The sequence below is a fragment of the Kitasatospora sp. NPDC001660 genome, from assembly GCF_053596725.1.
The window spans coordinates 1-47551 of the sequence record NZ_JBSFGU010000055.1 but is presented as its reverse complement, the minus strand read 5'-3'; the positions used below and the strand labels follow the sequence as shown (position 1 = coordinate 47551).

Sequence of the window (47551 nt, the reverse complement as noted above, 5' to 3'; positions counted from 1 at the left end):
GACGGCCACGATCAGACCTGCGAGGTTCTCTACGCTCACAGCTTCTCCACCCCCCGCGCGATCAGGGCGATGACGGCGAACACGGCGACCGTGACACCGACGTAGATGAGGTCGGACATGGGCTCCACCAGCGTGGTTCGGGAGACTGCCGCGACCGGCCGGGGGGCACTGCGCGGCGCCGGCGGACGACCGGCTGAAGCAGCAAACCAGCCGTCAGAGGGGCGTTACGGGTTCCTGACGCCCTCCATACGGGTGACGATGGGACGTTGACGCGACTTTGACGTCCGCTTCACCGCTCCGAGACCGTCGTGATCGGGCCGAGACCGGAAAAGCGACGGATCCGGGCACGGGGACCGTTCACTGCGTGGACCGTTCGCTTGCGCGGCAAGACGCCGAAGGGCTCTCCCAGGCCGCGTGGGCGGCCCGGGAGAGCCCGGTGGGTGCTGGTGGGCACATTGCCACCCCGTCTTTCACATCCTCATGCGGAGGCGGCAGACGACCGCGTCGGTGCTCCGGCGCAGGGCGCGGTCGATCACGGCGCCCCGCCGGTTCTGCAGCGCCCACTGGTACCAGTGGGCCGGCTCCACCTCGGGGATCAGCACGGTCAGCCGGTCGTACGCGCGCTCCTCCCCGAGCCTGTTCACGAAGTCCGCGATCGGCTGGCCCAGCCGGCGGTGGTCGTCCGGGATCTCCACCAACGGCACGCCCGGCTCCCACAGCTCCCAGTCGCGGCGCAGCGCCTCGGCCTCGGCCTGCTCGTGCACGACGGTCACCGCCATCACCTCGTCGCCGAGCGACAGCGCCGCGGACAGGCCGTCCCGGGTGAGCCGGGTGATCGCCGTCACCGGGACGACGACCAGGCTGCGCCGGCGGGTCACCGCGCCGGGCACCCGGCCCAGCTCCAGCCGCTCGCCGATCTTTCCGTAGCTGCGGTGGACCAGCTCGAAGAGCAGCACCAGCAGCGGCAGCGCCACCACGATGCCCCAGGCGCCCTCGGTGAACTTGGTGCCGGTGACGACGAGCGTCGCGACGCCGGTGAGCACGGCGCCGAAGCCGTTCAGCGCGGCCTTCCACCGCCAGTTGGCCGGCCGGTGCAGGTACCAGTGCTTCACCATGCCGACCTGGCAGATGGTGAAGCCGACGAACACGCCGATCGAGAACAGCGGCACCAGGCTGTTGACGTCGCCGCCGGAGCCGACCAGCAGCACCGCCGAGGCGACCGCGAGGAACAGGACGCCGTGCCGGTGCACCTGCCGGTCGGCGCGCAGCGCGAACACGTGCGGGAGGTGGTTGTCCCGGGCGAGCAGGTGGAGCAGGACCGGCAGGCCGCCGAAGGAGGTGTTGGCGGCCAGGCCGAGCAGGACCACGGTGGAGAACTGGACGACGTAGAACGCGGCGCCGTGGCCGAGCGAGGCGTCGGCCAGCTGGGCGAGCACGGTGACGCCCTCGACCGGCTGGAGGTGGAAGCGGCCGATCAGCACGGCCAGTCCGATCAGCATCACGCCGAGCAGCGCGCCCAGCGCGACCTCGGTGTTCTGCGCGCGCTTGACGCGCGGTGTGCGGAAAGAGGGGACGGCGTTCGCCACCGCCTCGACACCGGTCAGCGCCGAGCACCCGGCGGCGAAGGACTTGAGCAGGAGCAGCGCGCCGACGGTGGTCGCGTTCTCGGCCAGCACGGACGCGTGGCCGGCGGCGGCCGCGGTGCTGGCGGGAGCGTCCCGGAACAGGCCGACCACGATGATCGCCAGGATCGAGACGACGAAGACGGCGGTCGGCGCCATGAACCAGCGGGCCGACTCGGCTATCCCGCGGAGGTTGACGGCCGTCACCAGGGCCAGCACGCCGAGGCAGAGCCAGATCCGGTCGTCGTACAGGCCCGGCACGGCCGAGGTGAGCGCGGCCACGCCCGCGGTCACCGAGACCGCGACGTTCAGGATGTAGTCGATGACCAGCGAGGCCGCCGCGGTGAGGGCGGTCCGGCGGCCCAGGTGCTCCTTGGCGACCGCGTACGACCCGCCGCCGTCCGGGAAGGCCGCGATCACCTGCCGGTAGGAGGCCACCAGCACGGCCAGCAGGACGGCGATCGCCACGGTGACGGGGAGCGTGAAGCCCAGCCCGTGCGCCCCGGCCGCGGCGAGCACGAGGACGATCGACTCCGGTCCGTACGCCACCGAGGCCATGGCGTCCAGCGAGAGGGCGGCCAGGCCGCCGAGCGCCGTGAGGCGGTGCCGTTCGTCGCCCGCGCCGGTATCCGGGGGGCGGGGGTCGGCCGAGACGGCCTGGGTGGAGACGGCGCTGGGCATCGACGGGACCTCCGCGGTCGGTAGTTGCTCCGATCCTGCGGGGCGGGGCCCGACGCTGCTTTGGCCTGTACGCGTTCCTGACGCTGCCACGGGCGGCTTTTACGCGTCGTTGACGCCGCACACGGGGGCGCGGCAGAGGCGCGGCGGGCGCAGGGGGAAGGCGTGGGCGGGGGTGGGTGGGCCACTGTCACGGCGGTCGCCGGTTGGGAAGACGAGAAGGACTCCCACCCCCGGGCTCCCACTCTGCTGCCCTTAGTCAGCAATTGCAAGTGATGTGCAATAAGTCGCCCTGCCCGCGCACACCCGCACTCCGGGTGGCGGACCGCGACGGGAGCGACGAAAACAGCCCCTGATCCGCGTTTCCGCAGATCAGGGGCTGTTTCTCTATCCTGTGGCTGGTGCAGGGTTCGAACCTGCGTAGCTTGCGCGACAGATTTACAGTCTGCTCCCTTTGGCCGCTCGGGCAACCAGCCAGGATTGGCGCCTCCCGGGGCCTTGCCCCGTTCGACTCCGTAAACGATACCCGATGCCAGGGGGTGCTTCGCCACTCGGTCGGCCACATGATGATCAAGGCCTTCGGCGTGGCTGTCGGGGGCGGCGGCGGGGTGCCGCTGGATAGGCTGGGGCGGCGGGCGTCCAGCGGGGCGAGCCGTGCCAGTGAAGCCAGAGCATCAAGGAGACCAACACCCATGGCCGACTCCAGTTTCGACATCGTCTCGAAGGTCGAGTGGCAGGAGGTCGACAACGCGATCAACCAGACCTCCCGCGAGATCGCCACGCGCTTCGACTTCAAGAACGTCGGCGGCGAGATCAGCCGTTCCGGCGAGAAGATCGAGATGAAGGCCAACGGCGAGGAGCGCGTGAAGGCCATCCTGGACGTGCTGCAGAGCAAGTTCGTCAAGCGCGGGCTGTCGCTGAAGGCTCTGGACGCCGGCGACCCGCAGCTGTCCGGCAAGGAGTACAAGATCTTCGCGAACGTGAAGGAGGGCATCTCCACGGACGATGCCAAGAAGGTCGCGAAGATCATCCGCGACGAGGGCCCGAAGGGCGTCAAGGCCCAGGTCCAGGGCGACGAACTGCGCGTCAGCTCCAAGAGCCGCGACGACCTCCAGGCCGTCCAGGCCCTCCTCAAGGGCAAGGACCTCGACTTCGCGATCCAGTTCGTGAACTACCGCTGACCTCTCCGCGAGGAAGTGGCAGAGCCCCGGTCCCACGTACGGGACCGGGGCTTTCGCGTGTGGCGCGGCGGGTGGGGGCAGTCGGCGGTGGGGTGGGGGTGGACGGCGGGGCGGGCCGCCGCGGCGCCGTTGCCCGCGACGGTGGCGGACACCGAGGCGACCCGGGTCAGCACGAGGGCTGCGGTCAGCGCGGCGGCCCGTACCCACGGCGTGGCTCAACCGGTCGTCGCCGCCCAGCCGTCGGTGCTGCGGTGGGCGTCGAGGCCGACCGCCCCGAACTCGTCCGTCCGCCCCTCCTCCACCCGGGCGCCGAGCTGCCGCAGGGCGCGGGAGATCGGGCTGCCCTCGGCGGTGAAGAGCTCGAACGCACTGGTGAGCGGCCCGAGTTCGAGCCGGCCGTCGGACCAGACGGCGGCGCGCTGGGTGCCGGTGCCGCCGAAGAATTCGGCCTCGACGCAGGCGATCGGGCTCGCCTTGGACCAGGCCGCGAGCCGCAGTTCGAAGCCCTCCGGATGCCAGGCGAAGCCGGCGCCGCCGTCGGACTTGCGCTCGTCACCGCCGGTCCGGAAGGCGGACAGGAACGCGGGAGTGGCCGGGATCAGCGCCAGCCCTTGCGCGAGCGGCGCCACGCGGGCGGCCGGCACCTCGGCGGCCGCCACCGTCAGCAGCTCCAACGTGCCGATCAGCGCTCGGAGTTCATACGACATGCGGGACATCGTGTCCCACGGCACCGACAACCCGCCCGGAATTTATGATTCCGTGGCCGGCCGGGGTCCGCGCAGGCGCCCGGACTCCCCCGCCCGGGGCGCGTCCGAAGTCGCACCACCGCACGCCGGCACGCCGATGCGCCGATGCGCGGTCACCCGGGCGGGCGCACGCCGCATGCGGCGCTCCGGGCAACCGGGTGAACTGGCCGGGTGCGGCCCGCCGCCGGAGGCCGCCGAGCCGCGCAGCACCGACGGAGCGCTGCGCGGCACCGAAGGAGGTGCGGCATGACCGCCAACCCGATGGCGTCCCGGCACCGCCGGATCCACCTGGACTCGATCGTCCTGCTGGTCGCGATGCTGATCACCGGACGGCTCTCGTGCACCCGACCGCACGCCACCGACCCGGCCGGCCGGAAGGCCGAGCAACTGTCCGAAGCGCCGGGTCCGGCCGACTACCCGGTGCCGGCGCAGGACCGGATCGTGCACACCCTCGGCGAGAACGGCGGCGCCGTCTGCGACGACCCGTCGAACGCACCGGGCCGGGCGCGGCGGAAGTACGGCCTGCCCAACGGCGCCGGCGGGCCCGCGTACGCCGCGCCCGACGGGGCGGTGCAGGAGGCCTGCGGCCGGCCGACGTCCTTCCTCGGCCTGGGCGGCTCGATCCCGCTCTCCGGCGTCCCCGCCACCACCTGCCCCGAGGCGGAGATCATCCCGACGGGCGTCGAGGAGCCGCGCCGCCTGATCCACGCGCCGGACGAGAGCGTCGACCCGGGCGAGATCGAGCACATGGCCCACGTCGAGGCGTCCTTCCCGCGTCAGTGTCGCCGGGGCCGCGCGGGTGCGCCGGGGCCCCGGCCGTTCGACGGCGCTCCGTACACGTGACGGAGCCTCGGGCGCGTGATGGAGTTCCAAGCAGCAGCCCGTCCGGATGATGAGGAGGAAGACCCGTGCCCCGACCCTTCACCACCGAGGACTACCGCGCCCGGATAGCCCGCGCCGCCGCCGACGCGGCCGCCGCCGGACTGACCGGCCTGGTCGTCGCCCCCGGCCCCGACCTGGCCTACCTGTGCGGCTACCAGCCCACCGCGATCACCGAGCGGCTCACCGCCCTCGTGCTCGGCGCCGGCCGCGAACCCGCGCTGATCGTCCCCAAGCTGGAACGCCCGGACGCCGAGAAGGCGCCCGGAGCCCCGGCCGTCCGGCTGCTCGACTGGACCGACGGCGAGGACCCGTACGCCACCGCCGTCCCGCTGCTCGACCCGGCCGGACGGTACGGCATCTCCGACAACGCGTGGGCGATGCACCTGCTCGGCCTCCAGGGCGCACTGCCCGGCGCCGGGTTCACCTCGCTCACCGCGAGCCTGCCGATGCTGCGCGCGGTCAAGGACGCCGACGAGCTGGATCGCCTCGCCGCGGCCGGCGGCGCCGCGGACGCCGCCTACCGGGGCGTCCTGGAGGTCGAGTTCGCCGGGCGCCGGGAGACCGACGTCGCCGCCGACCTGGGCGCGCTGCTCATCCAGTACGGGCACAGCCAGGTCGACTTCACCGTCGTCGGCTCCGGCCCCAACGGCGCCAACCCGCACCACGAGGCCGGCGAGCGGATGATCCGGCGGGGTGACACCGTGGTGCTCGACTTCGGCGGCCTCAAGGACGGCTACGGCTCGGACACCACGCGGACGGTCCACGTCGGCACGGACGTCCCGGACGAGGTGCGGAAGGTGCACGACATCGTCCGGCGCGCCCAGCAGGCGGCCTTCGAGGCCGTCCGGCCCGGGATCGGCTGCCAGGAGATCGACCGGATCGCCCGCCGGGTCATCACCGAGGCCGGCTACGGCGAGTACTTCATCCACCGCACCGGCCACGGCATCGGCATCACCACGCACGAACCGCCGTACCTGGTCGAGGGCGAGGAGCAGCCGCTGGTGCCCGGCATGTGCTTCTCGATCGAGCCCGGGGTGTACCTGCCCGGCCGCTTCGGGGTGCGGATCGAGGACATCGTCACCGTCACGGCGACCGGCGGGCGGCGCTTCAACAACACCCCGCACGAGCTCGGAATCGTCTCCTGAACCGGCTGCCGAGCAGCCCCGAACCGGCCCAAACCACCCATGCCGAGTAGGACTTTCTTAAGATCCGGTCATCGTTCATCAAGGCTCCTCCCAGCTTGCCTCGCTAGTTTCAGCGGGCATGACCAACCTGCTGCGTCCGGCCGCGCCACCACGACTCGTGCGGGCCGGGCGGCCTAGCCCGGTGGGCCCGGTGCACCTCGCGGCCAGACTCCGGCCGCTGCGGCTCCTGGCGTGGCCGCTCTACCTGGCGGCCCTCGCCTGGTACGTGCGCGGCAACGGCCTGCCGTCCGCCAACGACGTGGTCTTCTGCTGGCTGATCGGTGCCCTGCTGACCGCCGCCGCGCACAGCGGGCAGGGTCCCCGCGGCTTCCTCCTGGTCCTGCGCGACTGGGTGCCGGTCATGGCCGCGGTCTGGACGTACTCGCTGCTGCGCGGCTACGGCGCGCACACCCCGTGGGCGCCGTACTGGCTGCCGCAGCTGGACGCCGACAAGGTGCTCGGCTTCGGCCAGACCTGGACCGTCCGGCTCCAGCACGCGCTCTACACGCCCGGCTCACCGCACTGGTACGACTACGCGGCGGTCACGGTCTACCTCTCGCACTTCTTCCTGGTCTTCGTGATCCTCGCGGTGCTCTGGCGGCGCAACCACGCACGGTACGTCCACCTGCTCACCTGCTACCTGGCGTTGACCTTCGCCGGCTTCGCGACCTACCTGCTCTACCCGGCCGACCCGCCGTGGCTGGTCGCCCAGGAGGGCCACCTGCCCGGGCTGACCCGGGTGGTGTCCTCGGTGCTCACCGACATCGGGCTGCCGCAGGCGCAGTCCGTCTTCGAGAACGGCAGCCAGTTCGCCAACGACGTCGCCGCCATGCCCTCGCTGCACTCCGCCTACCCGGCGATGCTGCTGTTCTTCTTCTGGCCGACCGCCCGCCCCTGGCTGCGCGCGCTGCTCGTCGCCTATCCGCTCGCGATGGCCTTCACGCTGGTGTACGGCGCCGAGCACTTCATCGTCGACATCCTGGCGGGCTGGACGTACGCGGCCGTGGTGGTCTTCGGCCTCCGGTTGCTCCGGTCCCGCCGGGCCGGTCGCCGGGAGGACGAATGCAGGCTGGTGCACGTGGCACCCGCCACCAGGCCGCTACCGTCCACCAGGGACACCGCGTGATCCGACACCCCGGGGTCCGTCGTCAGACTCCCGCCGGCCCGTCCGGGAGCGGCCCCGCCCGCAGCTCGCGGATCAGCGCCCGGACGATCGTCCGGCTCGCCGCCGAGTCCTGATCAGGAACCGTCCTCGGGGAGCAGCGCCAGCTCCAGCGCGGCCAGGCGGGCCGGGTCGGCGACCACCTCGTACCCGGCCACCAGGCCGTCCGCGACCGCCACCCGCAGCACCAGCCGAAGCCGCCCGCCCGGGGCGATCAGGATGCCGGGCACGCCGTCGACCAGGGCCACCGCGCCGAAGCGGGCCCGGCGGCCGAAGACCGTCGTCTCCCGCGCGACCGTGAGCGCGCCGCGCGCGACCGGCGACCGGCCGGCGGGCAGCGCGGCCGGGTCGGCCCGGCGGACCACGTCCGGCGCGAGCACGGCCAGCAGCTCGGCCAGGTCCCCGCCGCGAGCGGCGGACAGGAAGGCCTCCACGACCCGCCGGTGCCCGGCCAGGCGCTCCGGCGGCTCGACGGCCGTCCCGCGCACCCGCTGCCGGGCCCGGCTGGCCAGCTTCTTGGCGGCCACCGGCGTCCGGCCGACGATCGGCGCGATCTGCTCGAACGGCACCGCGAAGCCGTCGTGCAGCACGAAGGCGACCCGCTCGGCCGGGCCCAGCCGGTCCAGCACCACGAGCAGCGCCCGGCCGACCGACTCGACCAGCAACGCCTCCCGCTCCGGGTCCCCGGCCTCGCCCGGCTCCTCGGACAGCGCCTCGTCGGCCGGCTCCTCGCGGCGCACCGCGCGGGCCCGCAGGAGGTCCAGGCAGAGCCGGGAGACGACGGTGGTCAGCCAGCCCGGCAGGTTCGCCAGGTCCTCCGGGTCGGTCCGGCCGAGCCGCAGCCAGGCCTCCTGGACGGCGTCCTCCGCCTCGCCCGTCGACCCGAGCATCCGCTGCGCGATCGCCCGCAGCCGCCCGCGCTCGGCCTCGAAGCGCGCCGCGAGCGTGTCGTCCAGAATCCCGTCCCGGCTCATCGGTCACCTTTCCTCGGCCCGGCCCGTCACCGCTATGACGTTCCACCGGACCCCGAGGTGACGAGGAGAGCACCATGACGTCCGCCACCCTGCTCCACCTGGACTCCAGCATCAGCCCGGCCGGCTCGGTCAGCCGCGCCCTGACCGCCCGCTTCGCCGCCGCCTGGCGCGCCCGGCACGGCGCCGCCACCACCCACCGCCACCGCGACCTCGTCGCCGACCCGGTGCCCCCGGTGCACGCCGCCTACGACGCCCTCGGCCGCCGCACCGAGCGCAAGGGCGTGCTCCCGCCGGACGACGTCGCCGCACTCGCCGAGGGCCCGGACGAGGAGCACGAGTGGGCGCTCACCCGCCCGCTGATCGACCAACTGCTCGCCGCCGACACCCTGTTGATCGGCAGCCCGATGTACAACTTCACCGTCTCGACCGGCCTCAAGGCGTGGATCGACCGGGTCTCCTTCCCCGGCGCCTACGTCGACGCCGGCACCGGCGCGAAGCTGCTGCGCCGCACCCGGGTCGTGGTCGTCGCCGTCCGCGGCGGCGGCTACGGGCCGGGCACCCCGCGCGAGCACTTCGACTTCCAGGTCCCGTACCTGCGGGCGTACTTCGGCAACCTCGGCATCACGGAGGAGAACCTGCACATCGTGACCGCCGAACTCACCCGGGCCGACGACATCCCCGCGCTGAACGGCCTCCAGCCGATCGCCGCGGAGTCGCTCGCGCGGGCCGAGGCCACGCTCGACTCGCTGGCCCTCGGCTGACGGTCCTACAGCGGGGTGACGGCCTTCAGCACGACCAGCAGGGCCACGGCGGCGTTGAGCGCGCACAGCGCCGACGCCGCCGTCCCGACCGCGGCGACCATCGCGGCCAGGCCCGCCGGGGTCTTCGCCGGCGGCCAGTTCCGGGCGGAGGGCACCGGGCCGAGCAGCGCGGCGACCCTGCGCGGTACCGGGCCGGGGGCCGGTGCCGGGGCGGCGAAGGCCGCGAAACCCGGGGCCGGGACGGCCCGCGTGACCAGGGCCGCCCGCGCCACCGCCCGCGCGGTCGTCCGCCGGTCCCCCACCACCTGCGCCGAGTCCTCGTCCGCCCACCGCTCCGCGCTGAAGGCCACCGCCTCCTGGAGCGGACGCAGGAACGGGTTGACGTTGGCGGCGAGCTGGGTGGTCAGCAGGTAGCGGTGGTGCCGGTGCACCAGGTGCGCCCGCTCGTGCGCGAGCAGCGCCTCGCGCTCGTCCTCGGCCAGGCCGTCCAGCATCCCGGTGGACACCACGACCCGCCCCGGCGAGCCGGGCAGCGCGTACGCGTACGGGCTGCTGTCCGGCAGCACCGCGAGGTCGCCGTCCGGCCCGGAGCCGTTCGGCAGGCCGTCCAGCGCCCGCCGGGCCCGCGCCCGCACCCGCAGGTGTCGCGACGCCGTCCGCAGGCAGGCCGCCAGGACCAGGACCAGCAGCCACATCGCGGCCGTCCCGACCGTCTCGTGGTACGGCAGCGCGGCCCGCACCTCCGGGTCGGACCAGCTGTCCGGCAACGGGTTGCCGGGGATCTGCGCGGTGCCGACCACTCCGATCAGGCCGAGGCACAGCACGCTGCACACCGCCATCACCGCGCTGATCACGGTCATCAGCCGGGCCGCGCCGCGCGGGTGCAGGTGCTGCCCGGTCAGACGCGCGATCGGCACCGCCGTCAGCGGCAGGATCAGCGGGAGGAAGACGAAGAAGCCCACGGGTCAGCTCTCACGGTCGGCCGCTGCCGGGTCGGCGGACGCCGAGTCGAGCAGCGCGCGCAGCAGCTCCTCGTCGTGCGGGAGCAGGGCGCTCACGAAGCTCGCCAGGACGGCGTCCCGGTCGGCCTCGCCGTCGAGCATCCGGCGCATCCGCAGGGCGGCGAGCCCGGCCGCGTCGGAGGACGCCTGCCAGAGGTAGGAGCGGCCGGACCGGGTCCGGGAGACGGCGTTCTTGGCGTGCAGCCGGGAGAGGATCGTCATCACGGTGGTGTACGCCAGGCCGCCCTCCAGACGTTCCTGGACCCACCCCGCGGTGACCGGGCCGGGCGCGCGCTGGAGCACCGCCAGCACCTGGGCCTCCAGCTCGCCCTGGCCGCGTCTCCGGGCGGGCGCGTCCCCGGCCGCCGGGGCGTGCCTCTCGTCTGCCATGACGGCCCACTCCCTCCGGATGCCGCGCCCCGGAGCCGGCGGGGCACGCCGTTCATCCTAACGAGCGAGCCCGGCCGGAAGGGCGGCCCCGGTACACCGCTTCGCGGACGACCTGCCGCCGGTCCAGCGCCTCCCCCGCCCCGCCTCCGCACGGCGGCAGCACCTGCCCGGTGACGAACACGGCAGCGCGATGATGTACACCTCGGGGTGCCCGAAGAACCAGAACAGGTGCTGCCACAGCATCGCCCCGCCGTTGGCCGGGTCGAAGACGTGCGAGCCGAACCGCCGGTCCGACTCCAGGCAGAGCAGCGCCGCCGCCGGCACCGGGAACGCGAACAGCACCAGGACCGCGGTGAGCAGGATGTTCCAGACGGAGATCGGCATCCGGAAGCGGCCACTCACCGGGGCCCGGAGCGCGCGCGACGCGTCACTCGAACAGGCTCCTCACGCGCGGGCGCGCTGGGTGACGGCGATGCAGACGAGCACCGTCACGGCCGTCACCGGCGCGGCCGCCGGCAGGTCCTCGGCCAGCAGCAGCACCGCCCACAGCAGCGTCAACAGCGGTTGAGCAAGCTGGAGTTGACTCGCCCGCGGCACGCCGATCGCGGCCATCCCCCGGTACCAGAGCACGAACCCGCCGAACTGCGACACCGCCGCCGTGTACGCCAGCCCGGCCAGCGCCTTCGCGCCCAAATGGACGGGCTCGGCGGGCAGCGCGAGCGCGGTGGTCAGCACGGTCGCGGGCAGCGCCGCCACCACCGCCCACGCGATCACCTGAGCCCCCGGCAGATCCCGCGCCAGCCGGCCGCCCTCCGCGTACCCGGCCGCGCAGATGAGCAGCGCCGCGAACAGGAGGCAGTCCGCGACGGTCGGCCGGCCGTGGCTCTGCCGCAGGGTGAACGCGATCACGGCCACCGCCCCCACCAGCGCGGCACTCCAGAACGCCCGGGAAGGCCGACGGCCGGTGCGCCACGCCGCGAACACCGCCGTCGCCAGCGGCAGCAGACCGATCACCACCGCCGAGTGCGCCGTCGAGGACATCCGCAGGGCGAGCGTGGTGAGCAGCGGGAAGCCGAGGACGCAGCCCGCCGACACGACGAGCAGGCCGGGCCACTGCCGCCCGGACGGCAGCGGGGCGCGGACGGCTGCCAGGTAGAGCGCGGCGAGCACGCCCGCCCCGGCGCCGCGCAGCCCGGTGGCCGTCCACGGGCCGAAACCGGCCAGGGCCCAGGACGTGGCCGGGAAGCTGAACGAGAAGAGGAGCACCCCGAGGGCGGCGAGGGCGGTGCCGGAGGTCGCGGGCGCGCCGGGGGTGACGGTCCGCCGGATCCGCGGTGCTACCGCCCGGATCTGGATAGCGCTATCTTGTGCCTTCATGAATGAGCGTAGCAGTGTGGCCGAACTCGCCGAAGCCCTGCGGCGCGAGATCGAGCGCTATCCGGAGGGGCGAAAGCTGCCGTCCAGCCGTGCCCTCGTCGAGCGCCACCAGGTCAGCCCGGTGACGGTCTCCCGGGCGATCGCGGTGCTCGCGGCGGAGGGCCTGGTCGTCTCCCGGCCCGGGGCCGGGGTGTTCCGGGCCGCCCACTTCGCCGCGGCCCCGGCCGCACCGGCCGCACCGAGCGCCCGCCCGGGCGACCTCTCCTGGCAGGAGGTCGCGCTCAGCGCCGGCTCCGGCCCGCGCGACCTGCTCGCCGCCCCGGTGATCGCCACCCTCAGCGTGCCCCCGCCCGGCGTCATCGACCTCAACAGCGGCTACCCGCACGCGACCCTGCTCCCCGAACGCCTGCTGGCCGCCGCCCTCGCCCGGGCCGGACGCCGCCCCGGCGCCTGGGACCGCCCGCCCACCGACGGACTCACCGAGCTGCGCGGCTGGTTCGCCCGGGACATCGGCGGCACCGGCGGACCGATCGGCGCCGGCGACGTCCTGATCACCGCGGGCGGGCAGGGCGGGCTCACCGTCGCGGTGCGCGCGCTGGCCGCGCCCGGCACGCCCGTCCTGGTGGAGTCGCCGACCTATCCGGGGATCCTCGCGGTCCTCCACGCGGCCGGACTGCGGCCGGTCCCCGTCCCGGTCGACGCCGACGGCGTCCGCACCGACCTGCTGGCCGACGCCTTCGCGGCCACCCGGGCCCGGGTCTTCGTCTGCCAGCCGCTGTTCCAGAACCCGACCGGCGCGGTGCTCTCCCCCGAGCGGCGCGCCGAGGTGCTGCGGATCGCCCGGGCCGCCGGCGCTTTCGTCATCGAGGACGACTTCGCCCGGCTCCTCGTCCACACCGACGCGCCCGCGCTGCCGCGCCCGCTGGCCGCCGACGACCAGGACGGCGTCGTGGTGCACCTGCGCTCCCTGACCAAGGCGGCCTCGCCCAACCTGCGGATCGGCGCCCTGACCGCCCGCGGCCCGGCCCTGGCCCGGCTGCGGGCCACCCAGGTGGTGGACAGCTTCTTCGTGCCCCGGCCGCTCCAGGAGGCGACGCTGGAACTGGTCTCCGACCCCGGCTGGGCCCGCCACCTGCGCACCCTCGGCGCCGAGCTGCGGGACCGCCGTACCGCCACCGTCGCCGCCCTGCACCGCGAGCTGCCCGGCTTCGTCGGCGACTACCGCCCGGGCGGATACCACCTGTGGCTGCGACTGCCGGGCGGCACCGATGACGCCGCTCTCACCGCCGCCGCACGGCGCGCCGGCGTCCTCGTCACCCCGGGCCGCCCCTACCACCCGGCCGAACCCCCGGCGGCCCACCTCCGCCTCAGTTACGCCGCCGCCGAAAGCGCCACCCACACCGTCGAGGGCATCCACCGCCTACGCCAGGCCTACGAGACCCTGACCTCCTGAGTCACCCCCCAAGGCGGACGCCCCATGCCATCACCAGGCCCCGCGCAGCGGAATCCTCAGCGCCGGTACCCCGCCATCCGCTCCAGGCGGGCGATGCGCTCCGCCATCGGCGGGTGGGTCGAGAACAGCCTCGCGCCGGCCTCGCCCGGGCGGAACGGGCTCGCGATCATCATGTGGCTCGCCGTCTGCAGCTGCGGCTCCGGCGGCAGGGGCAGCTGACGCGTGCCCGCCTCCAGCTTCCGCAGCGCGCTCGCCAGCGCCAGCGGGTCCCCCGTGATGCGGGCGCCGTCCGCGTCGGCCTGGTACTCGCGGGAGCGGCTGACCGCCAGCTGGATCAGCCCGGCCGCCAGCGGTCCGAGGACCATGATCGCCAGCATCCCGAACAGCCCCGGCCCGTCGTCGTCCTCGTCCCGTCCGAACGGGATCAGCCAGGCGAAGTTCACCAGGAACATCACGACCGAGGCCAGCGCCCCGGCGACCGACGAGATCAGGATGTCCCGGTTGTAGACGTGGCTCAGCTCGTGCCCGAGCACTCCCCGCAACTCGCGCTCGTCGAGCAGCTGCAGGATGCCGTCCGTGCAGCAGACCGCCGCGTTGCGCGGGTTGCGGCCGGTGGCGAAGGCGTTGGGGGCGGGGGTGGGCGAGATGTAGAGCCGGGGCATCGGCTGGCGGGCCGAGGTGGAGAGCTCCCGGACGATCCGGTAGAGCTGCGGCGCCTCGATCTCGCTGACCGGCCGGGCCCGCATGGCCCGCAGCGCGATCCTGTCGCTGTTCCAGTACGCGTAGGCGTTGGTCCCGACGGCGACCAGCACGGCGATCACGAGGCCGGTGCGGCCGAAGAAGCCGCCGATCACCAGGATCAGCGCCGAGAGGCCGCCGAGCAGGACGGCGGTCCTCAGTCCGTTGTGCCGGCGGTGCACGTCAGGCCCTCCAATGGCGCGGTGGGGAAGCCCTTTCTGCCTCGTCCCTCTTGCCCGGTCAACGGGCGGGGCCGGGGACCTTGTTCCCTTGTGACAGAGGTGACACCGCACCCACCGCGGGTGCCCGACCGTTCGCCCGCCGGCCGGCGGGTCAGAAGAGGCTGCCCCCGGCCACCTGGAGGACGAGCTGCGGGGCGACCGAGAGGACCACGGCGGCCGACGCGGTGAGCCCCAGCGTCGCCGTCAGGCTGAGCGGCAGCCGGCGCTCGACGACGGCCTCGCGGACCGCTTCGCCCTCCGCCACCGGGGCGAACAGCCGGGCCGTCCAGAGCAGGTAGTAGTACAGCGCGACGACCACGTTGACGGCCATGACGACGGCCAGCCACCCCAGCCCGGCGTCGACGGCCGCGCGGAACACCACGACCTTGCCGAACAGGCCGATCACACCTGGCGGCAGCCCGGCCAGGCAGAGCAGGAAGAAGGCGAGTGCCAGCGCCGTCCAGCGGCGCCGCGCGAACAGGCCCCGGAAGTCGTCCACGCTGGTCCCGGCCCGGCTGCCGACCGCCGCCACCACGCCGAACGCGCCGAGGTTCACGACGCCGTAGATCAGCGCGTACGCGGCGGTGGCACCGAGCGGGTCGGTGGCGGTGGGCGCGTAGCCGGCGGCGGCCAGCGGCACCAGCAGGTACCCGGCCTGCCCGACGGAGGACCAGGCGAGCAGCCGGACCGCGCTGTAGCGGGTGTCGAAGCGCTGGCGCAGCGCGCCGACGTTGCCGACGGTCATGGTCACGGCGGCGAGCACCGCGAGCACCAGGCCCCACGTGTGGGCGTACGGGCGGAACGCCACGGTGGTGGCGAGCGCCAGGCCGGAGAGGCCGGCCGCCTTGCCGACGACCGACAGGTAGCCGGCGACCGGGAGCGGCGCGCCGGTGTAGGTGTCGGGCACCCAGAAGTGGAACGGGACGGCGGCCACCTTGAAGGCGAAGCCGACCAGGGTCAGCACGGCGCCCGCCTCGGCCAGCGGCTTGAGCTGCCCGGGGGCGTGCTCCAGGCCCTCGGCGATGGCGCCGAGGTGCAGGCTGCCGCTGGCGGCGTAGACGAAGCCGACGCCGAGCAGCATCACGGCGGTCGCCGTGACGGAGGTGACGAAGAACTTCAGCGCGGCCTCCGCGCCCCGACCGTCCCGGCGCAGCGCGACCAGCGCGAAGGCGGGCAGCGAGGCGACCTCCAGGGCGATCACCATGGTGGCGAGGTCGCGGGAGGCGGGCAGCAGGGCGGCACCACTGGCGCTGGAGAGCAGCAGGAACCAGTACTCGCCGCCGGGCAGCTTCTCGCTCTCCACGGTGTGCGCGGACAGCAGCGCCGCGATCAGCGCGCCGCCGAGCGCGAGCAGCTGGAACACCAGGGCGAAGTGGTCCGCGACGTACGAGCAGCCACCCGCGGCGGAGCCGCTGATGCCTGGAGTGTCAGTGGCGCCTGCTACGTTCTGCGCACAGAACGTCGCCCGGGGTGATCCCCCGGTGAGGGGGAGGAGCGAGATGAGCGCGAGGGCGAGTCCCGCCGCGGTGAGGCGGCCGAGCCACTTCTTGTGGCGCTCGGGCAGGAAGAGGTCGGTGACCAGCACCGCGAGGGCGGCCACGGCGGCGATCAGCGGCGGCGCGATCGCCACCCAGTCCACGGACTGGATCAGGCTGCCCGCGTTGGGTACGGCGAGGGAGGTCACAGTGTGCTGCCCCGTGGAGTGAGGTCCGAGTTCGGCGAGCCGGGCTCCGAGCATGTCAGCCACCTCCGAGGAGGTGCTTGACGGCTGGGTCGGAGAGGCCGAGCAGGAGCGCGGGCCAGAGGCCGGCGAGCAGGGTGAGGGCGGCCAGCGGCGTCCAGCTGACGGCCTCGTACGGGTGCAGGTCCGCGAGCTCGGCCACCGGAGCGGGCTGTTCGGGGTCGCCCATGCAGACGCGCTTGACGACGATCAGCAGGTACGCGGCGGTCAGGAGGGTGCCGAGGCCGGCCAGGACCATGTAGGTGACGAAGGCCGGGCGCGACAGGCCCGCGGCCGGGTCGAACGCGCCGAACATGGCGAGCAGCTCGCCCCAGAAGCCGGCCAGCCCGGGCAGGCCGAGGCTGGCGACGGCGGCGAAGGCGAGCAGGGCGCCGATCCGGGGTGCCCTGCCGTAGAGGGCGGCGCCGGTGCGGCCGGACAGCGTGTCGAGGTCCGCCGTGCCGTAGCGGTCCTTGAGCGCGCCGACGAGGAAGAACAGCAGGCCGGTGATGAGACCGTGCGCGATGTTGGCGAACAGCGCGCCGTTCACGCCCGTCGGGGTGAGAGAGGCGATGCCCAGCAGGACGAAGCCCATGTGGCCGACGGAGGAGTACGCGATCAGGCGCTTGAGGTCGCCCTTGGATCCGGAACCAGAGGGCGCGGAATGCGACGGGAGGGCCAGCGCGAGACAGGCCAGCGAGCCGTAGACGATGCCGACGGCGGCGAACGCGCCCAGGTAGGGGGCGAGCGTCGCGGTGCCGCCGGGCACCACCGGGAGGAGGACGCGGACCAGACCGTACGTGCCCATCTTCAGCAGCACGCCGGCGAGCAGCACCGAGCCGACGGTCGGGGCGGCGGTGTGCGCGTCGGGCAGCCAGCTGTGCAGCGGCCAGGCCGGGGCCTTGACCGCGAGCCCGACCATGATCGCGAGCGCGGCGACCACCTGGGTGGTGTGGCTCAGGCCGCTGCCGTGCGCGGCGGCGAGGGCCTGCATGTCGAAGGTGCCCGCCCTGGTGCCGATCAGCAGGAAGCCGAGCAGCATCACGGCCGAGCCGAGCAGCGTGTACAGGATGAACCGGTTGGCGGCCGGCACCCTCGCGCCGCTCCCCCAGCGGGCGATCAGGAAGTACATCGGGATCAGCACGATCTCGAAGGCCAGGAAGAACAGGAGGAGGTCCAGCACCGCGAAGGTGGCGAGCATGCCGACTTCGAGGAGGAGGAACAGCCCGACGAACGCCCGCGCCGACGGGCGGTCTTCGTCAGGGGCTCCGCCCCGGGCCGCACCGCCCGGCAGGCGCTTCTCCGAGTACAGCGCGCAGAGGAAGGTGAGCAGCGCGGTGAGCACGATCAGCGGCAGCGAGACGCCGTCCACGCCGAGGTGGAAGCGCACGTGGAGGGCCGGGATCCAGGACACGTCGGTGGTGGCCTGCATCCAGTCGGGCCGGCCGCGGTCGAACCCGGCCGCCAGGGCCACGCTGAGCAGGAACACCGCGCCGGTGACGACGGAGTTCAGCCGCAGCGCGCGCCGGTCGGCGACGCCCGCGTCCGGGCCGAACACCGGCGCCAGGGTGAGGGCGGCACCGAGCAGCGGCAGCACCAGGAGGGCGATGAGGACCGCGTTCATCGGGGGCTCCTACGTGCGGTGGTCGGGGGGAGGGACAGGACGGGGAACGGCATCCGCTACACCGCCACCAGGACGGCCAGCAGGACGACGCCGGCGAGCAGCGCGCTGAGGTAGGTCTGCGCGTTGCCGGTCTGCGCGAGCCGGACGGCCCGGCCGAGCAGGTTGGCGCCGATCCCACTGCCCTGCACGTAGCCCTCGACGACCTCGCGGTCCAGGAAGCGGACCAGCCGAGCCGCGGCGGCCACCGGGCGGACGAACAGCACGCTGTAGAGCCGGTCGACGCCGAAGCCGTGCCGGGCCGGGCCGAACAGCGGGCCGAGCAGGGTGCGCCCGGGGTCGGCGACGATCACCTCGGCGGCCGGGGCGCCGGCCTGCTCGGGCACCCGGCCGGCCGGAGCCGGGGCGGGACGGCCCGCACCGAGCCGCGCGGTGGCGGAGCGCCAGGCGCCGTACGCCAGCAGGACGCCGATCACGGCGAGCCCGGTACCGGTGACGGCGGTGACGCCGGACGGGCGCAGCGAGCCGCCGTCGAGCAGGGCGGGCAGCCAGTCGGAGCGCAGCCCGGCGACACCGAAGCCCATGGTCGGGATCGCCAGCACCCAGAGCGGCCAGCGCATCGCCTGCGGCTCGGCGGTGGCCGGGTCGGCCTCGTCGAGCTCGGGCGAGTACGGCGCGTCGGCCTCGTGGTCGGCGGCCGGGCCGGCCGCCGGGGCTGCCGCCGGGGCCGCGGCCGGGCTGTGGAACGCCACCAGGAAGAGCCGGGTGGCGTACGCGGCGGTGAGCAGCGCGGTCAGCGCCGCCGTGACCAGGACGATCCAGCCGGCGGCCGCGGGCACGGCCGAGGCCGGGCCGAGGCCGTTGGTCATCGCCTCGCCGTTGGCGGCGTGCTCGGCGGCGGTGAGCACCGCCTCCTTGCTGAAGAAGCCGGAGAACGGCGGCAGCCCGACCAGGGCGACCAGGCCGATGCCCGTCGTCCAGTAGGCGTCCGGCACCCGCTGGCGCAGCCCGGGGATCCGGGACATCGCGGAGATCGAGTTGGTGTGCGCGGCGTGGATCACCACACCGGCGGCCAGAAACAGCAGCGCCTTGAACGCGCCGTGGCTGACCAGGTGGAAGACGGCGGCCTCGCGGTCGCCGACGGCCAGCGCGCCGGCCATGTAGCCGAGCTGGCCGACGGTCGAGTAGGCGAGCACCCGCTTGAGGTCGTCCTGCGCGAGCGCGCACAGCGCCGAGCCGATCATCGTCACGGCGGCCATGACGGCGAGCACGACGAGCGCCGCGCCCGAGAGCAGGAACACCGGCAGCAGCCGGGCGACGAGGTAGATGCCGGCCGCGACCATGGTGGCCGCGTGGATCAGCGCGGAGACCGGCGTCGGGCCGGCCATCGCGTCCGGGAGCCAGGTGTGCAGCGGGAACTGCGCGCTCTTGCCGGCGACCCCGGCGAGCAGCAGCAGCGCGATCAGCGTCGGGTGGCCGAGCTTCCCGTCGGTGGCGGCGGTCAGCACGTCCGGGATCCGGAAGCTGCCGGCGTCGGCGCCGAGCAGGAAGATCCCGAACAGGAACGGCACGTCGCCGAGCTTGGTGACCAGGAACGCCTTCAGCGAGGCCGAGCGGGCGTCCGCGGTCTCCCAGTGGTGGCCGATCAGGAAGTACGAGCAGATGCCCATGACCTCCCAGCCGACCAGCAGCACGATCAGGTCACCCGAGTAGACGACCAGGAACATGGCCGCGGTGAAGAGCGAGACCAGCGCCGCGTACGACGGGTAGCGCGGGTCCTCCTTCAGGTACGCGGTCGAGTAGACCTGGACGCACGTGGCGACCAGGCCGACCAGCACGGAGATCAGCGAGCTGAAGCCGTCCAGGTGGAGGGCCAGCGCGATGTCCGGGCCGCCGGTCGGGGTGAGCCGGGTGGCGGCGTCGAGCGCCTGGCCGGTGCCGAGCTGCAGCGCGACCACGAGGGCGAGCACGGCCGAGACGGCGACCGGCACGACCGCGAGCGGCCGGGCCAGGCCCGGCGCCTTCTTCCCGGTGGCCAGGGTGGCGGCGGCACCGAGCGCGGGCAGCGCGGGGACGAGGACGGGCAGGGCGAGGTTCATGCGGCGGCCTGGCCCTTCAGCGCCTCGGCACCGGCCGGCGCCTCCTCGGCGAGCGGCTCGGCCGGGTCGCCGAGCGCGGTGGCCCGGTCGATGTCCGCGGTGCCCCGGGCCCGGAACAGCAGCAGGACGATGGCGAGCCCGAGGCCGATCTCGGCGGCGGCGATCGTGATGGTGAACAGGGTGAGCGCCTGGCCGGCGTGCAGCGAGTCGCGCAGCCAGGCGTCGAAGGCGACGAGGTTCAGGTTGACGGCGTTGAGCATCAGCTCGACGGAGATCAGCAGGAGGATGGCGTTGCGCCGGGCGAGCACGCCGTACACGCCGACGCTGAACAGCAGTGCGGCGAGGACGACGGGGTAGGCGAGGTGCATCAGCTCTCCTCCGTCACGGGCGGGGCGGCAGCCTCCGCAGCGGTGCGCGGCGCGGTCGCGGCGACGGTCCCGTTCGACCCGACCGGCCGCCCGGCGCGCAGTCGGCCGGCCCGCGGTGCCGGCACCCGCCGCTGCGACCCGCGCGACAGCACGATCGCGCCGACGAGCGCCGCCAGCAGCAGCACGGACAGCGCCTCGAAGGGCAGCACCCACGTGCGGAACAGGCTCGCCCCGGTGACGGCGGCCGAACCGCCGCCCGCGCCGAGGTCGATCCAGGAGGTGCGGAAGGCGTCGACGACGAGCGTCACGAGCGTCCCGGCCGCGGCCAGCGCGACCACCAGGGCGACCCAGCGGTTCTTCGAGTCGGCGTCCGGCGAGCGCCCGATCGGCGCCTTGGTGAGCATCAGCCCGAACAGCACCAGGACGATCACCGAGCCGAGGTAGATCAGCACCTGCACCCACGCGATGAACTCGGCGGTGAGCAGCAGGAACTCGATCGCGAGCCCGCCGAGCGCGACCACCAGCCACAGCGCGGCGTGCACCAGCTGCCTGGTGGTGACGGCGACGACGGCCGAGCCGAGCACGGCGATGCCGACCAGCAGGAAGACGATCTCCACGCCGGTCGGCGACAGGAACGAACGGGCGGCCGGCTCCAGCGGGCCGGTCGCCGCGAGCAGGGCAAGAGCGCTCATGCGGTCTCCCCCTTCTCCTCGGATGCGGCGGCAGCGGCCGCCAGCTTGTCCGCCGCCTTGCGCGCGGTGGCGATCTCCTTGGGCTCCTCGGCCGCCGGGTCCAGCGCCGGCGGCGCCGGGACGGTCCACATCCACTCGCGGAGCCTCTCCCGCTCGTGGGTCAGCTCCAGGATGTCCGTCTCGGCGTACTCGAACTCCGGCGACCAGAACAGCGCGTCGAACGGGCACACCTCGATGCAGATCCCGCAGTACATGCAGAGCGAGAAGTCGATCGCGAAGCGGTCCAGCACGTTGCGGGTGCGGGCGCGCGCGTTCGGGTCTGCGGCGGGCAGCGTCTCCTTGTGGGAGTCGATGTAGATGCACCAGTCCGGGCACTCGCGCGCGCAGAGCATGCACACCGTGCAGTTCTCCTCCAGCAGTGCGATGACGCCGCGCGAGCGCGGCGGCAGCACCGGCTGCACGTCGGGGTACTGCGCGGTGACGTTCTTCTTCGTCATCGTCCGCAGAGTCACCGCCAGGCCCTTGGCGAGGCCGGCCCCGGGAAAACTCATGAGATCGCCACCTTGATGATGCCGGTGAGGGCGAGCTGGACGAGGGCGAGCGGGATCAGCACGGTCCACGCGAAGCGCATCAGCTGGTCCTCGCGCAGCCGCGGGTACGTCACCCGCAGCCAGATCACCACGAAGGACAGCGCGAAGGTCTTCAGGACCGTCCAGAGCCAGCCGAGCTGGTCCGGCATCGGGCCGTGCCAGCCGCCCAGGAAGAGCACGGTGGTCAGCCCGGACACCACCAGGATGCCCGCGTACTCGGAGAGCAGGAACAGCGCGAAGCGCAGCCCGGTGTACTCGGTGTACGCGCCGAAGATGATCTCCGAGTCGGCCACCGGCATGTCGAACGGCGGGCGCTGGAGCTCGGCCAGGCCGGCCGTGAAGAACACGAACGCGCCGATGATCTGCCACGGGAGCCAGTACCACTGCCAGGAGTCCACGATCCCGGGCAGCGACAGCGTGCCGGCGGCCATCGCCACCGAGGCCGCCGCCAGCACCATCGGCAGCTCGTAGGACATCAGCTGGGCGGCCGTGCGCAGGCCGCCGAGCAGCGAGAACTTGTTCGCCGAGGCCCAGCCGGCCATCAGCTTGCCGATCACGCCGACACCCATCACGGCCAGCACGAAGAACAGGCCGGCGTCGATCGCCTGGCCGACGAGGCCGCCCGGTCCGACCGGGATCGCCAGCAGCACGAAGAGGTACGGCAGCAGCGAGACGGCGGGCGCCAGCTGGAAGATCCGGCGGTCCGCCCCGGCGGGGACGATGTCCTCCTTCTGCGCGAACTTCACGCCGTCGGCGACGAGCTGCGCCCAGCCGTGGAAGCCGCCGGCGTACATCGGGCCGAGCCGGCCCTGCATGTGCGCCATGACCTTGTGCTCGGTCTGGCCGATGACCAGCGGGAGGACGAGGAAGACGACGAGCGTGGCGACGCAGCGCAGCACCGTGTCGAGCAGGTTCACGTGCCGTCTCCGTCCTGGTCGGCCGGGCCGGCCGACGGGTCGTCCTGCTTCTTCGCCCGTTCCTCCGTCGGGGCCTGGGCGGGCTCCTCGTCGTGCGCGGGCACCGGGTTGTGCCAGGGCGCGTCCGACGACTGCGTCCGCGCGGGGGCGGGGCGCTCGGTCTCGGGCTCGTCGGCCTTCGGCTCGTCGGCCTTCGGCGTGCCGGCCGGCCGGCTGACCGAACCGTCCGCCACCGACCGCGTCCGCCGCGGACGCACCGCCGGTGCACCCTCAGCGGCAGGAGCCGCGGCCGCCTCCGCAGCTGCCTCGGCACCCGCCTGGCTCGCCGATCCCTCCGCCACCGACCGCGTCCGCCGCGGCCGGTCGGCCCGCACCGCCGGAGCCTGCCCGGCAGCGTCGGCAGCCCCTGCGGCGGCGGCCCGCGGCGTCCGCGCCGCCGCGCCCGCGGCCCGCGCACCGCGCGCGGGACGCTCGGCGACCGGCGGCAGGGTGCCCTTGAGCGGTCCCCACTCGTTCGGGTCCGGCACTCCGGCCGGCTGCATCTTCCGCCGCGCCGGCCCGTCGCCGTGGTCGGACTCGCCCGGCTCCTTGGCGCCCGGCCAGGCCTTGGCGACCCGGGCCGCGAGCACGAACTCCTTGCGCAGCGGGTGCCCTTCGAAGCCGTCCGGCAGCAGGAGGGTGACGAGGTGCGGGTGCCCCGGGAAGTCGATGCCGAACATCTCGTGGGTCTCGCGCTCGTGCCACGCGGCACCGGCGTACACCGACACCGCGGACGGCAGCGCGGCCCTGTCGCGCGGCACCCGGGTGCGCAGCGCGAGGTGGCGCACCGCGTGCCCCTCGGCGGAGGCCAGGTGGGCGACGACGGAGAAGCCCTCGGCGAGCTCGTCGACGGCGCTCAGCCAGTCGAAGAAGCCGAGGCCCAGGCCGTCGCGGGCGTTGGTGAGCGCCTCGATCCAGTGCTCGGCGGGCACGTCGACGGTGATCAGCCCGTACGCCTCGGCGCCGGTCGCCCACTGCCCGACCGACGCCGCGTACTGCTCCGCGCTGGTCACGAGACCGCTCCCTCACTCGAAGGCTCGACCGAGGGCCCCGCCACCAGCGGCCGCCGCAGCGCCGAGGCGGGCGCGGCGTAGCGGCCGGGCAGCGACTCGACGGCGATCTTCTCCTGCAGCTTGAGGATGCCCTGGAGCAGCGCCTCCGGCCGCGGCGGGCAGCCGGGCACGTAGACGTCGACCGGGATGATCTGGTCGACGCCCTTGGTCACCGAGTAGGAGTCCCAGTACGGGCCGCCGGAGTTGGAGCAGGCGCCGAAGGAGATGACGTACTTCGGCTCGGGCATCTGCTCGTAGAGGCGCTTGACGGCGGGTGCCATCTTGTCGGTCACCGTCCCCGAGACGATCATCAGATCGGCCTGCCGGGGGCCGGGCGCGAAGGGAATGACACCCATCCGGATGAAGTCGTGCTTGGCCATGGACGCGGCGATGAACTCGATCGCGCAGCAGGCCAGCCCGAAGTTGAAGCACCAGAGGCTGTAGCGGCGGCCCCAGTTGAGCACGACCTTGACCGGGTCCGGCGCGAGCCGGGCCAGCGGGCCGATGCCCCGCCGCTCGACGGCGCCGGGGCGCGACGGGTCCGGGAGGCCGAGCGGGACCGGCCCGCCCGACGCGGCGTGCGAGTGGTTGTGTGTCACGTCCATTCCAGAACGCCCTTCTTCCAGGCGTAGAGCAGCCCGACCGCGAGGAAGCCGATGAAGAGGAACATCTCGATCAGCGTCCCGGCCCCGTACCCGGCGGTGGCGAAGACGGTCGCCCAGGGGAACAGGTAGATCGCGTCGACCGCGAAGATCACGTACAGGAAGGCGTACACGTAGTAGCGGATCTGGGTGTGCGCCCAGTCCTCCCCCACCGGGTCCACGCCGCACTCGTAGGCCAGGAGCTTCTCCGGCGAGTACACCACCGGGCGCAGCAGCCGGTTGGCGGTGAACGCGACGGTGACGAAGAGCACGCCGATGACGGCCAGCAGCCCCATCGCGGCGTACGCGTCGAAGTAGCCGCCGCCGACCGCCGGGTCGGCCGCAACGGCAGCCGCTTGCTGCCCCTCCATGCCCTCGCCCTCCACTCGGCCGTGAACCACCCCTCAAGGCAGTTCTACGTCGCTTTCTTTACACGGTCATAACCATGGCCAATGCGTGAGTCTAAGGGGACGGCTCCGCTCCGCCCGAACCCTGCCCGCTCCGCAAGACGCCACGTGGACACCATGGACACCCATGGACGCCCACGGCCACCCGCCGACAGCCGGTGGACGACCCCGTACCGCCCGCGAACACCCCGGGGAAGTGGGGATAACCCCCGGCCCAGGAGATGTATCACCCCCATGGCACCACCCGCCCGGTGTTCGGGAAGCTTGGACCACTAGACCGAGAGGGACGGTGGATCCTGATGAAGCCCCTGACCCGGCGCGCCGTGGCCGCCGTCAAGGAGCAGGACGCGCGGATGGAGCGCGCCCCGCTGTACGGCGCCCGGATGTGGCGGCAGGCCGGGCAGCTGCTGCTGAACCTGCCGCTCGGCATCGGCGGGTTCGTCTTCACCGCCGTCATGCTGTCGGTGGGCCTCGGGCTGTCCGTGACGGTGATCGGCCTGCCGGTGCTGGCCGCCGGGCTGGCCGGCTGCCGGGGTCTCGGCGCCCTGGCCCGCCGCCGGGCGCGGACGGCGTACGGGTCAAGGATCAGCGATCCGGAGCCGGTGGTCCGGCGCCGCCCGGGCGTCACCGGCTTCGCCATCGCCCACCTGACCGACCTGCTGAACTGGCGCTCGGCGCTGTACAGCGTGCTGCTGCTGCCGTGGGGCATCCTGAGCTTCACCCTCACCCTGGTCAGCGTGGTCGTCCTGTGGCCGGTGCTGCCGTGGGTGATCCGGGCCCAGGCCGCGGTGGACCGGATCCTGGTCGAGGCACTGCTGTTCCCCGGCGCCCTGTCCGAACGGGTGCGCGAGCTGGAGGAGGACCGCGGCACGGTGGTCGACACCGCCGCAGCCGACCTGCGCCGGATCGAGCGCGACCTGCACGACGGCGCCCAGGCCCGGCTGGTCGCGCTGGCGATGGACCTCGGCATGGCCAAGGAGCGGCTGCGCGAGGTGGAGACCCCGCAGGACATGGCCGCCGCGGCGTCGATGGTCGACAACGCGCACGGCGAGGTGAAGCTGGCCCTGAAGGAACTGCGCGACCTGGCCCGCGGCATCCACCCGGCGGTGCTCACCGACCGCGGCCTGGACGCGGCCCTGTCCTCGGTGGCCGCCCGCTGCACCGTCCCCGGCGGGGTCAGGGTGAACGTCGAGCTGCGCGGACCGGACGGCGTGGCCGAGCGCCCGGACTCGGCGGTCGAGGGCATCGCCTACTTCACGGTCAGCGAGCTGCTGACCAACGCGTCCAAGCACTCCGGCGCGCGGAGCGCCTCGGTGGACGTCTGGCGCTCCGACGACCAGCTGATGCTGCTGGTCCAGGACGACGGCCGGGGCGGCGCGGCCGCGTACCCGGGCAGCGGCCTGGCCGGGCTGGCCGAGCGGGTCCAGGCGGTGGACGGGGTGTTCCTGGTGGAGAGCCCGGAGGGCGGCCCGACCACCGTCACCGTCGAGCTGCCCTGGCGCACCCGCACGGCCCGCCGCTGAGCACCCGGGCACGCGAAGGCGCCGGCGCCCCGCCGAGGCAGTGGCGGGGCGCCGGCGCCGCTCCGGTACGGCGGCCGGACCGCGGAACCCTTGCGCGGTGTGCGGCCCGACCGGCGGCCGTACCGGGGTCTGCGGCCCGCCTTCGGGGCCGGGCCTCAGGGGGTCGTCCCCAGCATGCCGAGCGTGACGTCGGCGGTCTCGGAGTTGCCGTCCCGGGTGTACGCCACGGTGACCTTGCTGCCCGGGGTGAGCGAGGCGAGCGCCGTGGTCAGGGCGTTCAGCGAGTCGACCGTGGTGTCGCCGATCCTGGTGATGACGTCCCCGGGCTGGAGCCCCGCCGCGGCGGCCGGGCCGCCCGCGGTGACCGAGACGATGACCGCGCCGGCCGGTTGGAACTGCTGGTTGAAGCTGGTCCGGGCGGTGACCCCGAGCGCGGCCCGGCCGGAGTTGGTGACCTTGCCCTGCTTGATCAGCTGGCCGGCGATGCTGGTGATGGTGGACGCCGGGATCGCGAAGCCGATGCCGGGCGCGGCGGCGCCGCCCGCCTGCGGCTCGGTGGCCGCGAGGGTGTTGATGCCGATCACCTGGCTGTCCAGGTCGACCAGCGCGCCACCGCTGTTGCCCGGGTTGATCGCGGCCGAGGTCTGCACCATGTTGCCGATCGTGGCGCCCGGCGATCCGACGGCCCTGGGCTCGGAGACGGTCCGCCCGATGGCCGAGACGATGCCCTGGGTGACGCTGCTGGAGAGCCCGAGCGGGCTGCCCATGGCCAGCGTGATCTGGCCGAGCTGGACCTTGCTCGAATCCGCGAAGACGGCGGGCTTGAGGCCGCCCGGCGGGCTGCTCAGCCTGATCACCGCGAGGTCGGCGTCGGGGTAGCTGCCGACCAGGCTCGCGTCCAGCGACTTGGTGCTGTTGGCCAGGGTGACGGTGAAGGTGGTCGCGGTGCCGACCACGTGGGCGTTGGTGACGATGTCGCCCTTGTCGTCGTAGACGATCCCGGAACCGAGGCTGTCGCCGGTGGTGATCTGCACCACGGAGGGCAGCACGTCGGCGATCACCTTCTGGTAGGCGTCCTGGAGCTGGTTCCCGCTCGCGGGCGGGGCCGAGGAGCCCGCGCCGGTCGGCGAGGAGGACACGGAGGGTGACGCGGATCCCGAGGAGGAGGAAGAGGCGGAGGCGGCGGCGGAGGAGGACTTGGCGGTCGAGGACGAACCGCTGCTGCAGCCGGCCAGCGCCAGCGCGGTGGCCGTCAGGACGGCCACCGCGCCGGGGGCGCGCAGCCACCCCCGGCTCGCCTTGGGCCCGGTCGGCCGCGGACCGGCCGGCAGGGGGCGGTTGTGTTCCTTCTTTCGGCTCACCTTGGCTGCCTCCGATTCGTCACCAGGCCGAGAGCACAGAAATCGTTGCCAGCATTTCACCGATTTGTCCGATTTGCTGGCTCGACTCGCCCGACCTCACCGGTCAAAACCGGAACGGCCTAGGATCAGGACCATGACCTGGTTGATCACTGGCGGTGCCGGATACATCGGCGGGCACGTGGTCCGTCAGCTGCTCGACGCGGGCGAGAGCGTGGCCGTCCTGGACGACCTCAGCACCGGCGACCCGAGCCGGCTGCCGGCCGACGTCGCGCTCGTCAAGGGCTCCACGCTGGACCGCGCCGTCGTGTCCGCCGCCATCCGCGAGCACGCGGTGACGGGCATCCTGCACTTCGCCGCGAAGAAGCAGGTGGGCGAGTCGGTCGAGCGGCCGTTCCTCTACTACCGCGAGAACATGCTCGGCCTGCAGACCGTCCTGGAGGCCGCCGCCGACGAGGGGGTGCGGCGCTTCCTGTTCTCCTCCTCCGCCGCCGTCTACGGCATGCCGGACGTCGACCTGGTCACCGAGGCCACCCCGTGCGCGCCGATGAACCCGTACGGCGAGACCAAGCTGGCCGGCGAGTGGCTGGTCGCGGCCGCCGGACGGGCGCACGGCATGTCGACGATCTCGCTGCGGTACTTCAACGTGGCCGGCGCCGGAGCGCCGGAGCTGGCCGACACCGGCGTCTTCAACCTCGTCCCGATGGTCTTCGAACGGCTCACCACCGGCCGGGCGCCGCGCATCTTCGGCGCCGACTACCCGACCCCGGACGGCACCTGCGTCCGCGACTACATCCACGTCGCCGACGTCGCGTCGGCCCACGTCGCGGCCGCCCGCCGGCTCGCCGCCGACCCACCCGGGGACACCGCGCTGGTGCTCAACATCGGCCGCGGCGAGGGCGTCAGCGTCCGGGAGATGCTGACCCTGATCGGCGAGGTCACCGGGCACGACACCACCGCCGAGGTGACCCCGCGCCGCCCCGGCGACCCGGCCCGGGTGGTGGCCTCCGCCGACCTGATCGGGCGCGAACTGGGCTGGCACGCCAGGTACGACGTCGCCGAGATGGTCGCCTCCGCGTGGGAGGGCTGGTGCCACCGCCACCCGGAGGCCCGCGACAAGCCCTAGCGGGCCGGCACCGCCGTGCCGTAGAAGGCGTCCAGCGCGTACACGCAGCGGTCCTTGGAACCGACGAACACCCGGCCGCCGACCGCCACGGGGGAGCCGGTCAGCTCGCCCTTGGTGCCGAGCTCCCAGCGCAGCTGACCGCTCGCCAGGTCCACCGTGTGCAGCGAGTGGTCCCGGCTGCCGAGGTGGACCAGGCCGTCCGCGACCGCCGGGGAGCCGACGATCTCGCCGCGCGCGGTGTAGCGCCAGCGCTCCCGGCCGGTGGCCGCCTCGAAGGCGTACAGCACCTCGCCGCTGCCGACCAGCACCATGCCCTCGCCGACCACGACCGGCTCGGCGCCCTGCCTGCTGCCGGTGGCACCGCGCCAGCGGTCCCGGCCGGTGGCCGCGTCCAGCGCGTACACCGTGCCCAGGTAGTCGGCGACGTAGACGGCGTCCGCGTCCAGGGTGGGCGGAGTGAAGAGCACCACCGGCGCCTCGAAGCGCCACCGCTCGGCGCCGCTCGCCGCGTCCAGGGCGTACACCCGGGTGCCGGCCGTCACGTACAGCACGCCGCCGCGCTCGACCGGGTGCGACGGCACGTCCTCGCCCACCGGGAAGGACCAGCGCAGGCCCGCGCCGCGCGGGTCGACGCAGCGCAGCCGGCCGGCGCCGTAGTAGTACGCGGCTCCGGCCACCAGGACGGGGCCGGACTGCGGGTTCTCGTAGTCCTGCTGGGCGTCGTCGGCCCGCCACAGCTCGGCGCCGGTCGCGGCCGAGCGCAGCTGGACGCCGCCGCCCCGGACGCCGCAGCACAGCACGCCGTCGGCTGCGGACAGCGAGTAGACCCAGCCGTCCAGCGAGGTGCGCCAGCGCTCGGTGCCGTCCGCGACGTCCACGGTGTACAGGTGCGGGCCGTCGGCGGCGTGCACCCGGCCGGCGTCCACGGCGAGCGCCCAGGCCACGTCCCGGGTCTTGTAGCGGCGCTGGCCGGAGGCGATGTCCAGCGCGTGCACCTCGAAGCTGGAGACGAACAGGGTGCCGTCGGCGACCACCGGGGTGCCCCAGACGTCGTTGGACATCCGGAACCGCCACGGCCGCCAGCGCGGCGCCGGGGGCTGGGCGGGTGCCGGGACCGGCGCCTGGGCGGGCGGGGTCGCCCGGCGCACCCAGTCGGTCTCGGCCGGCGTGGCCCCGGGGCCGGCCTGCTCGTGCTCGGCCCGCGGCCCGGGGCCTATCCGCACGGACGCGCCGGGCAGCCGCACCTCGGCGCCGCCGCCGTCGGTGGGCGCGCGGTGCTTGTTGGGCGAGCGGATCTTCTCGGTGGCGATCTCGGCGTCCGACGCCTGGCCGGACCTGGCGTGCACCGGCCCGAGCGGCGGCGGGGCGTGGCCGCCCGGATGCTGGGTGCGCGGGTCCTCGTGGCCGGGGCGCTGCGTCGGCACGGGCTGGTGCGACGGCGGCGGCTGGTTCGCCGAGGGCGGCTGGAGCACAGGCGGGACGGGCGCGGGCGGGACGGGCGCGGGCGGGACGGGCGCGGGCGGGACGGGCGCGGGCGGGACGGGCGCGGGCGGCGCGGCGGGCGGCGCGGCGGGCTGGCGCCGGCCGCGCTTGCGCTCGATCAGCTCCAGCGCGTTGGCCGGGAGCCAGTCCCCGGCCTCGCCGGAGGCGTCGTCCCGGGAGAACAGGTGCGGGGCCAGTTCGGCCTGGATCTGCGCCGGGGTGGGCCGGTGCTCGGGCGAGGGCCGCATGCAGGCGCGGACCAGGTCCATCAGCTCGACCGGCATCCCCGAGTAGTCGGGCTGCTCGCGCAGCAGCTGGAACACCGTCTCGACCGGGTTGGAGCCGCGGAAGGGCGGGTGCCCGGTGGCACAGAAGACCATCAGCGAGCCGAGCGAGAAGACGTCGCTGGCGCCCCGGACGGTACGGCTGTCGCGGGCCTGCTCGGGCGACATGTAGGCGGGGGTGCCGACGGCGACGTTGGTCATGGTGAGCCGGGTGCTGGAGACGCCGGCCGCGATGCCGAAGTCGATCACCTTCGGGCCGTCCTCGACCACCAGGACGTTCGAGGGCTTCAGGTCGCGGTGGATCAGCCCGGCGGCGTGGATGGACTGCAGGGCCTCGGCGATGCCGGCGACCAGCCAGCGGGTGGCGTCCACCGGCAGCGGGCCGCACTCCTCGACCAGGTCCTCCAGGGAGGGCGCCGGGATGTAGGCGGTGGCCAGCCAGGGCACGCGGGCGTCGGCGTCGGCGTCCACGACGGCCGCGGTGTAGAAGCCGCCGACCGTCTTGGCCGCGGCGATCTCCCGCGCGAAGCGGACCCGGAACAGCTCGTCCTCGGCCAGCTCCCCCCGGACGGTCTTGATGGCCACCCGCCGGCCGGAGGCGGAGCGCGCCAGGTACACCAGGCCCATCCCGCCCGCGCCGAGCCGCCCCAGCACCTCGAAGGGCCCGATCCGCCTCGGATCGTGCGCCGTCAGCTGGTCCACTCCGCTGCCACCTCCCCGTCCAGGCACCCGCTGCGTGGTGCCGGACCCGATTCTCCATGGCCGCCCGGCCCATCTCCAACCTCCCCCGCCCAGGACCGGCGGGGGCCGAGGACGGCACCGCCAGGTCAGTGACGGCGGAACGGCCGGATTCTGACGCCAGCTCCGGCGGTGGCTTGCGTCCGGGCCGTCCGGCGCCCTCGCCGGCCACAGGTCGCCCACTACCGATTTCCGTCACACTCAGTCACCCGACCATCCCTCAGCGGACTCGCCGTCACGCTGTGAGATCAAAGGCACACGGGGGGGCTACAACGGAGCCGTCGGAGCGCGGTGAATATCCGTCCGAAGTGGTTCACGCCCCTATAGCAACCCCCCGTGCGGAGTAATAGTCGCATCACCGAATCGCGCCAAGATCGTGCCACGGTAAGCTGACGGCATGACAGGACAAGTTCGCACCGTCGACGGTCGCGTCGCCGGGCGACGCGGACAGGAGACGCGGCAGAAGCTGCTCGACTGCCTCCGCGAGATGCTCAGCACGTCGCCCTATCGGGACGTCAAGGTCATCGACGTCGCCCGTATGGCAGGTACCTCCCCCGCGACCTTCTATCAGTACTTCCCGGATGTCGAGGGCGCCGTCCTCGAAATCGCCGAGGAAATGGCCAAGGACGCCGACACCCTCAAAGAGCTGGTGGCCGGAAAGTCCTGGGCAGCGAAGTCCGGACCGACCACTTCGGAAGAACTGGTCGACGGATTCCTCGCCTTCTGGCGCAAGAACGACGCCATTCTCCGAGTGGTCACGCTCGGTGCCGCCGAAGGGGACAAGCGGTTCTTCAAGATCCGCATGACCGTCCTCAACGCGGTCGCCAAGCCGCTCGCGGATGCCGTCAGGGAACTCCAGGCGAAGGGGCAGGCCGACAAGTCTCTCGACCCGAACGCCGTCGCCGGGGCCCTGGTCTCGCTGCTCGCCTCGGCGGCCGAGCATCAGAAGGCCTTCACCTCCTGGGGCGTCAAGGTCAAGGACCTCAAACCCAACCTCGCTCCCCTGGTGTACCTGGGTGTCACCGGTAAGAAGGCGCCCAAGTAGACCATCCGCTCATCCGACCATCCGCTCGCGCGCAGCCCCGGCCTCCTGTCCGGGGACCGACGGACGGCGGCCGTGTCCTCGGGGGAGGTCCGCCGACGTACCGCAGCGCGCCGGGCCCAGACATGCCGGTGGGCGGGCACCCCTCACACAGGGTGCCCGCCCACCGGCATGCTTGCGTCGCAGGAACCGGGGCGTCAGGGGCAGCGGACCACCTGGCCGGCGTAGGCCAGGCCGCCGCCGAAGCCGAACAGCAGGACCGGGTCGCCGGGCGACAGCACGCCGCGCTCGACCAGCTTGGAGAAGGCCAGCGGGATGGACGCGGCCGAGGTGTTGCCGGACTCCACGACGTCCCGGGCCACCACCGCGTCGGTGACGCCCAGCTTCGCCGCGATCGCGTCGATGATCCGCAGGTTCGCCTGGTGCGGCACGAAGCCCTTCAGCTCGGACGGGTCGATCCCGGCCCGCTCACAGGCCTGCCGGGCCAGGGGGGCGAGCTGGGTGGTGGCCCAGCGGAACACGGACTGGCCCTGCTGGCTGATCACCGGGTCCCAGCCGGTGATCACCACGGCGTCGCCCTTCTCCGGCTCGGAGCCCCAGACCACCGGGCCGATGCCGGGCTCGGCACCGTCCTCCTGGGCCTCGACGACCGCGGCGCCGGCGCCGTCGCCGAAGATCACGCAGGTCGAGCGGTCGGTCCAGTCGAGCGTGTCGGACATCCGCTCGGCGCCGATCACCAGCGCCCGGCGGGCCGCACCGGCCCGGATCGCGTGGTCGGCGGTGGCCAGGGCGTACGAGAAGCCGGAGCAGACCGTGTTGATGTCGTACGCGGCGGGCGCCCGGACGCCGAGGCGGGCGGCCACGGCGGCGGCCGTGTTCGGGCTGCGCTCGACGGCGGTGCAGGTGGCGACCACGACGAGGTCGATCTCGTCGGCCGTGCGGCCGCTGCGGGCCAGCGCCTTCTGCGCCGCCTCGGTGGCCATGTCGACGAGGGTCTCGTCCTCGGCGATGTGCCGGGTCCTGATCCCCACCCGGGTACGGATCCACTCGTCGGTCGTGTCGACGAGCGCCGCCAGGCCGTCGTTGGAGAGGACCTTGGGGGGCTGGTAGTGACCGAGTGCCACAATGCGCGAACCGCTCATGGTGCCATGCAACCGGGTTACCCGCTGGTCAGCGGGGCGCCATCGGCTACAGGATCCACCCCCGCGAACTGTAGGGGGCCGACAAGGGGCGTTGCGGCACTTGGGATTCCGCTTCGTCCGGGGCCGGGCCGCCCGGCCCGGAGTCAGGCCGCCAGCGAGGTCGCGTCGCCCATGACGATCACCGGGTGGGCCGCCGGATCCAGGGTGCGGATGAGCTGCGCCATCTTGTCCTCGGGGATGGAGACGCAGCCGTGGGTGGGGCCGTCGTGGTCGACGTGGAGCCAGATACCGCCGCCCTTGGACTTGCCGTCGGGGCGGCGCGGGTCGAGCGGGGAGCTGCCGGGCACCCGGTTGTAGTTGATCGCCACGACGTAGTCGAAGGAGCCGGCCAACTGGTCGCCGAAGAAACCCGTCCCGGAGACCACGAAGCTCGGGTCCTTGTCGTACGGGAGCCTGCTGCCGGGGTCGGCGTTGCGGCCGCCGGCGTCGGTGAGGGCGAAGACGCCGATCGGGCTGCGCAGGTCGCCCTCGTTGTGGTTGGTGGTCCAGCCGTTCTTGCCGTTGTGGCCCTGCCAGGTCTCGCCGGCCAGCCAGCGGCCCTCCGGGGTCCTGGTCCAGAGCGTGACGGTGTTCTTGTCGGTGTCCTTGCCCTGCCCGGAGGCGACCACCACCTGGGTGGTCTGCGCGGGTATCCGGGCGGTGAAGGACGCGCCGAGGCCGGTTATCGCGGTCAGCGAGCCGTCGTCGCGGGTCTCGCTCCGGCCGGCGACCGCGCTCTGGTTCTGGCGGTCCGCGGCGGCCTGGGCGGCGGCGGCCGGGGCGGGCCGGTCGGGCGTGCTGACGCCCTCCGGGCCGGGGCCGTCGGCGGCGGTGACACCGGGCTTGGCGGTGTCCTGGCCGACGGTGTACCAGCCCGCGGCGGCGGCGACCAGCAGCGCGGTGCCGGCCATCACGGCCTTGCCGTGGCGCTTCTTCTTCGCCTTGCGGCGCCGGCCCCGGGCGGCCGTCCGGGCGCCCACGGCGGGGGCCTCGACGGCCTGCGGCGCGGGCTCGGGCACGTACGGCGGCTCCGGCTCGTCGAAGACCTCCGGCACCGACGGCTCGTCGAAGACCTCCGGCACCGACGCGTACGGCTGGAACGGCTGCTCGTACGCGTCGAAGTACCCGTCAGCGGGCTGTCCGTACGGCTGCTGTCCGTACGGCTGCTGCCCGCCGTAGGGAGCCTCGTGGGCCGGCTCCTGGTACGGCTCGTAGGAGCCGTACAGCGGCTCGTGCGGCTGCTGCGGCACGCCGCACGCCGGCTCCTGCATCGACTCGTACAGCGGGTACGCGGTGGCGCGGTGTGAACCGGACATGCAGCCGATCCTGCCAAACGGCGCACCCGTTGGTAAACCCGGGGCGTTGTACGGGGGCTGTGAAGACGCCCGCCTCCCGGGCCGGCGATGCGGCCCGGGAGGCGGGAACGTGCAGGTGGGGCGGGAGTTCGGCGACCGGCCCGGGGTCAGAGGCGCATCGCCTGCGGGCTCTCGCGGCGCAGCGGGTCCGGACCCTCGTACTCGCGGATGACCTCGTAGCGGGTGTTGCGCTCGACCGGGCGGAAGCCGGCGTCGCGGATCAGGCCGAGCAGGTCGTCGCGGCCGAGCTTGTTCGGGGTGCCGAAGTTGTCCGCGTCGTGGGTGATCTTGTACTCGACCACCGAGCCGTCCATGTCGTCCGCGCCGTGGCTGAGCGCCAGCTGGGCGGTGGTGACGCCGTGCATCACCCAGAAGACCTTGACGTGCGGGACGTTGTCGAAGAGCAGCCGGGAGACCGCGAAGGTCTTCAGCGCCTCGGCGCCGGTGGCCATCTCGGTGCGCTCCATCAGGCGGTTGCGCACGACGCCGTCCTTGGAGTCGTGGAAGTCGTGCTGGTAGCGCAACGGGATGAAGACCTGGAAGCCGCCGGTCTCGTCCTGCAGCTCGCGCAGCCGCAGCACGTGGTCGACGCGGTGGCGGGGCTCCTCGATGTGGCCGTACAGCATGGTGGAGGGCGTCTTGAGGCCCTTGCTGTGGGCGAGGCGGTGGATGCGCGACCAGTCCTCCCAGTGGGTGTCGTGGTCGACGATGTGCTGGCGGACCTCCCAGTCGAAGATCTCCGCGCCGCCGCCGGTCAGCGACTCCAGGCCGGCGTCGATGAGTTCGTCGAGGATCTCGTCCGCGGAAAGGCCGCTGATCTTCTCGAACCAGTGGATCTCGGTGGCCGTGAAGGCCTTCAGCGAGACGTTCGGCAGGGCCGCCTTCAGCTCCCGCAGCGAGCGCGGGTAGTAGCGCCACGGCAGGGTCGGGTGCAGGCCGTTGACGATGTGCAGCTCGGTGAGGGACTCGACCTCCATCGCCTTGGCGAGGCGGACGGCCTCCTCGATGCGCATCGTGTACGCGTCCTTCTCGCCCGGCTTGCGCTGGAACGAGCAGTAGGCGCAGGACGCGCTGCACACGTTGGTCATGTTGAGGTGGCGGTTGACGTTGAAGTGGACGACGTCGCCGTTCTTCTGCGTCCGCACGTGGTGCGCCAGGCCGCCCAGCCAGGCCAGGTCGTCGCTCTCGTAGAGTGCGATCCCGTCCTCGCGGGTCAGCCGCTCACCCGCGTAGACCTTCGCCTCCAGCTCGCGCTTGAGCCCTGCGTCCATGCGGTGCCCCGCCTCCTCCGACTTCGATTCCTTGCCGGAACGAGCGTACGCCTATGCCGAGAGCAGCTCCGCGAGCAGTGCCGGTTCGATGTTCCCGCCGCTCACCACGGCCGCGACCGAACGGCCGCCGGTCTGCGCGGCGCGGTGGAAGTACGCGGCCGGGGCGACCGCGCCGGAGGGCTCGGCGACGAGGCGGCCGCGGCGGGCGAGCAGGGCGACGGTGGCCCGGATCTCGTCCTCCGTGACGGTGACGATGTCGTCCACGTAGGCGGCCAGGTGCTCGTACGGGAGCTCGCCGACGGACGGGGTGCGCAGGCCGTCCGCGATGGTGCGGTAGGTGTCGGCGACCGGCCACTCGACCCGGCGGCCGGTCCGCAGGCTCTCCCGCGCGTCGGCCGCCAGTTCCGGCTCGACGCCGATCACCCGGATCTGCGGGCGGGTGAGCTTGAGCGCGGCCGCCGTCCCGCCGATCAGGCCGCCGCCGCTGACCGGCACCAGGACGGTGTCCAGCCCGGCCGGGGCGTCCTCGGCGATCTCCAGGCCGACCGTGCCCTGGCCCGCGATGACGAACGGGTCGTCGTACGGCGGCACCCACACGTAGCCGTGCTTCTCGGCCAGTTCACCGGGCAGCGCGTCGCGCTCGCCCGGCGGCACCAGGATCACCTCGGCGCCGTACCCGCGGGTGGCGTCCACCTTGACGGCGGGCGAGGTGTCCGGCATGACGATGACGGCCTTGACGCCCAGCAGCCCGGCCGCGTACGCGACCGCCTGCGCGTGGTTGCCGCTCGACTGGGCGACCACCCCGCGGGCCCGCTCGTCCTCGGTGAGCGCGGCCAGCCGGTTGTAGGCGCCGCGGGTCTTGAAGGCACCGGTCGGCTGGAGGTTCTCCGGCTTCAGCCAGAGGCGGCGCTCGCCCTCGGCCGCCCAGGGGGCGGGCACCAGCGGGGTGCGCACCGCGACCCCCGCGATCCGCTCCCGGGCCGCGCGCAGTTCCTCCAGGCCGACCAGTGCCATGACGTCACTCTCCTTCGGGGGGGAGCTCGCTCACCCGGTTCTCCCACTTCGTGGAGAGTACGACGGTGGTGCGGGTGCGGGCCACGCCTTTCGTGCCCGAGATCCGCTTCACCACCGACTCCAGGCCGGCCACGTCGGCCACCCGGACCTTGAGCATGTAGGAGTCGTCCCCCGCGATGAACCAGCAGTCCTCGACCTCGTTGAGGTCCTTCAGCCGGAACGCGACGTCCTCGTGGTCGGCCGCGTCGGTCAGCTGAAGGCCGATCAGGGCCGTGACGCCGAAGCCGAGCGAGGCCGGGTTGACCGTCGCGCGGTAGCCGGTGATGACACCGGCCTGCTCCAGGCGGTTGATGCGGTCCGTGACGCTCGGGCCGGAGAGTCCGACCAGTCGGCCCAGCTCGGCGTAGGACGCACGGCCGTTCTCCCGGAGCGCCTGGATGAGCTGTCTGTCCACCGTGTCCATATACTCCGCGTCCTTCCGAACCTCACCAGACCCACAGATCATTATCCGGATTCAAAGGCGCCGTGCAGGGACCAACCCGGATATCGCAGAGAAGATACTCTCCCGCACCCGGTCTCCTCACGCCCCCTCAGCCGCCGCGGCCGCACCGTCGCCGCCCAGGCGCGCCGCCGCTCCCAACTCCCCTTCCCAGCGCAGGTACAGGGAATGCGGCACGCCGACGGCGTCCAGCGCCCGGCCCGCCACGAAATCGACGAGTTCGCGCACGGTGGAGCCGCCCGCGTAGAAACCCGGCGAGGCGGGGAGCACCACGGCGCCCTGCGCGTCGAGTTCCACCAGGTGCTTCAACGTCACTCCGTTGAGTGGTGTCTCGCGCACGCACACGACCAGCGGGCGGCGCTCCTTGAGGGTGACGCTGGCCACCCGCTGGAGCAGGTCCTTGCTCAGGCCGAGCGCGATCCCGGCCACCGCGCCGGTGGTCGCCGGGACGACCAGCATGCCCTTGGCCGGGTACGAGCCGCTGGACGGGCCGGCCGCGAAGTCCCCGGCGGACCAGTAGCGGACGTCGTCCAGGCCCTCGTCGGTGCCCAGCCACTGCGCGAGGTCGGTCCGCCAGTGGGCGTCCCGGAAGGAGATGCCGGTCTCGTCCAGGATGGTGAGCCGGGCGGCGCGGCTGACGATCAGGTCGACGGACTCCCCCGCGGCGAGCAGCGCACGGATCACGGACGCGGCGTACGGCGTCCCGGACGCGCCCGAGACCCCGACCACCCACGGTTGACGCTTCACTGTTCCCATGGGGCATTTCTATCCGGCCCCACCCGGCGCGGCCTCACCGCCGGGCGCCCCTGGGAGGATGAGGCCATGGCAGCGACCCTCGTCGACCTCACCCACCGGGTGACCACCGCGATGCCGGTCTACCCCGGCGATCCGGCGGTCGCGCTGGAGCCCGCGCTCACCACCGCGACCGCCGGGGTGAACGTGCTGGCCCTGCACCTCGGCTCGCAGTCCGGGACGCACGTGGACGCGCCGTACCACGTGGACGTCACCTGGCCGACGCTCGACGGGCTCCCGCTGGAACGCTTCACGGGCCCGGCGGTGGTCGCCGACCTGCGCGGGCTGGAGCCCCGGGCGGCCGTCACGCCCGAGCTGCTCGCGCCCGTGCTGGAGCGGGCGGGCGAAGGGGCCGTCCTGCTGCTGGCCACCGGGTGGGCCCGGCACTGGGGCACCGAGGCGTACTTCGCCCATCCGGCCCTGACCGCCGACGCGGCCGAGGCGATCGTCACCGCCGGGTTCCGCACGGTCGGCGTGGACGCGCTGAGCGTCGACCCCACCCCCGACCCGGGACCGGGCGACCCGGCGGTGGCCGCGCTGCTCGCCGACCTCGCCGACGAGCACGACCAGCCGGCCACTGACGAGCCGACCCTCGCCGCGCACCGGGTGCTGCTGGGGGCGCCCGGCGGCGGGGTGATCGCGGAGAACCTGACCGACCTGCGGGCCCTGCTGGACGCCCAGGAGGCCGGGCTGCCGGTGGAGGTCTCGCTGTTCCCGCTGCGGCTGGTGGCGGCGGACGGCGCACCGGTCCGGGCGGTGGCCCGGCTGGGGTGATCCCGGCGGGTGATCCCGGCGGGTGATCCCGGCGGGTGATCCCGGCGGGGGTTGAGCACGGCCGCTCACGGCCCGGTTCCGGGGCGGTCCCGGACCGGCCGGTTCCGGCCGGCCGCCCCATCGGACTTGGTCTAGACCATCCCCGGACCCGCCGGTACGCTGTCCGCTCATGGCAGAGATCATCGGAGTGATCGAGCGACTCTGGCGCTACCCCGTGAAGTCCACCGGCGGCGAGCGGCTCGACTCCGTCGAGGTGGACCGGCGCGGCCTGGCCGGCGACCGCCTCTACGCCGTCCGCGACGCGGCCGGCAAGCTCGGCTCGGGCAAGAACACCCGCCGCTTCCGGCGGATGGACGGCCTGCTCCGGCTCTCCTCCCGGCTCGGCCACCGGATCGACGGCCCCGAGCTGTTCGACCCGCTCGGCCGCCCGGTCGCCGACCCGACCGCCTTCCTGCGCGCCTACCTCCAGCGCGAGGACGTCGAACTCGCCCGCGAGGACGCCGTCTCGCACTTCGACCAGCTGCCGGTCAGCGTGGTGACCACCGCCACCCTGGACTGGGCCCGCGAGGCCGCCCCGCTCACCGTCGTCGACGAACGCCGGTTCCGCCCCAACATCGTGCTGCGCACCCCGCCCGGCACCCCGCCCTTCGTCGAGGACACCTGGCTCGGCCGGGAGGGCCGCACCGACGCCCCGAACGGCGCCCGGCTCGCCTTCGTCCGCTCCAGCGAGCGCTGCGTCATGACCTCCGCCGCCCAGCCCGGCCTCCCGCACGCGCCGGAGCTCCTCAAGGCCGTCGTGGCCGCCCACGACGGCCGCCTCGACGCCCTCGCGGAGGTCGCCGCCCCGGGCCGGCTGAGCGTGGGCGACCGGCTGACGCTCGACTGATCAGACGGGCCGGTCGGCTCCAGAGGGGCGGCATGTGGCTGTGCGTCAGGCTCGGATCAGGCACACGGGGTGCCCGGCGGGGTCCGCGAAGATCCGCCAGCGGCCGACGTCGCGCAGGCGGACGGCGCCGAGCGCGAGCACCGCGTGCTCGGCGGCGTCCAGGTCCTCGACGTCGACGTCCAGGTGCGCCTGCTGGGGGTGGTCCGGGTCCGGCCAGCGGGGCGGGCGGTGGTCGGCGACGCGCTGGAAGCAGAGCACCGTGCCGCCGTCGAGGTGCAGCGTGGACCAGCCGTCGCCGAGCGACCAGCGCGGATCCGGCCGGTCGACCTCGCCGCCCAGCAGGCCCGCGTAGAAGCGGGCCAGCGCGGCCGGGTCCGCGCAGTCGAGCACCAGGCACTGCAGCTTGCCGATCACGGTCGTCTCCATCCTCCGGCGGTTGCGTTCCAGGCGATTCTCGCCGGTGGAGCGGCAGTTCGGACCGGCCCTACGGAAGCGCGACCGCCCGCAGGTAGGCGTCCGCGAACAGCTCGATGGACTCGTCCAGCGAGGGCAGCCCGGCGCCGAGCACGGGTTCGAGCGCCGGCCGCAGCAGCACGTGGTTGATGACCGGGCCGAGCAGCAGCTGGACCAGCACCGGCAGCGGGAGCGGCCGCAGCCGCCCGGCCTCGACGTGCGGCAGCAGCAGCCGGTCCAGGCCGTCGATCATCCGCGGCAGGCTGGCCGTCATCAGCTGCGCGGCGGGGCCGTCCGGGCGGCTGAACAGGTCCGCGAACACCGCGGGGACGATCCGCGGCTCGCGCTCGAAGACCGTGGCGAACGTCCGGTAGAGCGCCCGGACGGTGTCCTCCAGGCGCTCCGGCGGGTCGGCCGCGAGCGCCTCCAGGTCCGGAAGCGGCCCGTGCTGCTCGAAGACCGCGGCGAGCAGGCCGTCCCGCCCCTCGAAGACGGCGTGCAGGCTCGGCAGCGAGCACCCCGCACGGTCCGCGACGGCATCGAGCGTGATCCCGCCCAGGCCGCGCTCGGCCACCAGCCGGGCCGCCGCGTCGATCGCGCGCTCGCGCACCGGGCGCCGTCCGCCCGGGTCGACGCCCGCCCGCCGGACGGCCTCGTCCAGGGCCGTCCGGGAGCCGCCGAGGCGACGCAGCAGCGTGCTGCGGGAGACGCCGGCCGCCGTCGCGATCGCCGTCAGGGGGACGTCCGCGACGTCCTGGCCGCGCTCCTTCGCCGCCGCGAGCGCCGCGGCCACCAGATCCTTCATGTGGAGCATCGTACTACTTGACACCTGGGACGGTTCCAGAGAGTCTGTATATGTGAGTTCCAAGCAGGGGTGATCGGCCAGGTACGAGGGGAGAGTTCCATGAGCGTCGTCATCTCCGGGGGCGGACCGGCCGGCGTGATGCTGGGCCTGATGCTGGCCCGGGCCGGCATCGAGGTGACCGTGCTGGAGAAGCACGGTGACTTCCTGCGCGACTTCCGCGGCGACACCGTCCACGCGTCCACCGTGCGCCTGATGGACGAGCTCGGGCTCGGCCGCGAGTTCGCCAGGCTGCCGCAGAGCCGGCTCGGCAACATGGTGGTGCCGGTGGCCGGCGTCGGCGACATCGCGCTGAGCGCCTTCGAGAAGCTGCCCGCGCCGTACAACTACATCGCGATGATCCCGCAGTGGGACCTGCTCAACTTCCTCGTCGAGGAGGCGAGGAAGGAACCCGCGTTCACCGTGCGGATGAACACCGAGGCCACCGGCCTGATCCGGGAGGGCGGCCGGGTCGTCGGGGTGCGCTACCGCACCCGGGACGGCGAGGAGGGCGAGATCCGCGCCGCGCTCACCGTCGCCGCCGACGGCCGGCACTCGACGCTCCGCCGGGAGGCCGGCCTGGTGCCCGAGGAGTTCCGGGTCCCGTTCGACACCTGGTGGTTCCGGCTCCCCCGGCACGCCGACGAGCAGGGCGTCCCGCCGAACCTGGCACCCGCGTTCGGGCGGGGCGAGATGGCGATCAGCCTCACCCGCGAGGACTACTTCCAGATCGCCTACTTCACCACCAAGGGCGCCGACGCGCGCCTGCGCGCCGAGGGCGTCGAGCGCTTCCGCGCCCGCGTCGCCCGGCTGATGCCCCGGTACGCGGACCGGGTCGACCAGTTGGCGAGCATGGACGACGTGCACCTGCTCGACGTCCGGCTCAACCGGCTGCACCGCTGGTACACCGACGGCCTCCTGCTCATCGGCGACGCCGCCCACGCGATGTCCCCGGCCGGCGGGGTGGGCATCAACCTCGCCATCCAGGACGCGGTGGCCACCGCCGCGCTGCTCGCCGAGCCGCTGCGCGGCGGCCGCCTCACGACCGCCGACCTGGCCAGGGTGCAGCGGCGCAGGTGGCTGCCGATGGTGGTCGTCCAGCGCATGCAGCGGATGCTGCACGAGGTGATGTTCGCCCCGGTCCTCGCCGGCCGCCGGGTCGGCCCGCCCACCCGGCTCGTCCTGCTCGCCCGCTTCGTGCCGGGCTTCCGGCAGATCCCGTCCCGCCTGATCGCGCTCGGCCCGCGCCCGGAACACGCGCCGGCCTTCGCCCGCCGGGCGTCGGCCTGACCGGCCGGCCGGCGCCCGTGGCGCCGGCGGCGCCGAGGGGCTCGAAGTCGCACGGGTGGTGCACGGCCCGCGTCGTGCACCACCACGCGTCCATACGCGAGAGGCGCACAGCCGGCCGGAGCCATGCCAGGGACGACGGTCCGAACGGCCCGCGACGGTAGACGGTCGCGCATGAACCGGAGATCCGTGCACATGGGGCGTCTCATGTTCGCCGCCTACCTTCGAGGTATGACACAGAAGCCAATTGACGAACCGTCAACCGTCCTCGTCGTGGGCGCCACCGGAACGGTCGGCCGGCACGTCACCCTGCAGCTGCTCGCCTCGGGCGTGCGCGTCCGGGCGCTGACCCGCCACCCGGACCTGGCCCGGCAGCCGCGGTACGTCCAGGGCGACCTGCTCGACCCGGGCAGCCTGGAGGCGGCCGCCCAGGGCGCCGACGCCGCCTTCCTGATCTGGCCCTACCCGACGGCCGACGGCGCCGCCGCAGCGGTGGCGGCGATAGCGCGGCACGTCCGCCGGGTGGTCTTCCTCTCCTCCGCGGCCGTCCGGGACGTGCCCGGCCAGGGGCCCGAGTCGCCGGGCCGGCCGGACGCCCGGATCGAGGCGCTGATCGCGGCCGACGGCGTCCGGTACACCTTCCTGCGCCCGCACGGCTTCACCGCCAACACCCTCCGCTGGGCCGAGGAGATCCGCACCGCCGCCGCCGTCCGCGGCTTCGGCGGCGGGGCCGGGCTCAACCTGGTCGACGAGCGGGACATCGCGGCCGTCGCCGTGCGCGCCCTCACCGAGGACGGCCACGACGGCGCCCGCTACGTGCTCACCGGCCCGGAGTCCCCCACCCAGGCCGAGCAGGTCCGGATCATCGGCGAGGCGGTCGGCCTCCCGGCCCGCTGGGAGGAGCTCCCCCGCGCCGCCGCCCGCCTGCGGATGCTCACCGCCGGCTGGCCCCCGTCCATCGTCGACCGCGCCCTCGGCCTCGTCCACGCCCGCGTCGGCGACCCCGAGCCCGTCACCAGCACCGTCGAGGACATCACCGGCCGCCCGCCCCGCGGCCTGCGCAGCTGGGCCACCGACCACGCGGCCCTGTTCCGTCGAGCCGCGCGGGTGCGTCACACCGCGTCGGCGTACTCCCAGCCGTCGACCTCCACCACCGCCGGGCTCGCCGCGTCCCAGCCACGGCCGACGGCCTCGTCGAGCAGCGCCCGGGCGGTCCCGGGCGTGTTCAGGTTCAGCCGGCGGCCGTCGGCGGTCCCGACGACCCCGGACTCCCCGTAGCCGCCGGGCACGACCCGGCCGTCGCCGCCCCGGAAGACGAGCACGAGCCGCCCGGGCGCGCGGTACCGGCGGAGCGTGAGGATCTCCCGGCAGTCCCGGTAGCGGACCCGGTCGTCCACGACGGTGTGCGCGTGCCCGACGGTCCAGAGGTACGTCTCCTCCCCGACGGCGAGCCGCCGTGCCTTCTTCGCGCTGCGCCCCACGGCTCCCCCTCGATTCCCCCTCGATCGACGTCGGCACCCACGCTAGCGCGGGCTCGGGCGAGGGCGCCGAGTTCGGCCGGAACGGCGACGCGGAGGTGCTCGTGGGCGGGGGCCGCCACGTCAGATCCCGAGCCCGCGGATGACCAGGTCCACCAGCGCGAAGAAGAACAGCGAGACCCCGACGAAGCCGTTGGTCTGGAAGAACGCCCGGTTGAGCCTGGAGAGGTCGTTCGGCCGCACGATGGTGTGCTCGTAGACGAACGCGCCGGCCACGACGACCAGCCCGATCCAGAACGCCACGCCCGCACCCGTGAGCACGCCGAACCACGCCAGCAGCGCCGTGGTGACGAGGTGGCAGACCCGGGCGCCCCGGATCGCCGCCGGGACGCCGAACCGTGCCGGCACCGACCGCACGCCGCCGTGCCGGTCGGACTGCACGTCCTGGCAGGCGTAGATGAGGTCGAACCCGCCGATCCAGATCCCGACCGCCGCGCCGAGCACGACGGCCTCCCACGACCAGCTGCCGGTCACCGCGAGCCACGCGCCCACCGGCCCCATCGCCTGCGCCAGTCCGAGGATCGCCTGCGGGAAGTCGGTGAACCGCTTGCCGTACGGGTAGACGACCATCGGCACGACGGCCACCGGCGCGAGCACGAGGCACAGCGGGTTCAGCATGGCCGCCGCGCCCAGGAACACCACCAGGGCGACCGCCGAGCCGGTGTACGCGGTCTTCAACGACACGGTGCCGGTGACGAGTTCGCGCCCGGCGGTGCGCGGGTTGCGGGCGTCGATCTCGCGGTCGATGATCCGGTTGGCGGCCATCGCGAAGGTCCGCAGGCCGACCATGCAGACCGTGACGACGAACAACTGCCCCCAGTGCACCCGCTCGTCGGCGAGGAACATCGCCGTCAGCGCGGCGATGTAGGCGAAGGGCAGGGCGAAGACCGAGTGCTCGATCATCACCAGGCGCAGGAAGGCCCTCGCACGCCCCGGGGTTTCGACAGCAGCCGTACTCATCAGAGTCCGTACTCCTTCCAGCGACGTGACACCAGTGCGGCCGTGGCCGGGTCCGAGGAGACCATCTCCGGCCATCCGCCGTCCCGGGTGTAACCCTCCTCGGGGAGCTTGCGGGTCGCGTCGATGCCCGCCTTGCCGCCCCAGAACTGCTGGTAGGAGGCGTGGTCGAGGTGGTCGACCGGGCCCTCGACGACCGTCAGGTCGCGGCTGTAGTCGACGTTCCCGAAAGCCCGCCAGGCGACCTCCTGGTAGTCGTGCACGTCGCAGTCCGCGTCCACCACGATGATCAGCTTGGTCAGCGACATCATGTGCGCGCCCCAGATCGCGTGCATCGTCTTCTGGGCGTGCTTCGGGTACTTCTTGTCGATCGAGACGATCACGCAGTTGTGGAAGCCGCCGGCCTCGGGCAGGTCGTAGTCGACGATGTCCGGGATGATGATCTTCAGCAGCGGCAGGAAGAACCGCTCGGTGAACTTGCCCAGCGGGCCGTCCTCCGTCGGCGGGCGGCCGACCACGATGGACTGCAGGATCGGGCGGCGGCGCATCGTCACGCAGTCGATCCTCAGCGCCGGGAACGGCTCCTGCGGCGTGTAGAAGCCGGTGTGGTCGCCGAACGGGCCCTCGGGGAGCATCTCGCCGGGCTCCAGCCAGCCCTCCAGCACGACCTCGGCATCGGCCGGCACCTGGAGCGGCACGGTCTTGCAGTCGACCATCTTCACGCGCTCGCCCGCGATGAAGCCGGCGAACAGGTACTCGTCGATGTCCCCCGGCAGCGGCGCGGTGGCCGCGTACGTGACGGCCGGCGGGCAGCCGAAGGCGATCGCGACCGGCAGGCGCTCCCCGCGCCGGGCTGCCACCTGGTAGTGGTTGTGGCTGTCCTTGTGGATCTGCCAGTGCATGCCGATGGTCCGGCGGTCGTGCCGCTGGAGCCGGTAGAGGCCGAGGTTGCGGATGCCGGTGTCGGGGTGCTTGGTGTGCGTGAGGCCCAGGTTGAAGAAGGAGCCGCCGTCCAGCGGCCAGGTGAAGAGCGCGGGCAGCTCGTCCAGGTCGACGTCGTCGCCGGTGAGCACGACCTCCTGCACCGGGGCGTCCTTCACGTGCCGGGGCGGAACGTGCGCCATCGAGGCGAGCTTGCCGAAGGCATCCCGGAACCCGGTGAAGCCCTGCGGCAGTTCGGGCTTGAGCAGGCCGGCGATCTTCTCGGAGATGTCGTCCGGACCCCCCAGTCCGAGCGCCTTGGCCAGGCGCCGCTCGGTGCCGAAGACGTTCATCGCGAGCGGCATCGACGAGCCCTTGACGTTCTCGAAGAGCAGCGCCGGGCCCTTGGCCTTCTGCACCCGGTCGACGATCTCGCCGATCTCCAGGTGCGGGTCCACCTCCGCCTTGATGCGCTTGAGGTCGCCCTCGCGGTCGAGGGCCCGGAGAAACGAGCGGAGATCGTCGTATGCCATGCCTGTCAGTATCCGCCACCCGATAGCCTGGCTCCGTCAAGGGCCCCGGGGAAGGGCCCCAGGACGCAGCCCGTCCCAACCGCCGTCGCCGGGGGAGATCGCCGCCGTGCTCAGGATCCTGCTCTTCGTCGTCCCGCTCGCGCTGTGGGTGTGGGCCTTCATCGACTGCCTGACCACGCCCGAGGACGAGGTGAAGCACCTGCCCAAGGTGGTGTGGGTGATCATCGTGCTGCTGTTCCCGCTGGTCGGCTCGATCGCCTGGCTGGTGGCCGGCAAGCAGCGCGGCGGCGCGCGGACCGGCGGCGCCGGACGGACCCCGGGCTACCCGGAGTACGAGCGCCCGCGCGGCGGCCGTCCGCTCGCGCCGGACGACGACCCGGAGTTCCTCGCCTCCTTGAAGAAGGACAACAAGGAGCACGAGGACATGCTCAGGCGGTGGGAGGCGGACCTGCGCCGCCGCGAACAGGAGCTGCGCGGCAAGGACGAGCCGGAGGACGGCCACAAGAGCTGACCCCGGCCGCTCGGAGCGTCCCCCGGACAGCCCACCCGGCAGGCGCGGGGTGGGCTGTGGCGTTTTTGGCGCTTCCCTACGACTTCCGTTCCCTTACCACGACTTCCCCCGGCCATCCCACCAGACTTGAGCGACGCTTGAGCGGGGCCCCAGAAGCCTGGCCTACGCTCCTGGATGACGGCCCTGACCTGCGCTTTTCTTCATGCTCAGATCATCGGACCATCACCTGTCCGACAACCCCCGGTATTCGAACAGACACCGAGCGCAGCGGCTTCCGCCCCGTCGCTTCTGTGCAGGCCTGACAGCCAAACGCTCCCGACCTTGTACGGAATCGACGCCGAAACCAACGCACGGCCCCTCGTACAGTCATAAGTGAAGAAAGTGATTCGCAGCCGGGGGCACAGCAGACGTTGGCTGTCGGACAGTTCCCTCACCCTTGGAGTGGTTCGAGATGACGGTTGTGCATGAGGCGCCGGTCGGCGGCGAGGTCCCGGAGATTCCGGCCGACGCCCGAGGTCGGGTCGCCGAGCTGCACGAACTGCGCGAGAAGGTCCGGCGCGGCCCGAGCGAGAAGGCCACCGAGGCGCAGCACGCGAAGGGCAAGCTGACCGCCCGCGAGCGCATCGACCTGCTCCTGGACGAGGGCTCCTTCCACGAGGTGGAGCCGCT

44 protein-coding genes, 1 tRNA gene and 1 pseudogene are annotated in these 47551 nt (G+C 73.5%); 15 read left to right on the top strand and 31 right to left on the bottom strand.

Features of this window, described 5'->3' with window-relative positions:
• Positions 1 to 470 precede the first annotated feature (470 nt).
• Both ACWCXH_RS34580 and ACWCXH_RS34575 read right to left on the bottom strand, forming a co-directional pair.
• The gene (locus ACWCXH_RS34580; protein WP_449805476.1) at positions 471 to 2303 is read right to left on the bottom strand and encodes an APC family permease; all 1833 of its coding nucleotides are present in this window, start codon (positions 2301 to 2303) and stop codon (positions 471 to 473) included.
• A gap of 392 nt (positions 2304 to 2695) precedes the next feature.
• Positions 2696 to 2776: transfer RNA gene (locus ACWCXH_RS34575), tRNA-Tyr, on the bottom strand.
• A gap of 216 nt (positions 2777 to 2992) precedes the next feature.
• On the opposite strand from ACWCXH_RS34575, the gene ACWCXH_RS34570 reads away from it, so the two are divergent.
• Positions 2993 to 3481, top strand: a complete 489-nt coding sequence (locus tag ACWCXH_RS34570) for a YajQ family cyclic di-GMP-binding protein (RefSeq protein ID WP_449805475.1) — start codon at positions 2993 to 2995, stop codon at positions 3479 to 3481.
• 215 nt (positions 3482 to 3696) lie between these two features.
• Here ACWCXH_RS34570 and ACWCXH_RS34565 read toward each other — a convergent pair whose 3' ends face one another.
• Entirely contained in the window at positions 3697 to 4188 is a 492-nt protein-coding gene (locus ACWCXH_RS34565; protein WP_449805474.1) for a hypothetical protein, read from the bottom strand.
• A 285-nt stretch (positions 4189 to 4473) separates the two neighbouring features.
• Between ACWCXH_RS34565 and ACWCXH_RS34560 the strand changes: the two genes are divergently transcribed.
• The 3 genes from ACWCXH_RS34560 (at position 4474) to ACWCXH_RS34550 (ending at position 7419) form a co-directional block, all read left to right on the top strand.
• Complete coding sequence (locus tag ACWCXH_RS34560; RefSeq protein WP_449805473.1) at positions 4474 to 5070, top strand: hypothetical protein; 597 nt, start codon at positions 4474 to 4476, stop codon at positions 5068 to 5070.
• Positions 5071 to 5135: 65 nt separating this feature from the next.
• Positions 5136 to 6254 carry a M24 family metallopeptidase gene (locus ACWCXH_RS34555; RefSeq protein WP_449805472.1) on the top strand — a complete coding sequence of 373 codons (1119 nt, stop codon included), beginning with the start codon at positions 5136 to 5138 and terminating at the stop codon, positions 6252 to 6254.
• A gap of 118 nt (positions 6255 to 6372) precedes the next feature.
• Entirely contained in the window at positions 6373 to 7419 is a 1047-nt protein-coding gene (locus ACWCXH_RS34550) for a phosphatase PAP2 family protein (RefSeq protein WP_449805471.1), read from the top strand.
• A gap of 113 nt (positions 7420 to 7532) precedes the next feature.
• Here ACWCXH_RS34550 and ACWCXH_RS34545 read toward each other — a convergent pair whose 3' ends face one another.
• Complete coding sequence (locus ACWCXH_RS34545; RefSeq protein ID WP_449805470.1) at positions 7533 to 8429, bottom strand: sigma-70 family RNA polymerase sigma factor; 897 nt, start codon at positions 8427 to 8429, stop codon at positions 7533 to 7535.
• A gap of 74 nt (positions 8430 to 8503) precedes the next feature.
• On the opposite strand from ACWCXH_RS34545, the gene ACWCXH_RS34540 reads away from it, so the two are divergent.
• Positions 8504 to 9190, top strand: coding sequence for an FMN-dependent NADH-azoreductase (locus ACWCXH_RS34540; protein ID WP_449805469.1), 687 nt, complete (start codon positions 8504 to 8506; stop codon positions 9188 to 9190).
• Positions 9191 to 9195: 5 nt separating this feature from the next.
• Here the strand turns inward: ACWCXH_RS34540 and ACWCXH_RS34535 are convergent, their stop codons facing one another.
• From ACWCXH_RS34535 to ACWCXH_RS34520, 4 genes and pseudogenes are all read right to left on the bottom strand, one after another.
• Positions 9196 to 10152 (bottom strand): M56 family metallopeptidase, encoded by a 957-nt coding sequence (locus ACWCXH_RS34535; protein WP_449805468.1) that lies wholly within the window; start codon positions 10150 to 10152, stop codon positions 9196 to 9198.
• 3 nt (positions 10153 to 10155) lie between these two features.
• Positions 10156 to 10581 (bottom strand): BlaI/MecI/CopY family transcriptional regulator, encoded by a 426-nt coding sequence (locus ACWCXH_RS34530; RefSeq protein WP_449805467.1) that lies wholly within the window; start codon positions 10579 to 10581, stop codon positions 10156 to 10158.
• A 180-nt stretch (positions 10582 to 10761) separates the two neighbouring features.
• Positions 10762 to 10995 (bottom strand): annotated as a pseudogene (locus tag ACWCXH_RS34525) (cbb3-type cytochrome c oxidase subunit I); the annotation flags it as partial.
• Positions 10996 to 11025: 30 nt separating this feature from the next.
• Entirely contained in the window at positions 11026 to 11958 is a 933-nt protein-coding gene (locus ACWCXH_RS34520) for a DMT family transporter (protein ID WP_449805466.1), read from the bottom strand.
• On the opposite strand from ACWCXH_RS34520, the gene ACWCXH_RS34515 reads away from it, so the two are divergent.
• Positions 11957 to 13411 (top strand): aminotransferase-like domain-containing protein, encoded by a 1455-nt coding sequence (locus ACWCXH_RS34515; RefSeq protein WP_449805465.1) that lies wholly within the window; start codon positions 11957 to 11959, stop codon positions 13409 to 13411. The two genes, ACWCXH_RS34520 and ACWCXH_RS34515, sit on opposite strands and share 2 nt — an antisense overlap.
• Before the next feature lie 56 nt (positions 13412 to 13467).
• Here the strand turns inward: ACWCXH_RS34515 and htpX are convergent, their stop codons facing one another.
• The 11 genes from htpX to ACWCXH_RS34460 form a co-directional block, all read right to left on the bottom strand.
• Positions 13468 to 14331: a zinc metalloprotease HtpX gene (htpX, locus tag ACWCXH_RS34510; protein ID WP_449805464.1), complete on the bottom strand. Its 864-nt coding sequence runs from the start codon at positions 14329 to 14331 to the stop codon at positions 13468 to 13470.
• 151 nt (positions 14332 to 14482) lie between these two features.
• A complete protein-coding gene (locus ACWCXH_RS34505) occupies positions 14483 to 16108 on the bottom strand; it encodes an NADH-quinone oxidoreductase subunit N (RefSeq protein WP_449805463.1) in 1626 nt (541 codons plus the stop codon).
• A gap of 1 nt (position 16109) precedes the next feature.
• Complete coding sequence (locus ACWCXH_RS34500) at positions 16110 to 17714, bottom strand: complex I subunit 4 family protein (protein WP_449805462.1); 1605 nt, start codon at positions 17712 to 17714, stop codon at positions 16110 to 16112.
• 56 nt (positions 17715 to 17770) lie between these two features.
• Positions 17771 to 19810, bottom strand: a complete 2040-nt coding sequence (locus ACWCXH_RS34495; protein ID WP_449805461.1) for an NADH-quinone oxidoreductase subunit 5 family protein — start codon at positions 19808 to 19810, stop codon at positions 17771 to 17773.
• Positions 19807 to 20178 carry an NADH-quinone oxidoreductase subunit NuoK gene (nuoK, locus tag ACWCXH_RS34490; RefSeq protein WP_449805460.1) on the bottom strand — a complete coding sequence of 124 codons (372 nt, stop codon included), beginning with the start codon at positions 20176 to 20178 and terminating at the stop codon, positions 19807 to 19809. Before nuoK ends, ACWCXH_RS34495 begins: the two co-directional genes overlap by 4 nt.
• On the bottom strand, positions 20178 to 20870 hold the full coding sequence (locus ACWCXH_RS34485) for an NADH-quinone oxidoreductase subunit J family protein (protein WP_449805459.1): 693 nt from the start codon (positions 20868 to 20870) through the stop codon (positions 20178 to 20180). Before ACWCXH_RS34485 ends, nuoK begins: the two co-directional genes overlap by 1 nt.
• Complete coding sequence (locus tag ACWCXH_RS34480; protein ID WP_449805458.1) at positions 20867 to 21421, bottom strand: NuoI/complex I 23 kDa subunit family protein; 555 nt, start codon at positions 21419 to 21421, stop codon at positions 20867 to 20869. The genes ACWCXH_RS34485 and ACWCXH_RS34480 overlap by 4 nt, the downstream gene beginning before the upstream one ends.
• Positions 21418 to 22377 (bottom strand): NADH-quinone oxidoreductase subunit NuoH, encoded by a 960-nt coding sequence (gene nuoH, locus ACWCXH_RS34475; protein ID WP_449805457.1) that lies wholly within the window; start codon positions 22375 to 22377, stop codon positions 21418 to 21420. The genes ACWCXH_RS34480 and nuoH overlap by 4 nt, the downstream gene beginning before the upstream one ends.
• Positions 22374 to 23429 carry an NADH-quinone oxidoreductase subunit C gene (locus ACWCXH_RS34470; RefSeq protein ID WP_449805456.1) on the bottom strand — a complete coding sequence of 352 codons (1056 nt, stop codon included), beginning with the start codon at positions 23427 to 23429 and terminating at the stop codon, positions 22374 to 22376. Before ACWCXH_RS34470 ends, nuoH begins: the two co-directional genes overlap by 4 nt.
• A complete protein-coding gene (locus ACWCXH_RS34465) occupies positions 23426 to 24073 on the bottom strand; it encodes an NADH-quinone oxidoreductase subunit B (RefSeq protein WP_449805455.1) in 648 nt (215 codons plus the stop codon). Before ACWCXH_RS34465 ends, ACWCXH_RS34470 begins: the two co-directional genes overlap by 4 nt.
• The gene (locus ACWCXH_RS34460; protein WP_449805454.1) at positions 24064 to 24480 is read right to left on the bottom strand and encodes an NADH-quinone oxidoreductase subunit A; all 417 of its coding nucleotides are present in this window, start codon (positions 24478 to 24480) and stop codon (positions 24064 to 24066) included. Before ACWCXH_RS34460 ends, ACWCXH_RS34465 begins: the two co-directional genes overlap by 10 nt.
• Positions 24481 to 24869: 389 nt before the next feature.
• Between ACWCXH_RS34460 and ACWCXH_RS34455 the strand changes: the two genes are divergently transcribed.
• A complete protein-coding gene (locus tag ACWCXH_RS34455; protein WP_449805479.1) occupies positions 24870 to 26039 on the top strand; it encodes a sensor histidine kinase in 1170 nt (389 codons plus the stop codon).
• A gap of 155 nt (positions 26040 to 26194) precedes the next feature.
• Here ACWCXH_RS34455 and ACWCXH_RS34450 read toward each other — a convergent pair whose 3' ends face one another.
• The gene (locus ACWCXH_RS34450) at positions 26195 to 27304 is read right to left on the bottom strand and encodes a S1C family serine protease (protein ID WP_449805478.1); all 1110 of its coding nucleotides are present in this window, start codon (positions 27302 to 27304) and stop codon (positions 26195 to 26197) included.
• Between the two features lie 229 nt (positions 27305 to 27533).
• Here ACWCXH_RS34450 and galE point away from each other — a divergent pair, with 229 nt between their 5' ends.
• Positions 27534 to 28523 carry a UDP-glucose 4-epimerase GalE gene (galE, locus tag ACWCXH_RS34445; protein WP_449805453.1) on the top strand — a complete coding sequence of 330 codons (990 nt, stop codon included), beginning with the start codon at positions 27534 to 27536 and terminating at the stop codon, positions 28521 to 28523.
• Here galE and ACWCXH_RS34440 read toward each other — a convergent pair.
• Positions 28520 to 30991, bottom strand: coding sequence for an outer membrane protein assembly factor BamB family protein (locus ACWCXH_RS34440; protein WP_449805452.1), 2472 nt, complete (start codon positions 30989 to 30991; stop codon positions 28520 to 28522). The genes galE and ACWCXH_RS34440 overlap by 4 nt on opposite strands.
• 433 nt (positions 30992 to 31424) lie before the next feature.
• Here ACWCXH_RS34440 and ACWCXH_RS34435 point away from each other — a divergent pair, with 433 nt between their 5' ends.
• The gene (locus ACWCXH_RS34435; protein ID WP_449805451.1) at positions 31425 to 32072 is read left to right on the top strand and encodes a TetR family transcriptional regulator; all 648 of its coding nucleotides are present in this window, start codon (positions 31425 to 31427) and stop codon (positions 32070 to 32072) included.
• Positions 32073 to 32266: 194 nt separating this feature from the next.
• On the opposite strand, the gene ACWCXH_RS34430 is transcribed toward ACWCXH_RS34435, so the two are convergent.
• From ACWCXH_RS34430 to ACWCXH_RS34405, 6 genes are all read right to left on the bottom strand, one after another.
• Positions 32267 to 33211 (bottom strand): beta-ketoacyl-ACP synthase III, encoded by a 945-nt coding sequence (locus tag ACWCXH_RS34430; RefSeq protein ID WP_449805450.1) that lies wholly within the window; start codon positions 33209 to 33211, stop codon positions 32267 to 32269.
• A 143-nt stretch (positions 33212 to 33354) separates the two neighbouring features.
• Positions 33355 to 34566 (bottom strand): L,D-transpeptidase family protein, encoded by a 1212-nt coding sequence (locus ACWCXH_RS34425; protein ID WP_449805449.1) that lies wholly within the window; start codon positions 34564 to 34566, stop codon positions 33355 to 33357.
• A gap of 146 nt (positions 34567 to 34712) precedes the next feature.
• The gene (gene mqnE / locus ACWCXH_RS34420; RefSeq protein ID WP_449805448.1) at positions 34713 to 35876 is read right to left on the bottom strand and encodes an aminofutalosine synthase MqnE; all 1164 of its coding nucleotides are present in this window, start codon (positions 35874 to 35876) and stop codon (positions 34713 to 34715) included.
• A gap of 51 nt (positions 35877 to 35927) precedes the next feature.
• The gene (locus tag ACWCXH_RS34415; RefSeq protein ID WP_449805447.1) at positions 35928 to 36890 is read right to left on the bottom strand and encodes a threonine ammonia-lyase; all 963 of its coding nucleotides are present in this window, start codon (positions 36888 to 36890) and stop codon (positions 35928 to 35930) included.
• A gap of 4 nt (positions 36891 to 36894) precedes the next feature.
• Complete coding sequence (locus ACWCXH_RS34410; protein ID WP_030232219.1) at positions 36895 to 37353, bottom strand: Lrp/AsnC family transcriptional regulator; 459 nt, start codon at positions 37351 to 37353, stop codon at positions 36895 to 36897.
• 117 nt (positions 37354 to 37470) lie between these two features.
• Positions 37471 to 38145, bottom strand: coding sequence for a UbiX family flavin prenyltransferase (locus ACWCXH_RS34405; protein WP_449805446.1), 675 nt, complete (start codon positions 38143 to 38145; stop codon positions 37471 to 37473).
• Between the two features lie 66 nt (positions 38146 to 38211).
• Here ACWCXH_RS34405 and ACWCXH_RS34400 point away from each other — a divergent pair, with 66 nt between their 5' ends.
• Complete coding sequence (locus tag ACWCXH_RS34400) at positions 38212 to 38955, top strand: cyclase family protein (RefSeq protein ID WP_449805445.1); 744 nt, start codon at positions 38212 to 38214, stop codon at positions 38953 to 38955.
• Positions 38956 to 39124: 169 nt separating this feature from the next.
• On the top strand, positions 39125 to 39841 hold the full coding sequence (locus ACWCXH_RS34395) for an MOSC domain-containing protein (RefSeq protein WP_449805444.1): 717 nt from the start codon (positions 39125 to 39127) through the stop codon (positions 39839 to 39841).
• Positions 39842 to 39886: 45 nt separating this feature from the next.
• Here the strand turns inward: ACWCXH_RS34395 and ACWCXH_RS34390 are convergent, their stop codons facing one another.
• Positions 39887 to 40255 carry a VOC family protein gene (locus ACWCXH_RS34390; protein WP_449805477.1) on the bottom strand — a complete coding sequence of 123 codons (369 nt, stop codon included), beginning with the start codon at positions 40253 to 40255 and terminating at the stop codon, positions 39887 to 39889.
• A 70-nt stretch (positions 40256 to 40325) separates the two neighbouring features.
• Positions 40326 to 41099: a TetR/AcrR family transcriptional regulator gene (locus ACWCXH_RS34385; RefSeq protein ID WP_449805443.1), complete on the bottom strand. Its 774-nt coding sequence runs from the start codon at positions 41097 to 41099 to the stop codon at positions 40326 to 40328.
• 99 nt (positions 41100 to 41198) lie between these two features.
• On the opposite strand from ACWCXH_RS34385, the gene ACWCXH_RS34380 reads away from it, so the two are divergent.
• Together ACWCXH_RS34380 and ACWCXH_RS34375 are read left to right on the top strand one after the other, a co-directional pair.
• Positions 41199 to 42425, top strand: a complete 1227-nt coding sequence (locus ACWCXH_RS34380) for an FAD-dependent oxidoreductase (RefSeq protein WP_449805442.1) — start codon at positions 41199 to 41201, stop codon at positions 42423 to 42425.
• A 228-nt stretch (positions 42426 to 42653) separates the two neighbouring features.
• Positions 42654 to 43700, top strand: coding sequence for an NAD(P)H-binding protein (locus ACWCXH_RS34375; RefSeq protein ID WP_449805441.1), 1047 nt, complete (start codon positions 42654 to 42656; stop codon positions 43698 to 43700).
• Between the two features lie 323 nt (positions 43701 to 44023).
• Here the strand turns inward: ACWCXH_RS34375 and mqnP are convergent, their stop codons facing one another.
• Positions 44024 to 44920 carry a menaquinone biosynthesis prenyltransferase MqnP gene (mqnP, locus tag ACWCXH_RS34370; protein ID WP_449805440.1) on the bottom strand — a complete coding sequence of 299 codons (897 nt, stop codon included), beginning with the start codon at positions 44918 to 44920 and terminating at the stop codon, positions 44024 to 44026.
• A complete protein-coding gene (locus tag ACWCXH_RS34365) occupies positions 44920 to 46371 on the bottom strand; it encodes a menaquinone biosynthesis decarboxylase (protein ID WP_449805439.1) in 1452 nt (483 codons plus the stop codon). The genes mqnP and ACWCXH_RS34365 overlap by 1 nt, the downstream gene beginning before the upstream one ends.
• Before the next feature lie 106 nt (positions 46372 to 46477).
• On the opposite strand from ACWCXH_RS34365, the gene ACWCXH_RS34360 reads away from it, so the two are divergent.
• Both ACWCXH_RS34360 and ACWCXH_RS34355 read left to right on the top strand, forming a co-directional pair.
• A complete protein-coding gene (locus tag ACWCXH_RS34360; protein ID WP_449805438.1) occupies positions 46478 to 46882 on the top strand; it encodes a PLD nuclease N-terminal domain-containing protein in 405 nt (134 codons plus the stop codon).
• 451 nt (positions 46883 to 47333) lie between these two features.
• Positions 47334 to 47551: carboxyl transferase domain-containing protein (locus tag ACWCXH_RS34355; RefSeq protein WP_449805437.1), on the top strand; the 218-nt coding region annotated here is incomplete at its 3' end.

What these genes read in the sequence shown, in the direction of transcription:
- ACWCXH_RS34580 (WP_449805476.1), bottom strand. Translation starts at nt 2,303, where the DNA reads ATGCCCAGCGCCGTCTCCACCCAGGCCGTCTCGGCCGACCCCCGCCCC.
- ACWCXH_RS34570 (WP_449805475.1), top strand. Translation starts at nt 2,993, where the DNA reads ATGGCCGACTCCAGTTTCGACATCGTCTCGAAGGTCGAGTGGCAGGAG.
- ACWCXH_RS34565 (WP_449805474.1), bottom strand. Translation starts at nt 4,188, where the DNA reads ATGTCGTATGAACTCCGAGCGCTGATCGGCACGTTGGAGCTGCTGACG.
- ACWCXH_RS34560 (WP_449805473.1), top strand. Translation starts at nt 4,474, where the DNA reads ATGACCGCCAACCCGATGGCGTCCCGGCACCGCCGGATCCACCTGGAC.
- ACWCXH_RS34550 (WP_449805471.1), top strand. Translation starts at nt 6,373, where the DNA reads ATGACCAACCTGCTGCGTCCGGCCGCGCCACCACGACTCGTGCGGGCC.
- ACWCXH_RS34545 (WP_449805470.1), bottom strand. Translation starts at nt 8,429, where the DNA reads ATGAGCCGGGACGGGATTCTGGACGACACGCTCGCGGCGCGCTTCGAG.
- ACWCXH_RS34540 (WP_449805469.1), top strand. Translation starts at nt 8,504, where the DNA reads ATGACGTCCGCCACCCTGCTCCACCTGGACTCCAGCATCAGCCCGGCC.
- ACWCXH_RS34530 (WP_449805467.1), bottom strand. Translation starts at nt 10,581, where the DNA reads ATGGCAGACGAGAGGCACGCCCCGGCGGCCGGGGACGCGCCCGCCCGG.
- ACWCXH_RS34515 (WP_449805465.1), top strand. Translation starts at nt 11,957, where the DNA reads ATGAATGAGCGTAGCAGTGTGGCCGAACTCGCCGAAGCCCTGCGGCGC.
- ACWCXH_RS34520 (WP_449805466.1), bottom strand. Translation starts at nt 11,958, where the DNA reads ATGAAGGCACAAGATAGCGCTATCCAGATCCGGGCGGTAGCACCGCGG.
- ACWCXH_RS34505 (WP_449805463.1), bottom strand. Translation starts at nt 16,108, where the DNA reads ATGCTCGGAGCCCGGCTCGCCGAACTCGGACCTCACTCCACGGGGCAG.
- ACWCXH_RS34500 (WP_449805462.1), bottom strand. Translation starts at nt 17,714, where the DNA reads ATGAACGCGGTCCTCATCGCCCTCCTGGTGCTGCCGCTGCTCGGTGCC.
- ACWCXH_RS34495 (WP_449805461.1), bottom strand. Translation starts at nt 19,810, where the DNA reads ATGAACCTCGCCCTGCCCGTCCTCGTCCCCGCGCTGCCCGCGCTCGGT.
- nuoK (WP_449805460.1), bottom strand. Translation starts at nt 20,178, where the DNA reads ATGCACCTCGCCTACCCCGTCGTCCTCGCCGCACTGCTGTTCAGCGTC.
- ACWCXH_RS34485 (WP_449805459.1), bottom strand. Translation starts at nt 20,870, where the DNA reads ATGAGCGCTCTTGCCCTGCTCGCGGCGACCGGCCCGCTGGAGCCGGCC.
- ACWCXH_RS34480 (WP_449805458.1), bottom strand. Translation starts at nt 21,421, where the DNA reads ATGAGTTTTCCCGGGGCCGGCCTCGCCAAGGGCCTGGCGGTGACTCTG.
- ACWCXH_RS34465 (WP_449805455.1), bottom strand. Translation starts at nt 24,073, where the DNA reads ATGGACGTGACACACAACCACTCGCACGCCGCGTCGGGCGGGCCGGTC.
- ACWCXH_RS34460 (WP_449805454.1), bottom strand. Translation starts at nt 24,480, where the DNA reads ATGGAGGGGCAGCAAGCGGCTGCCGTTGCGGCCGACCCGGCGGTCGGC.
- ACWCXH_RS34455 (WP_449805479.1), top strand. Translation starts at nt 24,870, where the DNA reads ATGGAGCGCGCCCCGCTGTACGGCGCCCGGATGTGGCGGCAGGCCGGG.
- galE (WP_449805453.1), top strand. Translation starts at nt 27,534, where the DNA reads ATGACCTGGTTGATCACTGGCGGTGCCGGATACATCGGCGGGCACGTG.
- ACWCXH_RS34435 (WP_449805451.1), top strand. Translation starts at nt 31,425, where the DNA reads ATGACAGGACAAGTTCGCACCGTCGACGGTCGCGTCGCCGGGCGACGC.
- ACWCXH_RS34430 (WP_449805450.1), bottom strand. Translation starts at nt 33,211, where the DNA reads ATGAGCGGTTCGCGCATTGTGGCACTCGGTCACTACCAGCCCCCCAAG.
- ACWCXH_RS34425 (WP_449805449.1), bottom strand. Translation starts at nt 34,566, where the DNA reads ATGTCCGGTTCACACCGCGCCACCGCGTACCCGCTGTACGAGTCGATG.
- mqnE (WP_449805448.1), bottom strand. Translation starts at nt 35,876, where the DNA reads ATGGACGCAGGGCTCAAGCGCGAGCTGGAGGCGAAGGTCTACGCGGGT.
- ACWCXH_RS34415 (WP_449805447.1), bottom strand. Translation starts at nt 36,890, where the DNA reads ATGGCACTGGTCGGCCTGGAGGAACTGCGCGCGGCCCGGGAGCGGATC.
- ACWCXH_RS34410 (WP_030232219.1), bottom strand. Translation starts at nt 37,353, where the DNA reads ATGGACACGGTGGACAGACAGCTCATCCAGGCGCTCCGGGAGAACGGC.
- ACWCXH_RS34405 (WP_449805446.1), bottom strand. Translation starts at nt 38,145, where the DNA reads ATGGGAACAGTGAAGCGTCAACCGTGGGTGGTCGGGGTCTCGGGCGCG.
- ACWCXH_RS34400 (WP_449805445.1), top strand. Translation starts at nt 38,212, where the DNA reads ATGGCAGCGACCCTCGTCGACCTCACCCACCGGGTGACCACCGCGATG.
- ACWCXH_RS34395 (WP_449805444.1), top strand. Translation starts at nt 39,125, where the DNA reads ATGGCAGAGATCATCGGAGTGATCGAGCGACTCTGGCGCTACCCCGTG.
- ACWCXH_RS34385 (WP_449805443.1), bottom strand. Translation starts at nt 41,099, where the DNA reads ATGAAGGATCTGGTGGCCGCGGCGCTCGCGGCGGCGAAGGAGCGCGGC.
- ACWCXH_RS34380 (WP_449805442.1), top strand. Translation starts at nt 41,199, where the DNA reads ATGAGCGTCGTCATCTCCGGGGGCGGACCGGCCGGCGTGATGCTGGGC.
- ACWCXH_RS34375 (WP_449805441.1), top strand. Translation starts at nt 42,654, where the DNA reads ATGACACAGAAGCCAATTGACGAACCGTCAACCGTCCTCGTCGTGGGC.
- mqnP (WP_449805440.1), bottom strand. Translation starts at nt 44,920, where the DNA reads ATGAGTACGGCTGCTGTCGAAACCCCGGGGCGTGCGAGGGCCTTCCTG.
- ACWCXH_RS34365 (WP_449805439.1), bottom strand. Translation starts at nt 46,371, where the DNA reads ATGGCATACGACGATCTCCGCTCGTTTCTCCGGGCCCTCGACCGCGAG.